This is a genomic window from Methanobrevibacter sp. (assembly GCF_030539555.1).
GTDB lineage: Archaea > Methanobacteriota > Methanobacteria > Methanobacteriales > Methanobacteriaceae > Methanocatella.
Map to the genome: position 1 here is coordinate 1 of NZ_JAUNXX010000005.1, position 57,671 is coordinate 57,671.

The window sequence follows — 57,671 nt, forward strand, 5'->3', positions numbered from 1 at the left end:
TCTCTAAAAGACCACTTAACCTCTCAGTGATGTTGACATGAGTAGCATTGGAAGGGCCGTAATTAATTACTGTAATGTTGAACCTGATTAGATCTGTCACATTGACAACAGTGACATTAACTGTTTTGATGATTTTCAAATCAACGATTGGAAGTGCAGTAACATTATCGGATGAAGCGTTGTTGTTGGACTTATTAGTGTCGTTTTCATAGCTTGTTACACTAACAACATTTGAAACAGTTCCATTTGAGATAACACGAGCAACAATTGTTAAAGTTGCATCAGTTCCATTAGCCAACAAATCAATTGTCCATAAACCATCTTTAGGACTGTAAGTACCATTAGATACAGTAATACCCCCTTCAACAATCTCTAAAAGACCACTTAACCTCTCAGTGATGTTGACATGAGTAGCATTGGAAGGACCTTTGTTGGTAACTGTAATGGTGAATTCAATCAAATCAGTAACATTCACTTTAGTCACATTGACTGTCTTGTTGATAATCAAATCAACGATTGGGTAAGCTGTTACATTGTCACATGTGTAGTTGTTGTTGGATTTGTTTGTGTCGTTTACATTGCTTGTCACACTGACAACATTTGAAATTGTTCCATTGCCTATTACTTTAACGTATAAGTCCAACCAGACTGTCGCATTATATTCCAAATCACCGATGTACCAATAACCTCCAGTTTCGTTATAGTCATTTATCCATGTATTGGAATCTAGCAGTTCTAAGTAAGGGCTTAGGATCTCGGTTACATTAACGCCGGTAGCCAAACTCGGACCGTTATTGTGAACGGTGATTCTGTACATGAATTCATCACTGACATTGACTTTAGTGACAGTGACAGTCTTGTTAATGGTCAGATCAACAATAGGAAGAGCAGTGACATTTTCAGATGATGCGTTATTGTTTGATTTGTTGGTGTCATGTTCACTGTAGACGATTGCTACATTAGGAATGGTTCCGTTGTTAATGACTAATGCCTCAATGGTTAAAACTGCAGTTGACTGGTTGGCAAGCTTGCCGATAACCCAAGTTCCATCAAATGTTCCGTCTTCAGTATGGTTGCCGACCATTCTTAAATGATCATAATCGAATATTTCTCCAACATACACTCCTTCAGCATCGCAAGGGCCGTTGTTGTGAACTGTAATTGTGTAAAGGATCTTATCTGTGACATTGACCTTGGTGACATTGACAGTCTTGGTAATCTGCAAATCATAGATTATTGAAGAGTATACTGCAACCATGTCATGATTATTGTAAGGGTTTGTATCGTTTTCAAAGCTTGTCACTTCAACACGGTTTTCAATGTATCCGTCTGACTTGACTTCAACAAGGAGTGTTAATGTTGCATTAGTTTTATTTGCCAAATCACCGATATACCAATATTTTCCAGTGAAATTACCTCTAGTTGTATGATTTTCAAGTAATCTGAAACGTGAATCGAGAACTTCGGTCACATTAACTTTAGTTGCATTGGAAGGACCGTTATTGGTTACCACAATAGTGAAAGTGATTTTATCAGTCACATTGACGGAAGCGGCAGTGACATTCTTTTTAATGATTAAATCGACAACAGGATAAGCTGTAACATTTTTACATGTATAATTATTGTTGGATATGTTAGTGTCGTTTTCATTGCTTGTCACGCTTACAACATTTGAAATGGTTCCATTTCCAATCACTTTAACGTATAAATCCAACCATACAGTTGCATTATATTCCAAATCACCGATGTACCAATAACCTCCAGTTTCGTTATAGTCGTTTATCCAGGTATTGGAATCGACCAATTCAAGATAAGGTGAAAGCTTTTCTGTGACATTGACTCCTGTGGCCAAACTCGGACCGTTATTGTGAACTGTGATTCTGTACATGAACTCATCACTGACATTTGCCACAGCGACAGTGACAGTCTTGTTAATGGTCAAATCAACAATAGGATAAGCTGTAACGTTTTTACATGTATAATTATTGTTGGATATGTTAGTGTCGTTTTCAACGCTGGTTACATTAACGAAATTGGAAATGGTTCCATTGGTTTTGACTTTAGCAATGATTGTCAATGTATGAGTTGATCCGTTAAGCAAATCATCAATTATCCATGTGTCACCTATATATCTTCCGATGGTTGGGTGGACATATGTAACATTCAGATAAGTGGTATCGATTGCTTCCCATACGTAAACTCCATGAGCATCGCAAGGCCCGTTGTTGTGAACTGTGATAGTGTAAAGGATTTTGTCAGATACATTGACTACAGTGACATTGACTGTCTTATTGATGGAGATATCAACGATAGGAAGTGCCTTAAATTCGCATTTGGCAATATTGTTGGATTTGTTAGTGTCATTTTCTATGCTTCTGACGATGGCTGTGTTCGGAATTGTACCTTTTTGAGTTACGCGAACAGTAATGTTTAAAGTTGCATTTTTGCCGACGCCCAGATTTCCGATTTCCCATGTTTTCAATTCATCATTATAACTACCTTTTGTTGCATTGGCGAAGAGGAATTTTAGACAGTCATCCAATATGTCGATTACATAAACTCCAGTGGCATTCCAAGGGCCATTGTTTGTTACTGTTATTGTGAAGTTCACCAAATCAGTTACGTTGGCTACAGTGACATTGACTGTTTTTGTAATGTTTAAGTCAACAATAGGAAGTGCGGTTACATTTTCAGATGACGCATTGTTGTTTGATTTGTTGGTGTCGTTTTCGGCAGAAGTCACATTTGCAACGTTTGAGATAACGCCGACTCCGACAACGCGAGCGATTATTGTTAGAGTTTCTGAAGTTCCGTTGTTCAGTTTATCTATTGTCCACAGACCGGTTTCCTGATTGTATGTTCCGTTGGTTACAGTAATTCCGTCTTCAATTATTTTTAAAATTTTTATTAAAGTATCGTTTACAACCACATGTGTTGCGTTGGAAGGGCCGTTGTTGGTAACGGTTATTGTAAACATGACCAGATCAGTTACATTGACGAATTTGCCTGTAACGTTAATTTTCTTGGTTATGCTGATATCCACAACCGGTGTGACGTTTACAGTGACTGTATTGGATGTGTTTAGTCCCTGAGTAGAATTGACGACTGCCACATTTTCGTATGTGCCGTTCATCAAGACTCTGACGACCAGCCATAATTTAAGTCTTTCATCTTTTTGTAATGTGCCGATGTTCCAAGTGACCATTTCAGTTCCATCTGAAGTTGAGTTTACTCCAACATAAGTGCTGTTGCTTCCTGATGAAACGTATTGGAAATATTTTGACAGTTTATCGGTTACGTTAAGGTTTGTTCCGTTAACTGAACCGTTGTTATATAATTCAATGGTAAAGTTGACCAATCCCCCAACTGTTACGTTTTGAGAGATATTGGATGTCTTATTGATTACCACACTATATAATGGATAAATCTCGAATACTGTTGAATTGCGTGATTCATAGTAATTGTGAGTTTCAGGATAGTATGCATAGACAGTGTAATTGCCGTGACCCAATTTAGGAATAAGCAGTTCTCCGTAACCGCTTTCATTTATTTTTACCTCATAATCCTGACCATTGATGTTGAGGGTTACATTGTTCGGTTCGTTTACAGGTATGTGAACAATGACTTTTCCTTGTTCCCCGTAAGTGTAATTTTCAACAGTCGGAATGATAAATGAAGGTATTTTCATCACTTTGAATGTTGTTGAGTTTACTCTTGGCAGGTATTCGTCATCACCTGTGTATGTGACATTTACAGTGTAGGTTCCGACCTTAAGTCCGGTTATGTTGATCTGGAAGGATTTTCCGTCAACCAATTTGATATTTTCATAAATCAATTCGTTTTCAAACCATACGCTGATGTTTCCTGTCGGAGTGACTTCACCTGTTTTTACCGGAACCACATTGATGATGAATGTCTCATTTTCGAGATAGTATATATCTGTAGTTGGAATTTCTATGTAAACCAGTTTCTTGGAGTCAGATTCTTCAAGATAGGTATAATAATTATCATCAGGATGGTAAGCCCATACATGTAATTTGTCTGTGCTTGCAGTATTTTGATAGGTGAAGTGTGCCACCCCTGAGATGTTAGTTAGTGTTGATCCGACATATAGCAGATTATTCTGATTATCGTAAATGTAGTAAGTTATATTCTGATGGTCTTCATAATTTGTTTGATACAATGTTTCATTGTCTGAAGGTTGTACCCCACTATCCAGTTTAGTTGGGGTTCTGCGTGTGCTTCCTGTATTGGATACTGTTCCGTTGACTCCCAAATAGGTTACATTGGTGAATCCCACGACTGAATTTGCTCCACCATTCCATATGGCGTTAATGATATTGTCGTTTCCTGTGAATGTCACGAAAGCCTCCAGGGTCTGGTCGGCATCGCCTCTGGTTACCATCAATGTCAGTGTGTCTGAATTAGCTCTATTCTCCAGAAGGGTTGAATTGATGATATCCATATTGTTTAAGGTGAATATTCCTGAACCTCTGAATGCCTTGTTATATATTAAAACACTGTCGATTACTGAATTACCGGTGGTTGCCCAATAGATACCTCCTCCCTGATTTGCAGTGTTGTTTTTGAGTGTTGCATTTGTAATGTCTGCTGCAACAGCCCAATAGATACCTCCACCGTTTTGACTAGCGTTGTTCAATATGTATGTATTGTTGTAGGCAGTAGGGTTTGAACCAGACCAGTAAAGACCTCCACCGTTTTTGGCTGTGTTGTTTACAAGTGTGGAATTATATAATTTGCCGTTTGTACCAGTCCAGTAAATTGCACCACCGTCAAGTGTTGCTGTGGAATTATAAATGTGAACTCCATCCACAAAACCATTTGTACCGCTCCAGAATATCGCACCACCATTGGAACCGGAAGCGTTGATGATTGTTACATTATTTAACTTACCGTTAGATCCAGACCAGTAAATCGCACCGCCTTCATGATATACACCAGCAGTATTGTGTGCTGTTGAATTGATGATTGTAGTGTTTATGACAGTTACATTGTCAACACGAATATATATTGCAGCACCACCGGTTCCGCCTTTATTTCCGTCAGCATAGGAATCAAGAATTGTACAGTTTATTATTTGAGCATTCTTACCGTATGTATCTTTTATTCCAATTGATGCACCATAACTTGCATTGTTTCCTTCAAATGTACAATTGATAATTTTAGCACCAGTCATCTGAGAGGAAATGCCTCCACCGAATTGTACTGCCTTGTTGTTGGTGAATGTTGAATTGGATATTATGAAATTCTTACCTCCACCATTGGAATCTCCGCAGTAAACTGCACCACCATCAGCAGTTCCGACATAGTTTTCTTCAAATGTACAGTTATTGATTATTCCCCCATCGGATTGGAACCAGTCAATAGCACCACCGTGTCTTCTTGCAAAATTATTGTAAAAGACTGAATTGTTGATTAAACCTTTACCGAATTGGTTTCCCTTATTCCAGAAGATGGCACCTCCCAAAGCACCATTTATACCGGCACCCTTAGCCGGAGCAGTATTGTTTTCAAAGTAACATCTGTCAATTACATCATCATCGGATCCGCCAATCCAGTATATTGCACCTCCCCCATGGAACATTGAATCTCCCCATGTAGCAGTGTTATTTATAAATGAGGATGTGAAGACTCTGGAACCATTACCCGCATTATACATTGCACCGCCGTAAGTTGCCGTATTATTTGCAAATGATGAATCTATAACAGTAGTGTTTTTACCTAGATAAACGGCCCCCGCAGTGAGGTTGGCGTAACAGTTATTAATTTCAGAATCATGGAGATAGGTATTGTCTCCCGCAATATAAATTCCACCACCACAACCGCTAATTCCATTATCATTAAATGAATTGACGATTGAAGTGGTAGTGGACAGCTCTGTTCGGACAACTTCAAGATTATTTGAGATTTCTATGAATTTGGCATCGTAGTCTATTAATTTATTCAATCTGTCCTTAAAGTTTCCATTAGAAACTATATTGCTGGAACTGGTCAAAGTACTATAAATAACATTGTAATCAGTTTCCGTTTGCAATGTTGCGACGTTGTTTTGAAGAGAAGGCAACCAATCAGTTGTTATTGTCTTGTAATAGTTTATAAAATTACGTGCTGAAATTGCATTGTTGGTAATTCTAGTTTTTAGAACGGAGTTGAATTGTGTGTAATTCTTATTTTCTGAAATATTATTCAAATCAGAGACAATAGCTTCAAGATAAGGATATAAAACATTGTAGAAATCGTATGATTTGTAATTCTTTAATGTTTTATTGATATCATTAACCTTATTAACAATATTATCATAATTGGCTTGATTAAATGCTCCATTGACAAATATTTTTTGATTGTTGGATCTAATATTTTCAAAAGAATTATATAAAGTGTTTAATTCAGAAAGTGAAAGAGGTCCGTAGTCATTGAAAAAGTCAATCATATCTTCCACATTATCTGAGATGACCTGAACATGAGACAGATAGGCTGAAGGATCGGAACTTGTGGATACTGCAGATGCACCTGCAGTACAGTTTGTGATGTTTGCTGAAATGTTAGCGTCATTACCCTGAACATAAATTGCACCACCATGTCTTGTTGCATTGGAAAACATTATTGTAACATCTTCAATTACAGCATCTTCACTTCTAATGTAAATCGCACCGCCGTCACGGCCAATACTGTAAATGCCCTTTTCCAAATCTGCATATCTTCCTACAAACGATTCATTGAATGTGGAATGTGAAACGACAGCATTGTTTCCGTCAACATAAATCGCACCACCATATCCTTCAACGGTGCCTGTTTTGTGGAAACTGGACTGGTCAATTGTAGCGTTTACACCACCAATGTAGATAGCACCACCGTTACCTCCATCTTCAGCATGGCAGTTTTCAAAATCAGAACTGTTGACGGTAGCGTTTACACCACCAATGTAGATAGCACCACCGTTACCTCCATTTAGTGAAGAACAGTTCTCAAATGATGAATCTGAAATGTTCGTATTGACTCCATGCACATAAATTGCTCCACCATCACCTTTGATTCCGCTGTCATAAGCGCCATTAACAATAGTGGTAGTAGAAGTAATTTCAGAGCCTATAACATTAGCATAGCTTACAATTTCTGCAAAATCATCATTGAAATTTCTTAATGAAGTTGCCCTTGATTTCAACTTATCATTTATTGATTTGGAATCTGTTAAAAGCAGTTTGACAACATCATAATCAGTTTCGGTTTTTAGAATTTCAACATTATCCTGAAGATTGTCCAGGAATGTAAGCAATTCTTTGTAATAAGTTACATAATTAATAATTTTATTAAAGTTATTTGTAATATTATTCTTTAAAACTTTGTTGAAAGCATCGTAGTTCTCATTTTCAGAAATATTGTTCAAATCAGCCACAATAGCTTCAATATAAGGCATCACGTCATTGTAGAAACCGGTATTTTTATAAGACTGCAAAGTGGAATTGAGAAGAGCAACAGTGTTGTTAACATAATTGAAATTAGCCTGATTAAGTGAAAAAACATTATTAACTTTAGTGAATATGTTTGAAACCTTACCTTTGGCATTGTTTAGATAAGTGAGCAGTTCGTTTGACTTGTCAACTGATACAGAACCATAATTGTCAATGAATGTGTCTATTGCATCCAAACATTCTGAAATAACATCTATATGAGACATATAATCATCAGGATTTGTTGAAACCTCAGATGCAGGCAAACCAGATGTACAGTTGATTATTGTGGCTGAAATGTTAGCGCCACTACCTTCAACATAAATTGCACCCCCGTTTCTTGTAGCGTTGGAATTCATTATAGTGACATTGTCTATTTTAGCTCCTTCACTTTTAACGTAAATTGCACCCCCATCACGAGCAAGGGATGAAGTAAAACCTACAATGGTGCCTTCGTCATTAAGTTCCCAGCCAGGAACCCTGCCTACAAAGGAATCGTTAATTTCAGAATCTGAAATGGTTGCTTGGTCACCATCAATATAGATTGCACCGCCGTAACCTGAAACGGTGCCTGTTTTATTGAAACTGGACTTTTCAACATTGGCATCCAAACCACCAATGTAAATTGCTCCACCGTCACCTCCGTTTTTAGCGTAACATCCTTCAAATGATGAATCAGTAATATTGGTGAAATCACCTGAAATATAAATAGCACCGCCGTGTCCGACATAGCTGCTTGAATCTGTACTTGCATTACAGTTTTCGAAATCTGCTGAAATTGTTGCATTGTCACCTGCTACGTATACTGCACCACCCTCTTTAATACTTAGGGAATTCTTCATACTGGATTCGTCAACTGTAGTGTTGTGACCTGAAATATACATTACACCACCTTGCAATGCAGTACAATTGTCAAAAGTACAGTTCAGAACATCAGTATTGTTTCCAATGATACATAACGCTCCTCCGTAAGGTTCATCTTTGCTGGTGATTGGAGCAGAAGAGTTAACCTGTGAATTCTTAAAGCTGGAATCTGTAATGTTTGCATTGTTACCTGTTACAAAGATTGTACCTCCGTTGTAATTGGAAAAGCTGTCTGTAAATGTTGCATTGCTGATTGATGCATCATCACCTGTAAGACAGATTGTACCTCCTTTAGAAGAGGAAGTTCCTGCACTGATGCCCTTGTTGTTCTCACAGGAAATGTTGTCAATGCTACCTCCATCACCTTCCCAGTAGATTGCTCCGCCGTCGTCTCCAGCAGTGTTGTTAACAAAAGTTGAATCAAATACTGTACAGTTCAAACCAAGAACATACAATGCACCTCCGTCTTTAGTACAGTTACTGTTTTTGAAGGTTGCGTTGATGTTAGCGTTATTACCTTCCACATACATGACACCACCGTGCATTGCAGTACAATTGTCAAATGTACAGTTCAGCACATTGGTATTGTTACCTAAAACATACAATGCACCACCGTAAGGTGCATCCTTACTGGTTATCTCCGCAGAAGAGTCGACGTATGAATCTTTAAACTCAGTATCAGTAATGTTTACATTATTACCAGTTATAAAGATTGTACCTCCATTGTATTTGGAGAAACTGTCTTCAAAGCTTGCTTTACTGATTGATGCGTTATCACCTGTAAGACAGATTGTACCTCCTTTGGATGCGGAAGTTCCAGAACTTATACCCTTGTTGTTTACACAGGTAATATTGTAAACAGCACCGTTACTACCTTCCCAGTAGATTGCTCCACCGTCGTCTCCTGCAATGTTGTTAATGAAAGTGGAATTGAACACGTCACACTCTTCCCCTACAATGTATAAAGTTCCACCGTCTTTAATGGAGTTACTGTTGGTGAAATCACCGCTTATGTCAGTGTCATAACCTTCCACATAGATTACTCCACCATTGATAGCACCGCACCTGTCAAAGGATGAAATGAATACATCAGTATGATTACCTGTAATATATAATGCTCCTCCGTTTCCATTTAAAGATCGGGTTATGTTGAAATCAGAATCTGTGATTGTTGCATTGTTTCCTGCCACATAAATGGCTCCTCCTTTTCCTGTGATTGCGAAACAATAATTGAAGTCTGCATTTGTAATGTTTGAAAAGTACCCTTCAACATATATTCCTCCACCGGAGACTGTGGCGTTACTGTAAGAAACGTTGGAATTTGAAATTGTTGCGTAATGTCCTAAAATATAGATTGATCCTCCATTGTTAGCAGAACTTCTATTAAAAGTAGAACAGTCAATTAAAACGTTGGCTCCATCGACATAGATAGTTCCACCCAAATCATTTGCATGGCACTTGTCGAAATGTGAATTTGTTATGTTTGTTCCTTCTCCATGAACATCTATTGCCCCTCCACGGGATTCAGAACCTGAAGCGTTACACATGAGGAAATTTGAGCTGTCAATGGTTGTATTTACACCCAGAACGAATATTGCCCCTCCGTGATAATACTCAACGATACACATTGTGAAGTTGTTTCCTGTGATGTTGGTGTTGTCTCCCGCCACATAAATGGCTCCTCCAAAGGATGTTGCGTTGTTCATTGAGATATCTGAATTGGAGACTGTCACGTAATCTCCTGCAACATATATTGCCCCACCGTTTTCCTTAGCGCTGCTGTGGGTGATTGTTGCATTATCTATTACTGCATTATCACCGGATACGTAAATTACACCACCATCCCATGCCATACACTGGTCGAAAACAGAATCAGATATGGTTGTATTGTCTCCTTCCACATCAATGGCTCCACCATGAGCCCAATTGGCCGGATTAACCCTATTTCTTGTGAAATTAGATTTTTCAATTGTTGTGTTGACACCCCTGATGTAAATTGCACCACCATTATACATGTTTGCAGTACAGTTTTCGAAAGTGTCGCCTGTAATGTTAGCATTATTACCTGCCACATAAATTGATCCACCATAATTGGTAGCGTTATTCAAAGTGAAATTAGAATTTGATACAGTAGCATCGTTACCTGCAATATATATTGCTCCACCATCATTTATGGCATTGCTTTTGGTGAAATTGGAATTGTCGATTGTCAGATATTCACCTGTTACATAAATAACTCCGCCTTCATATGCAGTACATTTATCAAAGTTACAGTTCAGGATTTTTGTGTAATCCCCTTCAACATCAATTGAACCTCCTCGTGCGAAATTGGAAACATTGACTATGTTTTGAGTGAAGTTGGAGTCTGAAATTGTAGTGTTCAAACCTTTTACGAAAATTGCTCCGCCATTGAATCTGTCAACGCTGCATTTGTCGAATGTGTTTCCGGTAATGTTGGTATTGTCTCCTGCAACGTAAATTGAAGCGCCGTAATTGTATGTATGTGAATATTCGAAGTCTGAATTGGATATTGTTCCATTGTCCCCTTCTATATAAACTGCTCCACCGGCACCACCAAGACCTCCGAAGTAAGGCCCTATAGCGTTATTGTATTTGAATGTGGAGTTATCAAGAATTATTCCATCCCCTGAAACGTAAATACCTGCACCTAAAAGGGAAGTGGTGTTTCTGAAATCGGAATTGAGAATTTGAGTATCGTTTCCTTCAACATATATTGCTCCACCGTTTGTTGTTGCGTTACTTAATGAAGAAGTGAAGTTGTTTATTGTCACATTATTTCCTGCAATGTATATTGCTCCACCGTCGTTTAGTGCTGAAGTTTTGCTTGCAATTGAATTGTTTATCTGAACATTGGAACCGTTTACATAAACCACTCCCCCTTCATAGGCACTGCACATTGTGAAATTACAGTTAACTATTTTTGTTCCGTTTCCCTGAATATCAATTGATCCTCCACGAGCCTTTTCACCGGCAACCCTGTTTTGGGTAAATGATGAGTTTGCAATCATTGCATCCAATCCTGAAACAAATATACATCCGCCATGGCCTTCATAAGCAATACAGCGGCTGAAGTTTGAATTTGTGATATTTACGTGGTTTCCGGTTACATATAATGCCCCACCGTAATTTGTTGCATTTGTGTGTGAAATGTCAAAGTCAGATATTGTTACGTAGTCTCCTGCCACATAGATGGCTCCGCCGTTATTGGTTGCAAGGCTTCTGTTACATGAATAACCGTCAATAATTACATTAGAACCGTTAACATAGATAACACCACCTTCAAAAGCAGTACATCTGTCAAAGGTACAATTCAATATTTTTGCACCGTCACCCTGTACATCTATAGAACCACCACGGCCAGAATCCGTGTTAACCTTATTCTGAGCAAAATTAGAGTTTGATATTGTAGTATTCAAACCGGCAATATACATAGCTCCACCATGATAATTATCAGCTATGCAGCGAGTGAAATTGGAATTTGATACATTTGCGAAGTTTCCTGCAATGTATAATGCACCACCATAATTTGTTGCATTGGTATTTGACATATTGAAATTGGAAACAGTCACATTGTCCCCCATCACATATATTGCTCCACCATTGTTTTTAGCGAAACTTCTGTTACATGAATAACCGTCAATAGTCACATAAGAACCGTTAACATAAATAACACCGCCTTCAAAAGCAGTACATTTATCAAAGTCTGAATTTAGGATTTTAGTTCCGTTTCCCTGAACATAAATTGATCCTCCGCGTGCAGTTTGCCCAGGAACTATGTTTTGAACAAAATCTGATTCTGAAATGGTCGTATTCAAACCGTTGATGTATATTGCACCGCCGCTTCCGGTATATGCAATACATTGTGAGAAATCAACATTGGTAATGTTTGCAAAGTCACCTTCAACATAAAGCGCCCCTCCGGAAGTTGTAGCATTGGTTAAAGAAACATTGGAATTCCTGATGGTTACATTATCACCATTGATATAGAATGCCCCACCATTTACTGCAAATGAGCGGTTCCCTACGGTATTTTCTATAATGACTCCTGTACCGTTAATGTAGGCAAGTCCTCCCTGAGAAGAGGTACATCTGTCGAAGTAACATTCTGAAATTTCTGCATCGTCACCCTGAATGTTTATTGATCCTCCCTGACCTATGCCCATGTTTACCCTGTTCATGGTAAAGTTGGATTTTTGGATTGTTGCATTTGACCCTGAGACATACATTGCACCGCCATGAAGGGCATTAGCTGCACATTTATCAAATAAAGATTGTGAAACATTAACATTATCACCTGCAACATATAGGGCACCACCTGAAAATGTAGCATTTGATAGTGAAAAGTTGGATTTTGATAGACTGACATTGGTACCTGAAATGTAAATTGAACCTCCGCTGCCGCCACGTGCTAAGTTAAGCATGCAATTTATGGAAGTTGCATTACCTCCGTTACCTACCCACATCAATGCCCCTCCATCATGGCCTGCAGCATTGTTAATCATGCGAGAATTGCTTAAAACACCATAATCTCCTGCAACATAACCTGCACCACCATCATGACCGGCATAGTTGTTTGTCATAGTAACATTGTTTACAACACCGTAATTTCCCCTGACATAACCTGCACCACCATCATGACCGGCACTACAATTGATGATTGATGAATGCCTTACACCAACATAATTAATGAATACAGCCAGTAGTTCTGGAGAGACACTACTTATATCACTATTACTTGCAGATAGATATATAGCACCACCATCATTACTAGCACTTTCCTTAAAGAAGTTACAATTAGCAATAGCTGCACCAACATCTAAGTATATTCCAGCACCATCATATGCTTCATCATATGTGAAAGTAGAATTACGTATAATACTAAATATACCACCACAGTATAAAGCACCACCATATTGACCTGCAGTGTTATGATTAAAAGTAGACATATTTACAATACTTATACCACTAAATGCAGAAACAGCATCACTAGGATGTAAGTATATACCACCACCATTACCCTCGGTAGCAGTATTGTTTATTATAGTAACACTTTGAATAGTACCATTTAAACCTATCCACATTACCGCACCACCATCATTAGCAGCAGTATTATTTATAAATCTTGAACCTATAAGTTTACCATTACTACCTGAAACATAACCTGCACCACCACTACCTCCAGCAGTATTATATGCAAAAGTTACATTTCTTACAGTACCCTTATTGGCATTAATGTAACCTGCACCACCATTACGTCCAGCACTACAATCCACCATCACTGAATTGAAAACACCAAGTTTTTCCAATATGGAATCGTCTATTGTAGAATCTTCACCAACTACACTATTCAGGTATATTGCTCCACCATCATTTGCGGCATGGCCATGTTCAAACAGACATCTGTCAACATATGCACCTACATCCAGGAACAATGATCCTCCGTTATTGGTTGCATTGTTATAGTAAAAGTTGGATGAAACTACGCTGGTCAGGGTGCCGCTTGCAGATATTGCCCCGCCAGTTGCTGCAACATTGTTTGTAAAGGTTGAATTGACGATTTTTGAATTTAAGGATATTGAACCGGCAGAGTAAATATATATTGCTCCACCGCTAACTGAAGCAGAATTGTTAGTAAAATTGGAATTGTAAATCTCAACGTTCTCATAGGATGAAAAACGAATCGCTCCACCACTACTCCCATGCCCATTAACGAAATTAATGTTTTTCAGTATGACATGAGAGTCGCCAGTAATGCGGAATATGGATGATTCGCCTGCACCGTCTAAAGTATAGCCTTGCCCATCAATTGTAATGTCCCTATTGATGCGAATTCCATCAGTTCCAACACTATCGGATTGTGAATAAGTATAATTGTGATTCAAAAGGATAGTTCCTCCTGCGCTGACACTACCATTTTGAATAACATCATTCAATTCATCAAATGATTTTGGAGTTTCTCCCAATATGTTTTCATCAACGTTTGTTGCTTGTGATACTGCTGAATTATCAGTATTTGAGGTCATAGTTGCATTATCCGCATTTTCGCTTGCGCAAACAAGAGATATTGCAGAGATGAACACAATGACCATGACCAATGCAACAAATATCTGCTTTCGATTCATAATTTTCAACCACTATTTTTTCTATTCGATACGACAGAAGTCGTTAATCGACGCTTATACTGCTATTAATTTAAGTTTAAAGATGTATATATGTTTTTCTTTGATAAAATAGGAGTAAAAACTTAAAATTTGTATAGAAAATCATTATATTTATATAAAATCGTTTAAAATTAATAACCTCTTAGAAAAATATAGTCCAAGATAAATTGTACTTTGCTAAAAAAATTTTAAAAACACAAGTGAAAAATAAACAAAAGTTGCAATATTGCGCTAAATTTAGACATCATCCAAAACAGGATTAGTTGAATTAGAAAATCATAAAAATTAAAGTAAAAAAATAAACATTATTCATTGTCAAATAGAAAATACAAAACATACGAAGATAAAAAATTGAAAAGACTATCCAATGAACATTGAAATTTTTAATTAACTGAAAAAAATAAAAAGAAGATTATTTTTTAAATCTTCTTAATGGAATTGATCCGATTGCCATGCATATCACCAGCAGCATCCATACAGGATTACCTGTTGGGTAATCAGATAACAATATGCTTCCAGGACGTTTGTTAATCACCTTAGGAGTATCATTTTTATTGTCATCTGTCGGATTTACTTTAATGCTGCCCGCATTATCTGCTGGCAAGTACTTGTCATCACCGGAATAGAATGCTTTAATATCATGTACCCCAACTTTCAATCCAGGAACAACGAATATTGCAACACCATCATTTATAGGTTGAGTGTATCTTCTGCCGGCAACTTCAATTGTTATTTCACCAGTTGCATCTTCTGGAACACTTACTTTGATTATTCCATCTTCACCAACGGTTATTTCAGGTGCATCTATATCCACAGGAGGTTTCAATTTTAAAACTTTAAATGTAGTTGAGTTTTCAGATGGACGGTACAATACATTACCGTTATAGACAACTTCCACATATTTGGTTCCTGCCTTAAGACCTGATACAACCAATGTTGCTTTTCCGTCAACCACTTTAAGGTTGTAGGTTTTTCCTTCAAGAGTTACAGTTACATTTCCTGTCGCTCCTTTTGGTCCGACAGTAATATGAATTACAGCCTTTTGACCGACATAGATGTCTTTAGCGGTTACAACAACAGTACTTGGTTTATCCCTCACATGGAACAGGTCAGTTGTATTTACGCTGGTGTAGTTTTCGTTTCCAGGATATAATGCAAATGCAGGATATGGACCTACAGGCAATCCCCAGATATTCCAGGTTGCATTTCCTTTATAGCTGATTTTAGTGTTTGCAGCCAGGAGCCCTGTAGTTACAACACCATTTTCAAGAGGTATTTCAACAGTCCTGCCGTTGACTGTAACGAATACTGTTCCCGGTGCATTGACTGTTACATTCAGCACTTCAACTTCGCCTACCCAGATGTCTTCAACTTCAATTGTGATTATCGGAGTTACCGGAGCAACATTGAATATTCCTGAAGTTGAATTCGGAAGGTATTTCTCATCCCCACCATATGTGACGTCAACTGTGTAATCTCCTCCGCCCAGGTCATATACAGGCAGTTCCACTATGCCGTTATTGATAGGGACATCAGGATAGTTTCTATTTCCGACTGTAACGTTTACAGTTCCTGTCGCATTTGTAGGCAATGTGATTATAAGAATTTCATCATCACCATAAGTTATGTTGTAAGTGTAAAGATCAATTGGAGTGTTGATTTTTCCAATAGTTACGTTTTCACATGTGTAATTATTGTTGGTTAAATTGGTGTCGTTTTCTTTTGATGTTACAACAACAGTATTTTCGATTGTTTCAGATTTGACAATCTTAACTATCAGAGTTAATGTTTGAGTTGAACCGTTAGATAGTTTTCCTATATGCCAAATGTTTTCAATTGCATCATAACTTCCTTGAGTTGCATTAGCTTTAACGAAGCTTACATAATTTGATAGTTTTTCAGTAACATTTACATCTGTTGCATCGCTTGGTCCATAATTATGCACTGTAATTGTGTAGCATATATTGTCTCCAAGATTTGCATGAGTGACATTCACAGTCTTATTGACGCAGACATCAACAATCGGAAGTGCCTCAATCTCAGGAATACTGTCATTGTTATTTGACTTGTTAGTGTCATTTTCATTTGGTACAACAACAACCACATTGGTTATTGTACCATTAGAGACCACCTTAGCAACAATAGTCAAAGTAACAGTAGACTGATTAGCCAAATCACCAATATACCAAACAGAACCATCATATCCGCCAACACTAGTGCTATTTGAAACCAATTTAAGATTAGAGTTCAAAGTCTCATTAACATATACACCAGTAGCATCACAAGGACCATCATTATGAACAGTAATAGTGAATTCAATCTCATCCAAGACATTTACAGGACCAGTGACATTTACAGTTTTAACAACACTAACATCAACAATCGGAAGCGCTTCGATTTCAGGAATACTGTCATTGTTATTTGAATTGTTAGTGTCATTTTCATTTGATACAACAACAACCACATTGGTTATTGTACCATTAGAGACCACCTTAGCAACAATAGTCAAAGTAACAGTAGACTGATTAGCCAAATCACCAATATACCAAACAGAACCATCATATCCGCCAACACTAGTGCTATTTGAAACCAATTTAAGATTAGAGTTCAAAGTCTCATTAACATATACACCAGTAGCATCACAAGGACCATCATTATGAACAGTAATAGTGAATTCAATCTCATCAGAGACATAAACCGGACTTGTAACGTTAACTGTTTTCACTATGCTCACATCAACAACAGGTAAAGCTGAAATAGATACATCAGCCCAGTTATTGTAGATATTAGTATCGTTTTCATAACTGGTTGCATCAACCCTATTGTATACAGTTCCGCTTCCAACAACTTTGGCAACAATAGTTAAAGTTGCTGTTGATTGGTTAGTTAAATTGCCGATATACCATACTCCATCAGTGTAGTTACCATAATCTGTTAAATTGCAGATTAATTTAATGTTATTTCCTAAAATTTCAGTTACATTAACCAAGGTAGCGTCACAAGGACCGTTGTTCCTGACAGTGATTGTGTATTCTATTTTGTTATTAACGTAAACTACTCCTGAATAAGTGACATTTGAAGTTTTGTGAACTTCTAAATCAACAATAGGCAAAGCGGTGATATTAGTAATGTTATCTTTGTTATTGGACTTGTTGGTGTCATTTTCATTTGAGCTTACCACTACAACATTAGAAATGTTTCCTGCTGAAATAACTCTAGCCTGAATGATTAATTGTGCTCCTGATTGGTTTGGTAAATAACCGACATGCCAGATACCTTCAGTTACATTATAATAACCAGTAGAGTTCAGACATGTAATCATTTTAAGATGAGGGCTTAAAACCTCACTAACAGTCACATTGGTGGCATCACAAGGTCCGTTGTTGAATACATCGATAGTGAACTGGATTATATCTGAAACGTTTACATACCTGCCTTGGACATCGACCACCTTGCTGATTTGCAAGTCAACTATCGGAAGGGCTGTGATATTGTCTATAGATGCGTTATTGTTGGATGGATCTGTATCGTTATCCCAAACATATACGACCACCGCATTAGCAATAGTGCCGTTTGAGATTACACGGGCAACAATAGTTAAATTAACAGTTTCTCCACCATCCATATATCCGATATTCCATGTGGCATCAGCATATGTGCCTTTTGTAGCATTGTATGAATCCAATTTAAGATGAGAATCAAGAATCTCACTTACATATACACCACTTGCAGGATTTGGACTCTTATTGTGGACAATTATTGTAAATTCTATTAAGTCAGTGACATTTACATAACCTGTGGTTACATTGACCGTTTTAGAAATCTCCAAATCGACGTCTGTGGTTACATTAATAGCTGAAATATTATCATGGTTATTTGTAATGTTTGTATCGTTTTCAATGCTGTATACGATTACTTCATTTTCGATTATACCAGAGTATTGCACTTCCGCAATAATTATCAGTATTTCTGTGTCTCCAACATTTAAAGTGGAAATGTTTCCCCAACTGGATTTATCATAAGTACCTTTTGTTGCAGTATAATTAATTAATTTTAAAGCAGGGTCTAAAATCTCGCTTACATATACACCGGTAGCATTGCACGGTCCTGAATTGTGGATTGTAATTGTAAATTCAATCCTGTCTGTGAGATTTAGTGTTTTACTTGTTACGTTAACAGTTTTTGTAATGCTTACATCAACAATCGGCAAAGCTGTGATATTTTCAATGGAATCATTATTGTTGGACTTGTTGGTGTCGTTTTCATAAGATGTAACTGAAACAACATTGCCAATATTACCCACTGAAATGACTTGACAGTAAAGAGTTAAAACCGCAGTGGACTGATTGGCCAAATCACCGATATACCAATAGCCTTTATCCTGAATGTAATAACCGTATCCGTTTGTTTCAACACTAGTCACGTTAAGGTGAGGAGAAATGACCTCGCTAACATTAACGTCACTTGCATCGCAAGGACCGTTATTATGAACGGTAATAGTGAATTTGATTTTATCTGTCACGTTAACAAATCCTGAAACGTTAACATCCTTAGTAATGACCAAATCAACAACAGGCAAAGCAGTAATATTCTCGATAGAATCATTATTGTTGGACTTGTTGGTGTCGTTTTCATAAGATGTGACTACAACAACATTGCCGATTGTGCCATTGGATGAAACTTCACAGACAAGAGTTAAAATTGCAGTTGACTGATTGGCCAAATCACCTATATACCAGTACCCTTGCTTTTGGAGATAATTACCGTGATTATTTGTTGTAGCACTGATCAATTTGAGATGAGGTGACAACTCTTCAGTGACATTAACGTCAGTAGCATCACAAGGACCGTTATTGTGAACTGTAATGGTGAATTTAATCTTATCTGTCACGTTAACAAATCCTGAAACATTGACATCCTTAGTAATAACCAGATCAACAATAGGCAAAGCAGTAATATTCTCGATAGAATCATTATTGTTGGACATGTTAGTATCATTATCCTGACCTGTTATGTTAACTGCATTTGAAATGTTGCCTGCAGAGATGACTTCTGCAATAATTGTCAAGTTATGGACTATTCCTTTGTTCAAATTGCCGATAACCCATGTTGCACCATCATATTCTCCAATGGTTACATTACTATAAGTCATGTGAAGATGTGGACTTAGAATTTCACTTACATATACTCCGGTAGCATTTGCAGGACCTGCATTGTAGACTTGGATTGTGAATTTGATTTTATCAGTGACATTGACAAATCCTGTTACATTGACTGTCTTGTTAATCTGTAAATCCACATAGGCTATTGCAAGATTAGTTATGTTATAATAATTATTAGACATGTTAGTGTCGTTTTCATAGCTTGTTACATTAACTACATTAGTGATATTGCCTGAATAGATTACTTCTGCAATGATTGTTAATGTTGCGTTAGTGCCGTTATTTAATCTAGGAATGTTCCATGTACCGTCTGCATATGTGCCCACACTTTCATTGAATGAAATCATTCTAAGGCGATAGTCTAATACTTCACCGACAACAATACCTGTAGCGTTTGAAGGACCGTCGTTGAATACTGTGATTGTGTATTTTATAATATTGGTAACGTTTATAGTATCTGTTGTAGCGTTTATCTCCTTAACAATGCGCAAATCAACAATAGGCAATGCTGTGAAATTGCGAGCTGAATCTATATCATTGGATGAATTTGTATCGAATCCATCACTTTCAACCCAAACGGTGTTAGTGATAGGGCCTCTATGAATTATTTGAGCAGTTATTGTCATATTGACAGGTTTATTTACATCCAAATAGCCAATGTGCCAAACTGTACCGCTATAATCACCCACATCTGTTTCGTTTTTGATTAATTTGAGATATGGGCTTAAAATTTCTGTTACATTTACTCCTGAAGCAGCACTAGGTCCGTTATTGACTACAGTAATTGTGTATTTGATAATTTCAGAAACGTTTACATAGTCCTCAGTAACATTGACTGTTTTTGTAATTGCCAAATCATCATATGGAATTACCCTGAATATATCGCTGTTATTAGCAGCCAGCCTAGTCAAATTACCCGGATAATTAGCTGATGCATTGTACAGGCCAATAGGCAAATTAAATGTGTAATTCTGACTGTAAGTTCCATTGATAACTTCAACTGTGAAGTTAGTATGATTGGTATCGTTGAATGTTACGGTAACATTACCGGATAAAGCGCCCCATGCACCATCGGTTAAAGTGATTATCACGCTTGTGCTGTTGCCGTAATAGAAATCATTAACCCAAATCCTGACAATACTGCTGTTGGATAATGTATCCCTTAAATAAGTGTAATACCTGTCTGATTCATGTATATATGCAAAGTAATATGTTTCACCTTCTTCCGCATCAAATATGTATTTGAATGCGCCGTCTTCATCTGTCACAACTACTGCACTGGTTATAAATTCACCATTATGGTCATACATTTCGACAGTGATGTTCTGGCCTGCCTCACAGTCGCTTTTGCGAGGTTTGGAATTGGATACAGTAATACCGTTTGCATCCCAATAGGTTACATTGCTGCATGCGCTGCCTATATAATCACTTTCTGCCCATATGGCATTTAATATGTTATCATATCCGACAAATACTGCGCTAGTGTAGTTTTTACCATCCTCATCAACACCAACTGTCTTCATTATAAACTTATTGGAATTTGCCTGATTGTCAAGAAGAACAGTATTTGTTAAAGCAAAGAATGCGCCAGTGTAAATTGCTGATCCCTGGAAAGCAGTGTTGTTGATTAATTCACTGTTTTTAATTTCACTTGAACCACTGGTTGCAGTACGGTAGATTGCACCACCTTTTTCCTCAGCGGTGTTGAATTCAAGAGTGGAATCATATACCTTGATTTGATTGGTGTTCATGAACACGGCTCCACCACGTTTGGCACTATTGTGATCTAAAATACTTCTGTACAGTAAAACATCATTTCCTGTGCCGTATATAGCTCCACCGTCCTTATTGGCCACATTGCCTGTAAAGTTAGTGTCATATATACGGGCTGTTTCACCTGCAAAGTAAATACCCCCACCGAAATCAGCATTGTTCTCTTCGAAATAAGAATTGTAAACATATGCATTATTATTAACTTTCTTCCAATAGACCGCTCCACCATATGATTCTCCATCATCAGTGGTAGCGCAGGAACCGATAACAGTAACATTATCCATAGTGTTACCGTTATAATAAATGGCACCACCATAAATGTTTCCACTTTCAGTTGAAGCCAAAGCGTTCTTAATAGTGACATTCTTTAAATCACCAATGCTTGTTGAATAGATAGCTCCTCCGCTAGCATCGTTAGTTGAATTGGTAACGTTGGTCTGAGAATATTCAATAGATATGTTGCTGACTTTTGGAGAACCTCCGGACCAGTAAATTGCACCGCCCCGACCATTTGCAAGAGTATTTGAAATGGTTGCATTTATTAAGGTACCAGCCTTACCCTTCCAGTAAATAGCACCTCCACAAGCATTCATATTTACGGATAATGCCGAAGAGTCATCTATTTCAACATTAGTTAAACTATTAGATTCCCCATAAACATAAATGGCTCCACCATTACTTTCTTTTGTACAAGTTTCATTATTATTGTTTGAAGATGATTCAAATATTTTAATTAAATCCAAATTGCAGTAGAATGCATTCAAATAGATGGCACCACCATTAGCAGATTTATCTGAACCATATGCTACAGCATCGTTCAGTGTGGTGGATGAGGAATTAACTATTGTGACATTATACATAGTACCGTAAGACCCTTTCCAGTATATGGCACCACCGTATCCGTCAAGCACCTTGGCATTTTGGATGGTGACATTGATTAAAGAATTATGTTCACTTTTTGAATCGATTGCAATAGCTCCACCCCAGGTTTTGTTTGCTGTGGAATTGATAATGGCACAATTTGAAATTGTAATGTTATTATCCCCTTCACCTAAACGGATTGCAGCTCCACCTACACCAAAACGGGTATTTCCTGCATAATTCTGGTCAATGAATGAATTATAGATGTAACAATGGTCAATCACTGAATTATCCGCATTACCTTCTTTCATCAAGAGTGTTCCACCACTTGCTTTTGCTTTATTTCCGTCAAAGGTATTATTATAAATCCATGAGTCGCTCATCTGGTTTGCAATAGCACCGCCGTGTTTTCCTGCACTGTTGTTGTAAAATTGGTTATTTGACATCATCAAATGATGACCATGACCATTTTGGTCACCAATATAAAGAGCGCCACCATCACTGTTTGCAGTATTGTTGACGAATAGACAGTTATTGATTGTACTGTCCCTTGCATAATACCAGTCAATAGCGCCACCGTGGTGTCCGTATGCAGTGTTGTTTATGAAAATGGAATTTAAAATCAAACCGCCCGGAGGAATATTGTCCATATCATCACCAGAAGTCCAGAAAATTGCACCTCCACCCTGACCAGTACCATGACATCCATTATTGGTGAAAGTAGATCCTAAAATGGTATCGTCACCGTGGCCTCCTTTCCAGTTAATGGCACCACCGTATCTTACTGCATCATTGTGGTCAAACCAGCAGGAGTATACTGATGCATTTGAACCACCAATATCCAAAGCACCCCCGTCAGTATATGTTGCATTGTTGTTTGTGAAATTGGAGTTGGAGATAATGGTGTCATTTCCGAAAACTTTAATTGCCCCGGCAGAACCGGCAGAGTTATTGTTCAAATTACAATATAAAATTTGAGTATTTATTCCATTGATGTTGATTGCTCCTGCGGAATCAGCGTTACATGAAGTGAAATTGGAATATGCTACTGTGGTTTTTATATCGTCAATATAAATTGCACCACCGGAATGAGTTCCTTTAGCAACACACTTGTCAAATGAAGAACGTAAAATATTTGTATTTTCACCATCAACATAAATAGCTCCTCCATTATCATTAGCATAGATATTGTCAAAGCTGGATCCTTCGACTGTAGCATTATGTCCGGAAATAGCTATAGCTCCACCAAAGGAACTGGATGAACTATTTTCAAATGTGGAAGAATCAATAATGGTTCTTTCACCTTCAATGTAAATTACACCTCCCCGTTTAGCAAAACTGCTGTTGAATTTGGAAGTGTCGATGAATGTTCTGTCCCCTTTAATATAAATTGTTCCACCATATGCTGAATCATAAACCTTGTTGTTATTAAAGTCTGAAGTTGAGATATGAGTATCCGGACCTTCTATATAAATAGCTCCACCACCATAGCTTGTGGATGATCCTTCGGCCAGACAATCGGTAAAATTACTTTCCGCTATGTTTGTACCTCCACCTGCAACATAGATGGCACCACCACTATAAGTGGCTGAACATTCTACAATACTTGCGTTTTTAATTGAAGCACCCCATGAATAAAGATAAATTGCACCACCGTAATTAGCATAGCTTGAATTAAATGCGGAATCCTCAATTTTTGCATAATTACCAAAAGCATAGATGGCTCCACCATCAACGGCATTAGAATCGTCAAATACAGATCCTTTAATAAGAGTATTTTCCCCTCTAATATAAATAGCTCCGCCGCAATCCTTTGATTTGAATCCTGTGAAATTAGAGTTTAAAACAGTGGTGTAAGTACCATCCACATAAATAGCTCCACCATCATAAGGAGTATTGCGATTATTGAAAGTTGAAGTGTGTTTGAAGTCTGAATTGTTAATCAATGCATTGGAACCGCTTATATGGATAACTCCCCCATTATAAGCATAACAATCATCGAAATTACATCCTAAAATATTTGCATCATTACCACTGACTCCAATTGCGCCTCCGTGAGCAAAGTTATTGTTAGCTTTGCTTCTTGTGAAATTTGAAAGTGAAATTGTAGTATTTGCCCCATTAACGAATATTGAACCTCCATCATATAATGTAGCAGTACAGTTATCGAATACGTTTTTTGTAATATTTGCATTAGCTCCCCAAACGGTTATTGCTCCACCATAGTTAACTGAAGTACCATAAGCAAAGTCAGAGTTTGAAACTGTAGCTCCTTCCCCTTGGACATATATTGCACCACCTGAGCCTCCTAACACACCGTCACTACTGTAACCTGATGCAGTATTATGTCTGAATAATGAATCGTCAACAGTTGTATCATCACCTGCGATGAATATTGCTCCGCCGATATATGCTTGAGTCTTATCGATGGAACAGTTTAGAATCCTAGTACTATTACCGATAATGTATATTGCACCTCCATTATTGACTGCAGTACAATCGTAAAATTCTGTTTCGTTTATGATTATGTTGTTTCCTGTAATGAATAATGCTCCACCATCGACTTTGGATGAATCCTTGCCTGAATCGATATATGCTTTGCTTGAATTGAAAGTTGATTTGGATAGTGTTACATTATCCCCAATAAGTGATATGGAACCTCCACGAGTGCTGGAAGTGTTGACACCATCAGGTTTTGTTTTACTTATACCTTTATTGTTAATGCAGGTGATGTTGTAGATAACACCATTGCTACCTTCCCAGAATATAGCTCCACCGTCATCATCTGCAGTGTTGTCGCCAAAAGTAGAATCGGCCAGTTTACATTCATCACCTTCAACATACAGCGCACCACCGTCCAATCCGTTGTTATCCTCAAAGGTACAGTTTAAGATTTTAGTGCTGTTTCCTATGACATATAGGGCACCACCATTGTTTGTGGCATTACAATCGCTGAATAAAGTATCCTCAATGGTCACATTATTTCCTGTAACGAACAATGCCCCGCCGTCAACTTTGGATGAATCCTTATCGGCATCCATATATGCTGAGCTTGATACGAATCTGGATTTGGATACTGTAACATTGGCTCCTGTAAGACAGATTGTACCCCCACGTGTGCTTGAGGTATCTGTTTCGTTTTTGTCCAGACTTATTCCTTTGTTGTTGATACAAGTAATGTTATATATTATACCGTTGCTTCCTTCCCAGTATAGTGCACCACCGTCGTCACCTGCGACATTATCCTCAAAGATTAAATCTTTTACGTGAACATTGTCCGCAGCGATGTAGCATGCACCCCCATCACCGGAAACATAGAAGTTTTTGAAGGTAGAATTTTCTATTGTAGAAAATTTCTTATTGCTGTTCATCAACTCGAGGGCACCTCCTGAAGATGCCTGCCCATTTTCAAAAGTTGTCTGAGTGATGTGAAGTACACCATCCATGAATATTGATCCCGCATATTCTGTTGCATTGTTTCCAACAAAGTTGGATGATGAAATATTCAATGTGGAACCTTTGACATATATTGCACCACCATTTTTTGCAGTGTTGTCTGTGAAAGTGGAGTCCATGATTAATGAATTTGAGGTTAGACTGTCGCCGTTTATGAATATTGCCCCACCTCCATTTTCTGCATGGTTATTGGAAAATGTACAATTAATAAGTTCTATGCTGGAACCTGATTCTACTTTAATCGCACCGCCATCACTAGCATTACCATTGATAAAGTTAAGATTTTTCAATATTACATGGGAATTGCCTTTGATTTCAAATATTGAGGATTTATTTGAAGCGTCCAAGGTATGTTCGTTCCCATCCACTGTGATGCTTTTGCTGATTTGAACTCCTGCTGTTCCTGAATCAGTATCTGCATACGTATAATTAGTTGTCAAGTTAATTACGTCCCCCTGCGAGATTGTAGGATCGTTAATAACTTCATCCAATTGTGCAAATGTATCTGGAGAGTCCGTCAGAATCTCCTCTTGCGTGTCTGTTGCTTGTAAATTGTCCTGATTATCATCAACACCAACTAAAGTCGCATTGTCTGCGATATCAGTAGCCGAAGAAGAGGATAATACACTGAAGAACATTAAAAACAAGCAAGAAAAAATAATTATCTTTTTAACATTCATAAATATACCTCATTCATTATTCTTTTAATATATTAATTATTAATTAAGGAAGTATATATGTTTTCTTTTTACAATATAATAAGAAAAAAGTTAAAAAATATTCATACTTGTGAAAGAAATAATATATTAATGTTCAATCATAATTATTCATAAAATATTTTTTAAAAGAAATAACAATTAAATAAATAAACATTATTCATTCTAAAATAGAAAAATGAAGACATATGCATTAGAATTGGCTAAAAATATTGAATATAAACAATTTAAGTTAAAATAACATTGAACATACTAACATTAAATTTAAATAGAATAAAAACATGTCCCAAGAAATAATAAATAACGATGAAATAAATCAAAAAGAAAGTCAATATTCTAAACAGAAAAAATATCGAATATAAAATTATGAAAGGTTAAATCAATTTAACAAAAGGAAATAAAAGAAAAAAAGAAGTGAAAAGTAATTTTATTTAATTACTTTACTTTTGATGATTTCCACTCTTTTAAGAGGGTAGATTTTTTTAGCGTTGTGGTAAATTTCAGATGCCAATTTACCGTTGACAACTATTTTAATCAATTCATCAAATGATTTTTCAGCTGCAGTCTCTTTGAGTAAATCTTCAATTACGCTTCTCATGTATTTTTGTTGGGAAGATTTAGCTCTTCTGATGGTTACTGCAAGAACTTGGAGTTTTAATTTACGTCCATCTTTAGTTTTAACTACTGCGGAAGCGTCGATTCTGGAAGTTCCTCTTCTAATCATGCTTCTTACGTAATCAGTAGTGGTTTTGTGACCGGTGAATTTGGTGTTTGCAACATCACCTGCAACATTATCAATTTCAAATCTGAGTTTGATGTACTGTTTTGAGAAATCTCCAGTTAATTCTCTCATGGTAACTTCAACTCCTCTACCGATGAGAAGTTCAGGATCTTTTGCAGGAGTTTCTCCAATTTCTTTATCTTCGAAGTTTACTGGTGTTTTAATAGTATACCAGGATTTTTCTTTCCATGTATCACGTACTCTACGTCTTTGTTTTGCCTTTGCCATTATATCAACCGTTTTTTTAATAAATAATATATATAATAAATATAGCGTTTGCCATTAAAATTTTTAAAAATAGTCTAAAAATACAGTATTTAATAATTACAATACTAAATATACTGCAATCACGATTATAATAAATTATCAGTTTATAATCAGTTATTTGACTATTGTGAGATATTCTCACGTTATTTAAAGAAAATATTTGTAATTAAGTTTTAATTTCTAAAACCCGCCCATAAAGGTTATCTATAATTATTTTATTCATGGTATATAAAGATTATCGAAAATGCTATTTTTTTAAATAAAAATTTGAATTTTGAAAAATATATTTCAAAATCCAATCCTACAATCAAAATTAAAGAAGTGCTTAAAAACCTTCATTTGCATAAAACAAGGATTCTGAAGCATTGTTTAAAAATGCTACAATAGATTTTAATTTTGTATACAATATACAATTACCTATTAAAAAGTGCAATTGGGACATACTTCTTGTATAAATCAGAGGCATTAACATCCATAGTGTTCACAAAATCCTTGCTGGTCTTTTTATTATTCATGGAAAGCATCATGTGTGTATTAATATAACCCCTCTGACTGATTAACTTCAACAGTCTTTGGCCATATGTGAGCTCAGGATTGGAAACGCGATCATGCATTAGCTTCAATGTGTCAAATCCGTCAATGCCCAACACTTCACACATCCCATACATCTCATTAATGATGTCAGATGCCCACTCCTTAAGGGTTACTTCCTCACCATCCCGAAGAAGCCTCATAGATTCATCATAAGCCCTTTCAGCAGTCAGTTCTTCATTGATTTTAGCTTCTTTCTGCCAGTCCCCATAATCGGACTCCTGTTTGATGGCCATGTAGATTAAAAAATAATGCAAGAACTCCATATCATGCCTAACAAGACCGCACTTATAGAACGGATTGATATCAAGGGTTCTTATCTCCACATATTTAATTCCATCATCCCTAAGGGATTTCAATACGTCTGAAGGTTCATTTGGTTTTAACCTAATCTGCGTATACAACTCTTTAGCTTCGGACAAATCCCCATCATCAATAAAAGATTGAACATCACGAGTGAATTCATCCACAGTATTGTAGCTTGGATATAAGCTCTTTAGATTCTTATACCCGCAGGAAGCGTTCCTAAATGATGGTCCTTTTGTGCTGTAATAGCTTCCATATACATCACGCGCATCCATCAGATAGATGCAATCCTGTGAGAATGTTCCGTGAGATCCAATTGAACATCCAGTCAAATAAATGATTAGCCAGCAGTATCTCAGGTAATTACGAGCTATTTTTAAATAGATATCATCTTTAAAATGTTTATAGCTTAATTTAGAGTCCGTGATTTTGTATAACTTCTCTATAGTGTCTTCTGAAAATGAAAAATTGAAATGAACTCCTGAAATCATCTGTTTTTTAACACCATACTTTTTAGCCAATTCTATACGGTATTTTTCTGATTTTTCGCCTTCTTTGCCATATTTGGCTATAGGAATCTGGTCATAATACGGCAGGATGCACGGTATTGACTGAAACCAGAGGTATTCATCATCGGGAAGAGATGCATTTACCAAATCAGCCAAAAGAGAAAATACATCAAAGGCTTCGTCAATTGAATCGAATGTAGGCGTTATAATTTCAATCTGGCTTTCTGAAAAGTCTGTTGTAATTAGAGGATTTTTTAGTTTATCCCCAAATATCTCAGGATGAGGCGTTAATGATAATTTACCGTCAGAATGAGCTCTGAGACTTTCCCATTCTATTCCAAAAGATCCTTTTAGTATGTCTTCAGTCGATAATTTGCTAAAATTTGACAAATCCATTTAAATCCCACTTGGCGTACCATATTCCCGGATTAATTTTTCCAAATCGACACCTCTTTTAATTGAGTCTATCAGGTTTTTTCCGGGATTAGTTTGATTTTTAATGCGTTCGTATAAAGGTTTTAAAAATGTTTCTTCACCAATTCCTCTCTGATTAAGACCATCTGCAGCTAAATCAACTATATCACGTGATAACTTACATATTTCTTTTTTAGTGATAAATGAAGGAAGTTCGTTTTGAATCAATAATTTCCTAAGTTCGCTTGCAGTGTATCCCTTATGATATATTATATCATCATTGTTAATTAATTCTTCCAATTCATTAAGGTTCTCTTTAAGTCCAAGGTGAAATGCTGCAACAGACATTGAATCACAGATCGGTTGAGTGCATACGCTTCTAAATTCAACTGTTCCCCTGAATGTCAGATTAATGAACTTGAATGGTCGGAGGTATTTGATATCGCCAATGCAAGGCCTTATTTCAATTTCTTCATAGTTTCCATTGTTATAAATTTCACCGGACACATACTCCTGCTTGAAATATTCGCTTAGGTTCATTGTTGGAAAATTGATATATGCTCCGTCACGCATTACGCAATACATATCCAAAGATTCCAAATATGATTGGAAATCATCCAAGTCCTTAAAGTCAACTTCATACATTCCTATGTTGTGGGGATTTACTCCATGTGTCGAATATTCCCATAAGACATCCCTAAAGCAGGTGATATTTTCATTTTCCTCAAACAAAACGGAATTTGAAAATAGTAACGCTTTAATGGGTTCTATTTTTGAAAATACATTGATTGTTTTTACCAGATCCTCTTTATAAACGTCGAGCTGAACTTGTGAGGCTGATGAAAACATTCCGTATTCCGGATAGTTGTGGAAATACATCGGAGAATTCAGATACTTGTAATATGACTTCAAATGATGATAGAGCATCAGATATCTTTCTGATGGAATCGGCTTTGATTCGTTGTATTTCCTGTATGGATTGATGCCCATTCCTGTTAAAGTATGATTATATTTCTCGAAAGCTTCTTTTGTAAAAACATAGTATTCACTGAAGCGGTCATTTATTGAAAACAGGTCCTTTTCACGACCCATTGCGAATTCGATGTTGTTGTACGAGCAGTCATAACAGACGATATCCTCATTTCCCCTGTTTTTAAGGGAAAAGACATTTCCGTCATAGTCTATTCCATCCTTTTTAAAACCGTCGAATTGTCTGTTGAATTCGTCGGTTACCTTATGTACAACATCAAAGTTTACTGCTTTCTTATCAAGATTGACAATGGGAATTTCAATTTCGACTCCGATGAAGTTCTTTTTTTTATTTGTTGGCTTTATAAACTCATCATATAATTTGTTTTTAATCATTTCCCTATCAATCATAAATTTAATCCCCATTCAACGAATTTACGAACTCATCAAGAATCTTTTCATGCTCCTCTGTTAGGATGAACTCGTTATCATGTTCTTCGCTTTCAAAAATTATGTTTCCATCTATCAGGCCGAATAACTTGTTTAGTTCCACCTGTTTCCAGCCTTCATCATCATCCAATGGGGTTGTGGCAACAAGAAATCCATCATCATTTTTTAAATAATAGAGAGATTCCCTCATGTTGGAGTGAATATAGGTCAAATCCCCATCATAAATCATTAAATTTAGCTTATTGTTTTTTGACAAATCCTCGACAATGCCAGTCAACAGATTGAAGCGCTCCTTAATTGTTGATAAGCTTCCTTTAGCTTTTTCGAATTCATTAACCTTATCAACAATGTATAACAAGATTCTTTCAGAATCTGTGTCTCCGCTTTCGTTCTCCTTATATTTGTCAAGTCCCGGATAGTCGAATATGGTTCCGTTATGTATTAACATCCAGGATCTGCTGTTATCATCCATCAATATGAACGGATGGCAGTTAGGGGATATTATCTCACCTACAGTAGCCAGCCTTATATGTGCAAATACATTTTTCCCAACAATAGGATTGGATAATATATTTTTTAAATGTTGGCTACATGTTGCTTTTATAGGCTCTTTATCTATAACAAATTCATCAGATTGCATATTGGCTAATCCCCATCCGTGCGGATGTTCTTCTGAGTGATTATAAAAACATTCCAAACATTCATTTATCTGTTTTGGCTTATTTGAATTAAAACAAAAAATTTCACACATATATTACCCTCCCATTATTGAATATTACAATTGTTATATTGTAATAACATATGTTATATAATTCATGTTATATAAATATTGTCAAAAAAAAAGAGAAATGTTAATTTTCAATGAAATTAACATGATCAATATATCTATTTAGAACCTCTTCGACAGGCCCCTCATCCATGACTAATTTAATACCTTGGTCTTCAGCTTTTATTTTTGATTTAAAACCATATTGAATAGATATCAAAACATCACAGTCCTCACAAGCTTTTAATACTTTGCTTCCCTGATGCTTGGAATCTTCAGCTATTTCAACTTCCCTATGTTCAATAAAGCTCAATTCATCATCATAGTCATAAATATATACGGATTTTCCTTTTCCAAGATGCAAATCAACATTCACACCATCTGAAGATACTACAGCCAATCTCATTTTTATCCTCCGTTAAATTTTAAACTTCAGCACCATCCAATGCATGAAGACATGCACAATCGGACGTGTCATCAACATTTTTAATAAAATTGTATATTAACTCCAACAGTTCACTTTCCTTTTCACTCACCATTTCAAAGACTTCATCTATAGTTAATGCATCATCAGATATTCCTGATGCATAATTGGAAACGATACAAATTGAATTATAGCACATCTCCCTCTCACGGGCCAGTGTGACTTCAGGAAGTCCTGTCATGCCGACCAGGTCTCCGCCAAGCATCTTAAACATTTTAATTTCAGCAGGAGTTTCAAATCTCGGACCTTCAGTACACACATAAGTCGCACCGAGAATGACATCGCCTGATTCAGCCAAAACATCACGCAAGCTGTTGCAGTATGGTTCGGTTACATCTATATGCACAACCTTATCTTCATAGAAAGTTTTTGCCCTATCCTGTGAAAAATCCAAAAAATCATCAGGGATTACAAATGATCCTGGAGGCATTTCCAGATTCATAGACCCCACGGAGTTTGTAGCAATGATTTTTGTAACTCCTATCTTTTTAAGCGCATCGATGTTTGCTCTGAAATTGATTTTGTGCGGCGGAATACTGTGGCCTGATGCATGGCGTGGAATGAAAGCCACTTTTTTTGAAAAAATTTCCAAAATGGAGACTTCCACATCACCATAATCGGTTTCAACCAGCTTATTAGAGCATTTATCTGCTTTTTGGGTGATTTCATATACTCCGCTACCGCCAATTATACCTATCATTTTGAACTACCCTTTGCAGACTGATAACGGTTTGACTTTTGCAACAAGTTTGGCGATGCCAGTGCTGTCAGATACTCTGACTACACTGTCCACATCCTTATAAGCCCCAGGGGCTTCCTCTTCAATGACATGTTTGCTGGTAGCTTTGATTTTAATACCTTTTGAAGCCAAATCTTCAGTAATTTCATCAGCATCATAATCCTTTTTAGCTTGAGACCTTGACAATATTCTTCCGGCACCATGAGCGGTGGATCCGAAAGTTTCCTCCATTGCAAGTTCAGTTCCATGCAATACGTATGAAGCGGTTCCCATTGTACCCGGAATCAGTACAGGCTGTCCGACAGCCCTGTATTTTTCTGGAACTTCTTCTCTTCCAGGTCCGAATGCACGTGTAGCTCCTTTTCTGTGGACTAAAACATCCTCTTCACGATTGTATACCTTGTGAGTTTCCATTTTAACGATATTGTGGGCGACATCATATACTATGTCCATTTCCATGTCCTTTGCGGATTTTCCCAGAACATCCTCAAAGGTTTCACGAACCCAATGAGTCATCATTTGTCTGTTTGCCCACGCATAATTGGCCGCTGCCGCCATAGCCTGTATGTAATTTTGAGCTTCTTTTGAATCGAGCGGTGCACATGCCAATTGTCGGTCATCAAGGTTGATTTTATATTTTTTATAAGCCTTGTCCATAACCCTCAGATAATCGGAACATACCTGATGTCCGCAGCCTCTGGAACCTGAATGAATCATAACTACAATCATTCCTTTTTTAAGGCCATACACTTCAGCAACTTCCTCGTTATAGATTTCGTCTACAACCTGAACTTCTAAAAAGTGATTGCCTGAACCTAATGAACCTAATTGTGGAATTCCTCTTTTTTTAGCCTTATCTGAAACAATGCTTGAATCGGCATCTTCCATTCTTCCGTTTTCCTCGAGAACTTCCAAATCTTCCGGCCACCCATATCCATTATTGACGGCCCATTCAGCACCATAGTCAAGCACATCATTGATTTCGTTTTCATCAAGCCTGATTCTGCCTTTGCTTCCAACACCTGAAGGTATGTTTTTAAATAGCTTTTCTGTAAGCTCATCGAGAGAATCCTCTATATCTTCAAGGGTCAAATTGGATTTAATCAATCTGACGCCGCAGTTGATGTCAAATCCTACTCCTCCAGGAGACACAATACCGTTTCTTAGGCTGAAAGCCGCAACGCCTCCTATTGGAAAACCGTATCCGAAGTGAATGTCGGGCAGTCCTATTGAATATCTCTGAACTCCCGGAAGGCAAGCCACGTTAACAATCTGTTGGACAGCTCCTTCCTCCAAATCATCAAAATGCTCATCAGCAATATAAAATCTTCCAGAAGCCCTCATCCTTTTGTCATAAGAGCCTGAAATCTCATAAACATTATCCCTAACTTTTTTAATTTCATCTTTAATAGTCATAAGAATCACAGAATTATTATAATTTAATATTTATATTTGGCATTTAAATAATGTTCGTGTGAATTTTGGAACTAACCCCCGCAATCATGTTTAATCTAATTAAATCGTCGAAAATGAAATATAAAATTTAACACATCCCCTCCAATATAGCAAGCAGCAATTAAGAATTATCAGGAATTGACCTTCGAGATATGAAAAATTCCACTATCAAATCAAATTCCAAAAGAAATGGGCGAATAGCCAGTTCAATTTTTCTAATTTTTTCTTTAAAACCATTTTGAAACATTTCCACTGGAGCTTCAACAACCAACCAAAGTTGAGGAACAAAAAAGGATCATCATCCAACATTAAATGAAAAACAGAATATGGAACATGTTGCTTTAACAATGGTTTGACCATATTTAAAGCAACAATGACACCAGAATTATCTTTTAAGAAATTATAAATTCAACAGGATTTTCCATCGGATAGTATTTCTTAATATTCTTGAATTCACTGTCAAAAAATTCAACATCATTATTTAACTTAAAAATAACTTTTTTTTCATTTTCATATAAATTAACCATTATATAAACCACCAAAAAATTGGGATGAGTTTTTAAATGTTTTAATTCTTCAAAAGCTATCTCTAAATCTTTTTCATTATCATTTAAAAAGAATTTGAAAAAATCTATAGAAAATTCATCATCATAATCTAATTGTTTCTGTTTTGAAATATTGTTCCCGTGTGAGAAAATTTACATCGATTAGAAGTAAATTTACCTTAAATTCAAATTCAAGATATATTATGAAATAACTTATTAAAAAAAGTTTTGTTGATTCTCAAATCATGATTTCAAGCAGGAATCAATAATAAAAAAAGAAAGTTATTTTCTAAACAGTGAGGATATCCCTGCAACAAGCAAGAACAATGCACTGATTACATTGATGTGGTCTGCACCAGCAATTACGAACATTGTAGCAACTATAAATCCAATACCCGCAATTTCCTCGTTTTTTCTTACATAATAAGCTGAAAAAAGACCCAAAATGGAAGCTAAAATAGCAATCAGTCCTAGAAATGATGTATGAACATGTCCAAAGCTTTTAATAAAAATCAAAAAGGAACCTGAAAATATACCTATAATTGACCCTATTACACCCAACATCATTTCAAAAGTTCTTGAAATAGTTCTTGTTCGTTTCATGATAGTAGATATGGTTTTCATATTATAAATAAATTATAAATCAACAATGGCTCGGAGTTCATAACGGTCTGTTTTTTTAACATCCATCATATGAAAAGTTATTGCCTTTATTTCTGTTTTTCTCTCATGTTTATCCCAGTCAATTGGTTCTCCACTGATTGTTGCTTTTAGAATGAATTGTTCATCAGTTTTTTTAATATCCACGTCAAATTTAGAAAAAAGCATGAACTCCACTTCATGGTAAAACAGAAGCTCTTCAAGATAATCATATAAAAGAGATACTTCGTCTTCAGAGGTTATTTCAAATGATTTGCTTATTTTTGAATCAATGTTGGAAGTATCTGAAATTATATTAAAAATAGCCAGTCCCGCATTTTCAAATGCTTCATCAAGACTATTTCCATATGATTTGAATCCTATATCGGCAGTTACATCAAAATATTCAAATTTTTTCATGATTCTTCCCCAAAAATATTACTTTTCAAATGCTCTCTTGCTCTTTGTTTATATTAGTCTTTTAATAATAATAAGTATAGTGATTAAAATGTTAAGTAATAAAGATACCTCATTAAAAGCAGATTTAAGAAAAAAAAGTTCTATAAGAGATGAGATTTTATATAGCAACTACGATATTCAATCTTGCATGGTAATGCTTCTTGTAGTGACTGCATTACTTTTATCAGTACTTTCTGTTGCTGCAGCGACTCCAAGTTTAATCTAGCTTGGAATGATTTATTTTTGAAAAAATACAATACCAAACCCTTAAAAGCTGCACATTAGACCTGTAAGCTTACCATGCAATACATCTAATGTCAACAGAAACTAATTTCCCGGAAAAATTAGAGGATATCATCATCGAGGTTATATCTCAATATAATTTCACGAGAATTTCCTCTAACCCCTTTTCCTGTAAATTTAGTATCGATTAATCTTACAAATTCCAATTTATCCAATGCCCTATTAAATGAAGCGTAACTGGATTTTGTTTTTTCCTTAAATATTTCAGACAGTTCACCGGCTGTATAAATTCCATCATAATCAGCTATTAATTTTAAAAGAGATTTTTCAACATCAGTCAATGATTTAACCGTTTCACCGACGTCTATTGAAACTAAAGAATCAATAGCCTTGTCATAATGTTCCTGAGTGATTTCACGACTGGCATCGGCTTCGGCAATGTTGCCGCATGACTTCAAAAGGTTAATTCCAATTCTCAGGTCCCCGTTTTCATATGTATACATTGCAATCTGTTCCAGTATTTCATCACCCAATACATTTGGGAAAAATCCTGCTTTTGCCCTGTCCCTTAAGATATCTTCTATTTCATTGTATGAATAAAGCGGGAAATTTATTTCTTGAGGAATGAAAACAGTGTTCACGTTTTTGTCAAAAGCGTATTTGAATTCCAGATCAGAGAGTATTGCAAAAATAGAAGTTTTGACACCAGGATATTCTTCATAAGCTCTCAATATATCATAAACTACCTTATTGGCATTGTTACTTTGGAACAGGTAATTGACATCATCCAATGCTATTATCAATGCGATTTCGTCATTTTGAAGCTTTTTCATTATCTTATCATAAATTCTTGAAAATGGAACACCGGTTTCTGGAGGAGTATGTCCGAAAACTTTTTTATGAATCTGTGAAAATATTCCAAAACGGGTTGTGTGAAGTTGACAGTTGATATAAACGCACATGACCTTTTCTGTGTTTTTTTCAACAAGTTCGAATACTTTTCTGATTGCTGTTGTTTTTCCTGTTGCCGGTGAGCCTAAAACAATTGCATTTGATGGTTGGCCACCCCTCATGGCAGGCCTTATTGACATTGCCATTGCCTCCATCTGGGTATCCCTGAAATTATAGTTTGGAGGCATGTAATCCGGATCAAAAGCATTTATGTTTTGAAAAAGACTTTCATCATACATTAAGATATCTTCGATTCCCATACTATCTAATTTATTTTAACTATTATAAATCAATTATTATTCACACAAATTAATAATATCAGCATTCTCGTTTTCGATTATCCAGTTTGTTAATCTCTCTGCATATTGCAGTTTTTTCTTTTTAAACTCATCAGCTTCAGCCAAATCTGCAGAAAGGTTTGGCCTTGAATATCTGGTCACTATCTCACCGAAATCCATTCCTGCCAAAATTATTTCACGAGCACCCAAAGCTATAGCGAGAAATATTGCCCTGTCTCCGTCGGTGAATCCTCCGAAATTGTAAACGTTGCCGACAGGTTGTGACTGTGTTGTGCCGATTACATTGGTGAAAAAGGATGTATATCGGATAACCTGGTCAATATTGTCTCCGTGGGCGTGCACGGCAATATTTGCACCCCTCAAGTCGGCCAGAAGAATATCATCCATATTCCCATCCAAATCAGTGGCCACAATGTCCGGAGCCAATCTTTCCTCAATCAATGCTGTTGTTGCGCCATCTGCAGCAACCAAAACATAATCCTTCAAGTCATAATTTTCTTTTAATTGAACAATATGCTCTTTAAGAGAAGGTCCCGCACCGAATATAATGTATTTATCGGAAAATCCTACAATTTGGGAGAGGTCATCCAATGTAAGGCATCCCATCTCTGAGAGGATTTCATCCAATATCTTTGCTGAGTTTTCATCATCATCTCTTGAAAAACCAAAATCATCAAGAATTTCTTTATAATATCTTTCCCAAAGTCCAAATTCCATATTTAAACCTCACAATAATAGTTTAGCCATTGATTAATTAAATAATTTATTATTTTTGAAAATTGAATTTGGTTTGTAAAATTGATTTGAAGGCATTAAATTTACTTTATTTTAAAGAAAAACTTTAAATAATGCCCAAAATAAATTATAAAGCACATTAATTTATTTAAAAAGGATTTATTAAAACCTATAAAAAATAAGAGGGCGAAATATGAATCTAAGTAAGAAAATATATCAACCATCAGACATCTCCTTCAAGTATGCTTTTGCCGTTCTGAACAAACATCTACACAAATACTTAAAACTGAAAGACGAATATGTGGCATCATATCCAACAGAAGTCATCACAAGAGACATGAGAAACTTAAGGATGGATACACTATACAAAACAAAAAATACTCTAAACAATATCGAATCCCAATCAACAAAAGTCGGCATCAAAGAAATGAAAAGATTTGCAGATTATAGGATATTTGCGGAATATATCTATAATCTACCGGTCGAAACAATAATCCTAATGACAGTTGATCCAAAAAACTCACTGAAAGAATATAAAATAAGTGATACAGACATAATGAGACCCATTTATATATATTTTTCAAAAGATGAAGTGATAAAAAAATTTAATAATCTTAGCGACAAAATTGAAAACAATGACCGATTAACTGAGGAAGAAACATTGGATATTGCATTTCTACCATTGTTTGCCGCAAAAGAAAATTCGCAGGAAATCACTGAAAAAATGTGTGAATTAATAACTAAATACAAACACATTGACTATGAACTAAAAAGAGAAATAATATTCATTCTTCAAATAATGATTTTTAATCATTTTGAAGATTCTAAAAAAAGAAAAGAGTTATTAGGGGAAATTAACATGAAACAATACGATTCTGATTTAGAAATGATTGCATACGAAATATACGGTGAAGACATGGAAGAACAAAAAGAAATAATAAAACTAATGTTAGAAATATATAAAAATAATAAAACAACAAAAATAGAAATAAAACAACAAGAAAAACTAATAAACGATTCCATGAAACTATTTAAAGAAATCAAAGAAAAAAACAACCTAGATAAAGAAACATCAACTAAAATCAATGAAATATTATCCAATAGCCAACAATAACTCCCATTAACACATTTATAGAAATGCGCAATTATTTAAGCTAAAAGCAAAGAATCATAAAAGGAAATTAACATGAAACAATATGACGTCGATTTAAAATGGATAGCATATGAAATATATGGCGAAGAATGGGAAGCCCAAAAAGAAATAATAAAACAACAACAAGAAGAAATAGAAAAACAACAAAAACTACTAAGTATAATAACACTACTAAACGATTCAATGAAACTATTTAAAGAAATCAAAGAAAAAAACAACTTGGACAAAGAAACCTCAGACAAAATCGATGAGATAATATCCAACTTCATGCAACTTTAACCTTCTTACCTGTCAGCTTATTGTACAATTCGGCGATTTGTCTAAGTGTAAAACCAACCATAAATGCAGATATTATTGTTCCGATATTAACGGCACCGAATACATTTGTATACCAGAATCCGCACATTACCAATGATATAATCACCATTGTTGCGTCGAAGGCTATCTTGATTGTTGAAAATCTCCAATTTGTCACAATCGCTATTGATTCGACACATCCCTCTCCGGGAAGAGGTGCAATATCTGCCGGCATGTATATGAATATTCCCAAAGCTGTTAAAAATATGCTCATCAGCATAAACAATATGTAAAATGGAATGGTATTTTCAAAAGGGATAAATGAAACCAGATATAGTGCAAGATCTGTGAAATAGCCGAATAAGACGCAGTTTATGAACTGCAATAATCTTTTTTTCTTGAATCTTAAGCGTAGAATTATCATTTGAATGAAAATTAAAGACGCATTAAATATGAATGTGGTTATTCCAATGTTGATATTGGTTATTAAAGCTAAAGAATAGGAAATAGAGCTTATTGGAGTTGTTCCAAGTGTTGATATGATTGAAAATGCCACGCCCAGTGACATTATGAACAATCCAAAAGTGAATGAACAAATCCTTTTAAGCATATATATTAATTATATATTACATCTTTTTTAAATTAACATTATTTCCGGTTATGCGATTATTGATTCTGTGAATATATTTAACTGTTGTTCCGATGAATAATGCTCCAAGAATTGTTCCAATACCCACACTTCCGAATTCGCCTAAAAAGCCATAACTCAATACCAAAGCTGTTGAAACGATAGTGATGTCCAAATAGACTTTAATCGTGGAGAACGGTTTATTGGATACAATGGCTATTGCCTGTGTAACCCCTTCAACTGAAAGAGGAATTATATTGGTAGGAACATAGAAAAATAACCCCAAAGCAATGAAAAATATTGAAATTACGCTCATCAAAAGAGTCCATAACAGATTATATGCCGGAGGTATGAAATACATCAGAGAAACTGAAAAGCTTGTAAAGGCACCGAACAATACACCGACAAACACCTGCAGGAAATGCTTTTTCCTGAAATCCCCTCTAAGCAGCATCAGTTCAATAGCAACAAGAATTGCATGAAAAATGAATGTTGCAACTCCTATTTCAATATTCCATATCAGATTCATTGCATATGGAATAGAACTCACGGGAGCAGACCCTAATCCTGACTTTATTGAAAATGCAACCCCCAATGTTATCAGATACAGGCCAAAAATATAATTGAATACTCTTTTGAAGGTTATTTCTTCTCCGCTAAATTGCATATTAAGATATTTATTACAACCCATATTTAAACAATATGTAAAAACAATCAGTAAATTTGAACAATGTACTAAAAAGTACATAACAGATTCTCCATAAACTGAATAAAATCACATATTAAAAATATTTAATAAGTATGAAAAGCAAAGATAAACATAGCTTGGAACTAAGCTAATTTTCTAGAAAATTGGAGGAAATTTGATGAATGATATTTTATTAATGCTTCCAGGACCAACAACAGTGCATCCTAGAGTACTCAATGCAATGTCAAAAGCTGTTGTGAACCACAGAAGCGCTAAATACGGTGAAATCTTAACTGAAACTACTGAATTAATGAGTAAAGTTTTCCAAACACCAAATAATTCTTATTTATTAACTGGATCTGGAACTGCAGCTATGGAAGCAGGTATTGCAAATACCGTTGCTCCTGGAGAAAAGATGTTGAATGTAGTAGGTGGAAAGTTCGGAGAACGTTTCATGAAAATCGCAAACACTCATGGAATCGAAACCAAAGAATTAGCAGTTGAATGGGGAACTGCTGTAACTCCTGAAGCTATCGCTGAAGCATTAGACGAAGATGAAGATATAAAAGCTGTTAGTGTAATCCACAATGAAACTTCAACCGGTGTTGCTGCACCTATTGAAGAAATTGGTAAAGTAATGAAAAATTATGATGCATTATACATCGTAGACACCGTATCTTCTCTCGGAGGAGATTACGTGGATGTTGAAAAATTCGGAATTGATGTTTGTCTAACCGGATCACAAAAATGTTTAGCTGCACCACCTGGAATGGCAGCCATTACTTTAAGTGACGATGCATGGGCAGCTGTTGACAAAGTGGAAACCAATACTTTCTATTTGGATATGAAAGCAGTTAGAAAAAGTGGAGACAAAGTGCCTCCTGAAACTCCATACACCCCATCCGTTTCACTTACCTATGCAATGAATGAAGCATTGAAGATGGTTATGGAAGAAGGACTTGAAGCTAGAGTTGCACGCCACCACAAAGCAGCTAAAGCTAGTGTGGACGCTGTTAAAGCTTTAGGTTTAGAATTATTCGCAGACGAAGCTGTTTCATCTGCCACTGTTACAGCAGTCAAAATGCCTGAAGGAATTACCGACGCTGACTTCAGAGGAACCACACGTGACAAATACGGCGTGGAATTAGCTGGAGGACAAGATCACTTAAAAGGAAACATTTTCAGAATCGGACACATGGGAAATATTTCCTACAAAGAATTAACCCAAACCTTTGCTGCTATCGGAATGACCTTAAAAGGTTTAGGTGTAATTGACGATGCTGGCGCTGGTGTAGCATCAATCGCAGAATCATACTTATGATTCTGTCACTTCTCTTTTTTTTGAATTTTTGAATTGATTATAAGTTATAACTAGCAAAAATATATTGCTTATAAGTTATATGTGAAAAGTTACACTTGAAATGCATGTCTAAATTACATTACTTATAAGTTATATGTGAAAAGTTACAGTTGAAATGCACCTCTCTGATATAACTTATAACTTATGAGAAAAAAGTTACACTTGAAATGCACCTCTTGATTTGTGACAAAAATAAATTATAACTAAAAAGTTACACTTGAAAAGTATGTCTTTTTTATTTAAAAAGTAATACTTAGGAATTTTGCCATCATCAAAAAAGAACAGAACCGACACAGGAATGATTCAAAAATCTTCAATTGTTTCGATAGCATTGCAGTCGGAACAAATAATGTAACTGCAAGGTTTCCAATTCGACACCTCAAAGGGATAGTAAAAATATTTTAAACATTAAAAACAAATATAATATAACAAACATAGGATGTGAAACTATGGCTGAAAATATAAAAACAACCGTTGAAGAATTGCGCAAACTTATTAATGTCGAAAATGTAATCGGTAAACCAATTGAAACAGATGATAAAATCCTCATTCCCGTGATAAAAATGGGAGTAGGGTTTGGATCTGGTGAAAACCTAATGAGTAAAGAAGGAAGCGATATTGCAGGTGCAGGTGCCGGAGTAGAACCAATTTCAATGGTGATGGTTCCTAAAAAAGGAAATACCTCTGAAGGTGTTCGCGTGCTTGATTTAAGTAAAGGAACCGAAACAAACAAAGCATTATCCGATTTAGGTTTAATTATTTCTGATTTGGTTAAAAACTATTTAGGATCAAAAGACGATGATTATGATGAAGGAGAATACATAGAACCTGAATTCACAACATCCGATGATGATAGCGAAGAATAGGAATCATACATGTTAAACATCCTAGGGATGATTATTCTAATAATCATCTTATTCATTATTATTTTACTATTAATAGGCATTAAAATATCATTTATCTATGATAAAAAAGGCAGCCAGCTTAAAGGATGTTTAAAAATACTTATTTTTAAAAAAATCAAGGTTTATTCCCATACTTTTCCTTCCAAAGACGATGACGATGAGGAAGAGGAAGAGGAGGAAAATGATGAAGAGAAAAAACAAAGGGACGTTAAGAAAATATTAAACCTTGCCAAACCATGCTTTGAAGATTTTAAAATATTTGTCAAATCATCACTAAATGTGATTAAAGTTAAAAGACTTGACAACCACCTTATTTTTGGAATGGACAGTTATGCAGATACCGGAAAATATATCGGCATAATCTGGGCAATTTTAGCTACAATAAACCCCCTGCATGAAAAATTGCATTTAAGTGCAGAACCGTCATTTGCAGGAAGTGTGCTTGACATCAATGGAGTCAACGAAGTTGAGATTCATGTCCTGAAACTCATTGTTCCAACAATCAGACTGGTTTCAAAAAAGGATGTCCGCATATTCATAAGAGGTGTTCTGGATGAAAGATGAACTTGAAAGATTCATCAAAAATCAGTTCAACATAACTGAAAATACAGAATTCAAGTTTCATGAAATGTGCGGATTAATGTTCGTGTTTAAACAAACATTTTTCAACATCGATGAAAAGATCACATCTGCTGAAATCAAACCTGTCGGAATAATTTATGAAGAAAGTAATGAATATTACTTTGCTCCCCTAGATGAAGTTAGCCAAATAGATGAAATTGTTAAGGAATTTGTTGAAATTTACCTGAAATAGAAAAATTGCCCTAACTCAGTAAAATTGCATTTAAAAAGAACTGACCAGTATAAATACCCCAAACACCAATATTAATTATACCTACTGAAAAAAAGTAGTGAACACTGGGCAAAACAGAAAATGTAGGTGGTACAACCATGCACCAAAAATACGATAAACTTTCAAAATTATCCTGCAGAATCTTTGCAAACTCCCTACTTCGCTTTATCGGCGAAAAACCGGGAATCAGAAATATATACACTTACGAAATCTATACACCCAACCACAGATTGAAAATTTTGGATTTGGTAGTGGAAACCGCAAACGGTTATTGCATCGATTTTGAATTTCACAAGTTGGACACAACTGAAGAGATAATTCTCAGAAATATTCAGTATGTCGTGAACTTCAGACTTGAAAACGGAAATCTCATCAAACCGTATATCATTTCTATGGCTGATGCTGAAAAATCAATTCGAAAAGCAAAAATCCATCCGGACTTGGAAATTGAAATACCCTTCATATTTTTCAAAAATTATGATGGCGATGAAATACTTGAAAAAATTAAAAAGAAAATAAATAAAAATATATCTATCGAAGAATTTGATTTATTTAATATGATATTTCTGCCATTCATGAAACATGACAAAAGCGATTATGAGATTACAATGAACCTGATTGATTTGGCCAACGAAATTGACCTGACAGAAGAACAACAGTATCAACTAAAAGCCTGTCAGATAATACTTGTAGACATTTTCATTCCAGAAAACGAAAAAGAAAAACAACTAAAGGTGGTAAATATGGGAAGCACATTTTTAGAGGAATATGAACGAAAATTAGTGGAAGATGCTGAAAAAAAAGGAATAAATAATGGAAGAAAAGAAGGAAAAAAAGAAGGAAAAAATGAAGAAAAAGAAGAAATTGCAAAAAAATTGAAAGATGACAATGTCCCTATAGAAAAAATCATACAATACACAGGTCTGAGCCTAAACGTTATTAACTCACTTTAAAAATTATTCCGGAAGAGGAATATTTTCACTTTCAACAATGACTTCAACAACAAGAGGGCCAGTGAGATTTTTTTCAAGCAGGAGTTTCAAGTCATCAAGATTATCAGCGCGCACTGCATCGATTCCGTAAGAAGATGCCAGCTTTACAAAATCAGGATTGTTTAATTTCACCTGATAAGGTTCCATATCATAAAATTCTTCCTGCCATTGGCGAATGATTCCGAATTCAGAATTGTTCAGGATAAATACAACAACATCCAAATTGTTTTCCTTGAGTGTGGCCAGTTCCTGAAGATTCATCTGAAAATCCCCATCCCCGTTAATGAGAATAATCTTCTCACCGCTGGCAATAGCTGCACCTATTGCTGCCGGAAGACCATAACCCATTGGTGCCATACCTCCTGAAAACAGCAGCTGTCCGGGAGAAGTTGATTTTTTAAGAAGTGTTGTCCAGGTCGTATGGGACCCTGCATCTGAAACTATAATGTTGTCATTGAATCTATTTAAGATTTGACTGATTGCTGCCTGTGGCTTTAGGTCATCATCAATGCCTTCAATTTCAATAGCATCATCGATTTCAAGAATTTCATCAAGCCAGTCAACTTCACTGAATTTGATTTCTGCTAAAAAGTCTTCCACTTTTCCATGAATCGGAAAGTCCCCGATCAATATGTCCTTATTGATGTTTACGTGGATCAGATTATCTGGAATTACCGGCAGTGTGCGTTCACTCGCCTTAATGCCCAATGCGATAATGCAATCAGCATTTTCAAATGCATATCTTGCCTGAGGATTTCCTCGTATTCCAACAATGCCCAGATTCAAATCATCATGGTCGGATATGATGCCCTTTCCATGAAATGTTGTAGTGACCGGTATTTTATACTTATCTGCAATTTGTTTAATGGCATTCCCCTGTGTTCTTGCACCTGCGCCCAAAATGAATAATGGCTTTTTGGATTTGTCTATGAGATCCTGTGCCTTTGAAATGTTAGACAGGTCATCTTCACACAGATAGCACAAGTCGAAATCCTGAAAATCTTCACTTGACAGGACATCCTTTGACAAATTGATGTGAATAGGTCCTTTGGGATTGTTTTTAAGCGCAAATATGGCTGCCCTTAGGCAGTACACAGCTTCTGTTCCGTTCAATGGGTTGTATGAATCCTGAGAGATGTGGCTTAAAATATCTGCCTGAGGAGTTGACTGAAAATGATCTGTGCCCCTGTATTTTAATTCATTGTCACCTGTTAAAACCAAAATCGGAACGCTGTCCTTGTATGCAGTGGCCAGTGCCATTGTAAAGTTCAGTGCTCCTGGAGATGCTGTTGCAACGCAAACCCCTATTTTTGATGTTGACCTGTAGTATCCGTCTGCCGCATGAGCCGCAGCCTGTTCGTGTCTTGTCAGGACATGGTTAATGTCTGATGCTGAAAGCGCCTCATAAAACGGCATTATCTGCTCGCCGGGAATTCCGAAGATGTCGGTAATGCCTTCCTCGGCCAGTATTTCAACAAGTTTTTGGGCCACGTTCACTCTTCTTCCTCCTGATAGGAGCCGTCATATTCGCCTGACCCTTCAACCGGAAACACCACTGCCTGAGCTATTCTGTCTCCTGACTTTATTTTGTAGTCATGGTTTCCGTGGTTATAAATCATGAACATCAATGTTCCGTAAAAGCCCGGATCGCCCACTGCAGTTTGGACTGATACAAATGACCTTAAGAGAGTTGATCGGGGCAGATACAGCATGGCATATCCTTTAGGAATTTTAATTTTCCTTTTAATGCTTGCAAGATATGCTGTATGCGGTTTTAAGGTGTAAATATCCCCATCCATTTCCTTAATTTCTGGCAAGTTCTTTTCATTGTCAATAAGTGACCCTGCACTTTCCTGTGTGTAAATCTTATCCAGTTCCAAATCTATTCCTGAAGGCTGAACCAAATCGGCAAAATCAGGGAACAGTTTTATAAGTTCTTTTTCACCAAGCATCATATCAAAACCTTTAATAATTTATTTATACCATCTTGGTTATAAATTTAAATGGTGATAAGAAATGCCAGTAGTAACAATCGGCGGAAATGACGGAATCAGTGTTGAGAAAAAAAGAGAAATGGTAAAAAAAGTATCTGAAGTCGTTGCGGATGCTTATGACTTGCCAATTGAAGCGATAACAGTTCTTGTTCAAGCTTATCCTAAAGAAAGCATTGGCGTTGCTGGGGAACTGTTGTCAGATAGAAAATAAGTTATTTTAAATTGAGAAGGGAGCTTTGAGGACAAAACTCCCTATTATACAGACTAAAAAATGTGTCAAAATACATTTCAACACAATCTAATATTATTATTACAACCTATTTAAAAATTTTGATTCAGACTTTTCTATAATGGTCGTCATCAAATTTTTCAACAAGATTCAATTCTATGAGTTCATCCAAATATTTCCTTATTTTTCTCTCGAAGTTTTTGCTTTTGTATCTGGCAAGTGATTTTTCAAGTTGTGAAAATGTGAACTCACCGCTTATGCTGTCATAGATTATTTTCTGCCATGGAGTCAGGTTGAAGATTATCTGCTTCACTGCGACGTCGCTTGCTTTTTCATCTTGCGAAATGTTTTCAAAATTCCATTTCTCGTCACTGACTTTGATGTTGAAGTCCCTTTCGATTTCATCTATGGACTCGGACAGGCTGTTGAGATGGGGGTGGTTTGCAAGTGCGAACTTGTTTTTGTAAATTTTCAGGAGAAATTCCCTTCGGGACTTTTCAATATTTTGGCGGGCAGTTTCGAAACTGTCGAATGACCCTATCACCCAGACCTTATCATCAATCACCTCTGAGATTTTGTAGGTGTCTGTTTCATCATCGAATGCTATCTGAGGAAATGTGTTTACATCCCAACTGTTTTCGAGAAGAAAATTTCGAATGAAAGTCGCATCTTCAAGATTGTCGCTGACAGCGAATATATAAGAGTCTCCTGCAATCTGCTTTTTGACCATGAAGATTTCAAATACCCTTGAAATGTTGAGGCCATACTTTGATTTATTAGGATTTCTGATGATTTTTTTGGCAAGTTTTTCAAGTTCCTTATCGTTTGGTCTGGTGTTAAATTTACCTAATATGTGCAATTTTTCATCGATTTTTGCAACTGCCACGTATTTGTCCTGGGAGAGGTGCGTTTCAAGTGTAAAATTATCCGGATTCCAATTTTTACCTTCAAGCAAATCCCTTGCAAAAATTGCATCTTCAATCGATGAGAACCTGCCGTAAACCCTTGAATTTTTTATAATCTTATATGACTTTTTATCCCTGCGGATGTATTTTTCTTTCATTGAGAATAATATGTTCTTTGGAAACTATAATCTTTTAGTTGGCTTTTTAATGCTGACGATTTCAATGTCTTCCCCAAGCCAGCCGTCGAGGTCGATTGTGTTTTTTGATGATGTGTCAAAATATGAGTCTATTAGATTTTCCAGTTTTTCCGTGTTGTTTTTTCCGGGCACTTTCATGAACCGGTCGTACTGTCTTGAGGTTAGGCGGAAATTCAGTCTCTTGTTTTTGTACTCAAAGTCATGGATCTGATTCTCATAGATGTCAAAGAGCTCATAAAAGATTTTTTCGAATCGTTCATCCGAAGGCATGTTTTCGGCTGCGAATTCCATATCTCTCCTGCGAACTATATCCTCTATTGAGGATTCCTTGATGTGCCTGTTTTTGGAAAGCTCACTTAAATCATATGATACATATCTTGAAAATATTTTTGCAAAACTCAACGCTTCCAGGTCACTTAGGTCATTGTCTTTTGCATAACAATATCCGAAAGCCTGCCAGTGGGATCTGTTTTCCTTTGTGAATTTGATGTCTATGTTATTCTGTCTTAAAACATAATTCAGGTCGCTTCGCTTTACTGTGGAATCTATGATGTAGTAGTCGACCAGACGGTCTGTGTCGATATATGGTGGGTAGTCATTCACGACCGGAAGGGTGACCTTTGAGTTGACGTATTCTATGAAGCTTATTTGATTTCTGAATTCTCTCAGCCCCTCGAAGTAATGTCTGAAAAGTGTCTTCCCGTCACTGTCATCATGAATCTTTATATCTTCAATGTTTAAAAACAAATGGTATATCAGAGGAAATTCATCACTCCAGAATTTCAAAATCAGCCTTTTGAATGATTTGTACAGTTCCGATTCGCTGTCGAAAATGTCAATGTCGAAAATCATTTTTCTCAGGTCAAGTTCCATGAATTCATATTCGCTTTCATCCGCATCTATCTTTGAGACTGTCTCCTTGAGTGAAATTTTTATGAGTCTGTCAGCCATCATTTCCTTTGTAATGGAGAGTGCCTCTTCAAGTGTAATGTGGCCTGAGACATCCATTTCATCTGTAAATCCCCCATCACCTATGGTGAAAATGAATTTTGTTCTCTTCTCGGATGTCTTTTTTAGAATGTATTGGGTAAGGTTTCTTATTTCCAGCATAAAAATTCACTCTATTTTTTAGTGTAATACATCATGTAATACATAAATTATAGAATATAATATAAAAACTTTTCGTTACTTGAAAAAAATTTTCTTCCAATAACTCTGTGAAAAAACCGCATTCAATGCAATGTCTGAAATCGTATCCCTTATGCAGAAATCCATATCATGGATGAGGATTTCCTTTCATTTAATTGAAATGGTGATTGATTAAAATGATAGTGTTTGAAAAGAGGTGATGGATTTCAAGTGTAAAATCAATTAAATGATAGTGAAAATGTTTTTGAAACTTGAATCAGTGATGCAGAGTACATGAAAACGAAAAAAATGAATAACTTGTAAAACCAAGATTTTCCTAAAATGCCCACACAGGAATATCGTTTACTTCAAAATGAAGGATTTCACCCAAATTTCATGAAACAAAACTGAAAACCGCATTTACTCGAAAATATTTTCAGTATAGAAAAAGAGGTATATAGCTTTGATTTTATAAATTTTGATGATTAAAAAAAAGAATGAAAAAATAGGGAAGATTAACCCTATTTTTCAAGATAAGTTTCCATTGTAACCTTATCTTTGATGTAGGTTGCCTGATAGACAAGCCTTTTACCTACAGGAAGGTCTTTATAGTACTCATTGCTGATTACAACCCTTGCAACACCAAGACTGTTGGTTTTTACCTTGAAGTATTTGTAGTTGAATTTGAATGTGATCAGCTTGTTTTTAAGCGGAACCTTACCGTACTTGAGTGCCGCCATCAGCACAAAGCTCTTGGCGGATTTTTTAACTGTCACCTGTTTAACCTTAAGCATACTTACAACTTCAACATGCTTGTGTATAGCTATCTTTCCGTATTGTGCGGTCAGCAAGTACTCCCCAGGCAATTTTGCCATTTTAAACATTGCAATACCCAAAGCATTAGTTTTGGCGGTTGCAACTTTTTTATGATTCACCTTGAAAACCACATTGGCATTTTTAATAGGTTTTCCATTGACTCCAACAACCTTCGCCTTGAAAGCACCATTCATATATGGAATGGACTTAGGAGCGACAATCACCTTAGGATTATTTCCGTGTGCAACGGTTACAGTGGTCTCGCCCAACTTCCAAATTTGACCTGTAGCGTTGCAGCGGAAGATAAGTTTGTGCTTGCCTGAAGTTATTTTTGACAGGGACACTGTAGCGATTCCGTTTTTGAAAGATGCCTTATAAGTATTCACCTCATCATCGCTGACTTTAACATATATTGTGCCTTTAAAGTCTTTTGATGCCTTGAATGAAACAGTGTTTTTGCCGAACAGCACCATTTTGGAAACAGAAATCAACTTAGGATAGACATATAGAGATGTTTTGTGACTATCTATATCATAACCGTCATCAGAAAGATATTTAATTAAAATACTGTGTTTGCCAACGGTTAAATTGCTAGGTACTTTGATTTTAGCTGAACCGTTTACCATTTTCTTAGTATAGATTTTACCGTCGATTGACACTTCCAGAGTTCCATTTGCATCATTAGGCAATTTCAATCCATAATACCTGTTGTTGTTTCCGTAAACTGCATTATCATAGAAATTGATTATATCATTGTTTTTATAGGCATTAAAAGCACCGAAAACTTCGATTGTCCTGTTCAATTTTATTACGGAATAATCGCTGCCGTTGTAGTATGCATAAATCTGATGTTTTCCAATAGGCAATTTATCTAGATTCACTGTTGCTATTCCATTAGACTGTTTAACTGTTTTGTATACCTTACCGTCAACTTTGACAACCATACTGCCTTTGGCATTTTTAGGAATTTTTAATTGGACATTATCCTGACCCCTGCCATATTCCACTTTTCCACTTGAGGTGCCCCAAATATCTGAAACACCATTATGTTCATAGAATATTGCCGGCTTGATTGTGAATGTTTTAGTTATGTTGCGCGGATAATAATATTCATTACCCTTTAATACAATCAATATTTTATGAGTTCCAACGGCAAGATATCCATTGTAACCCCCATAGCCCTCGATACCGTGTTCACGCATATCCATGAAGGAAGCTTTTTTACCATCAACAAAAAATTCAACATCAATAGTGAAATCCGAATCAAAAATAAAACTAAAGTAATGTCCATAATAATTATCCTCAACCTCAAAATAATATGAAGGCACTTTTTTTCCCAGCACATCCTCTGGGGAACTGGAAAGGTTGTCATCCCTAGCACTTGAAAGCAATGGTGATTTTTCAACTTCGACACTTCCATCATTGGAATCATTATCATCATTAACCACGTTCACGTCACTGGAAAGTGCCGCATCCTGATTATTTGCATCACCGATGACTTCATCAATCGAATCATCAGCGATTACATCTTCGTTTTCAACTGCAAGAATTGAATCCTGCACGTTTTCACTGGCCGTGAGATTATCTGACGCGCTGACAGCGCCAATTGTCAGAATGGCCAGCAGCAATAAACTAACCAAAATAAGTTTCTTTAACTTCATTTTAATCCCCAAATCTATTCAGTTTAAATACAAATACTATATATGAAATACATTACATATAAAGCTATTATTTTTAATTTGAAGAGCTGAAAATAGGTATTTTAACTAAAAAAATAGAAAATAATTAAAAAAAAGAATAAGAAATAGAGAAATTAATCTCTATCTTCTAACAATTGCCACTTTCTTGAGTGTGTCTTTTATGTATGTTGCCTGACAGATTATCTTCTTGCCGACTGCAAGCTTGTAGAAAAATGCTTTTTTAACAGCAACCTGTGCAATTCCTTTAGCGTTTGTTTTTGCCTTGAAGGTTTTGCCGTTGAACTTAAAGATTACTACTTTGTTTTTGATTGGAGTTTTACCTTTCTTGAGTGTTGCTTTTAAAAATGCATAGTTGGCGGATTTTTTGACTATTGTGTTAGCCAGACTCAGTACACGTTTTACCGTAACGGTTTTTGTTTGTGAAACTTTGCCGTATGTTGCGGTCACTTTGTATTTTTTAGGAAGGTTTGTCAGTTTGAACACTGCAATGCCTTTGGCATTGGTCTTGACTGTTTTTACCTTTTTGCCGTTGACCTTGAATATTACTGCAGCATTTTTGAGAACCTTACCGTCAACACCTTTAAGGGTTGCCTTGAATGAGGCTTCACCGTAGTAGAGGCTTGTTGATGCCAATGTCAATTTAGGGTTTTTTGCCTCTGCGACGTTGATTACGAACTTGCCGTAATCATAATAAAGGTCATCATTTGTGAAGTACACCCTGATGGTGTGTTTTCCTGCGGTCAGTTTTGACAGGGAATATGCGGCTTTTCCGTTTTTGAGATTGACATAATATGAATCATCACCAAATTCAACTTCCATCTGACCTTCCACACCGCTATTTGATATGAGGGTTACAGGATTGTTTGCGAATACGACCATTTTATCTGAAATTGACAGTTTAGGATAGGTAGATATGCCCTCACTGATGGAATTGACAGAATATCCGTACTCGTCATTGTCCACATATTGGGCGTAAAGTTCGAATAATCCCACTTTCAGATTGGAGTAGGTGATTTTGGCAGATCCGTTTGATATGCGGACCTCCTTATCAACTCCGTTGAAGCTTGTTTTTAATGTACCGTTTGCATCACTCGGCAGATTCAGTGTTACGGTCAGTGAATCGCCATAAATGAACTCATTTGAATTTATTACAATTCCGCCGACAATTGATATTTCCCCACTCTTGTTTTCCACTTCATAATCTGCACCGTCATAGTAAGTTTTGATGTTGTGATAGCCTAAGGAAAGATTTGCAAATGAAACATTTGCCTGTCCGTTTGCAATAGGAACTTTGGCATAGTTTTTATCGTCGATTTCAACAACCAGATTTCCCTTTGCATCTTTAGGAAGTAAAAGTTTGACAACACTGCCCTCATCTCTGTAATAGTTATCATAAGTGTAATCGATGTGAGGATATACTGTGAATGTTGTGTTTACCTTAAGCGGGGAGTACTTGGCATTTCCCTTGAAGTCTACTGCGATATCATGGGTTCCCGCAAATTCGGATATGTCTACAACAACCTGGGTTTCCTCATAGTCCTCGATTTCGTATTTGGTGAATTTGACCCCGTCAATGAGGATATCGAAACCTGATTTTATGCCGTAAGGACATACTATGGTAACAGTATTTTCATCACCGAAACTGTACTCGATATCAGATAAACGGAAAGCGAAAGTGAAATTCATGGCGAATTTGTATGATTCTGTGAACTTGGAGTATTTGCTGTCACCTAAAAATGATACTTTTAAAGTATGGCTTTTGGAAACATCGCATTTGCTTAAGTCCACTACGTAAACGTGACCGTATTCATCATAGTCATCATCAACATAATCGATTTCATCCAATAGCTTGCCGTCGATGTAGAATTTTAAAGTGCCGGCTGCATCAGCAGGCAATCTTACATATGCCCTGTCATCCTGATTGATTATGACTGTTTGAGGAACTGTTATTATGTGTTCCACAATCTCGAATGTTACGTTGCATTGTGCCGGTTTGAAGTAGTCGTCACCTTCATAGATTACTGAAATAGTGTGATTTCCAATTTCAAGGCCTTCAGTTGAAAGAACTGTTTCTTCACGGTAAATGCAGGTATTTTTCAAATCACCGTCAAGGTAAACGAAGACGATACCTGTGGCTTGCTCACTATCCGGAACATTGACTGGTATAGTTGATCCTATTGCCACTTTGTCCGGAACGTAAATGCTGAAGTTCATTGAAGGATTTTCACTGATTACGTATAAGTTATTGTACCATGAAATTCCACCCTCTATTCCGAAATTCAGGTAATGGCCATCAGCAGATATGTTATTTACAGGAACGGAAACTTTACCGTCAGAGCCCAATGCACCTTCAAATATACGTTCACCATCCAATTCGATAAAGACAGTTTCACCAGCATAACCGGTTGGAAACTCGAGGGTGACATTGTTGAAATCTTCAACCCATACTTTTTTGTCTACGTTTATTTTAGGGCCGATTCTGAAAGAGTAACCTTCATAATATCCACTAGGTGATGCGAAAATCCAATATGAGTCGCCTAACCCGTAGTCGCCTTCAAGGTAATATTTGGTCCTTTCGCCAGTACATGTAACATTTTTCTCAAGAATCATTTCAGTCCCATCCCAACTTTCACAAATCCTTAGATTGACCACTCCGCCGTCATAGTAGTTAACAGTGACATATGGATTTTCGTTGAAAGCAACATAATCCGGAATCTGCACGTCAGCACCAACATCAAAGATTTTTGTAATTGTTTTTGCCTTATATTTGTTGTTTCCTTCATAGCTAACTGTTACGTTGAGTTGAGGTGCCCTCACGGAAGGAATCCTGAAGTAAAATTCGTTGTCATCATCGAAATAATATTGCATGAATTTCTCACCGTTAATGAATACCACTGCATTTCCGCTCACATCACTTGGAAAAGTAACTTCAAAATCAGCGGATTTTCCGTAGACAATTATATCATCAGTTTCAAGATAAAGGGTTATGCTTGCGCTATAGTCATTTATATTGTAAGATTTTGAAAATGATTGTGTCTTGCCGTCATTTGAAGTGAAATCGACTTTCAAAGTGTGTTTTCCGATTGTATTGAATTTGAAAGATTTGTTTGTTATACCTCCACCATAAATATCCTCAGAATCATAGTCATCACCGTCCCTATAGACAGTTATTTCACCTGAAGTTCCGTTTGGAGCATATACTGAAAACTTATAATACTCCATTGCCTTTACACTGTCCGGAAACACCACATCAAATTTTGTTATGTCGTTTCCAACTTCATCTTCACCGACAATCTCCTGTACGGAATCATCAGCGATTAAATCATTGTCTTCAACTGCAAGAACTGAATCTTGCGCGTCTTCTGTTGCTGTCAGGTTGTCTGAAGCGCTGACAGCCCCCAATGTTAGAATAGCCAGCAGGATTATGCTGACTAAAATAAATCTGTTAAATTTCAATTTAATCCCCAAATTAATTTAATCAATATTCAAGTTGAATACAATTAGTATATCTGAAAAACATGACATATATAATTTATTTAAATGATATTCGGAATTTTTAGAATCCGAAAAATAAGATTGAGCGATTTAACTTAAAAATTGAACAATGATTAGAAAATCTATGAAAAATTAAAAAAAAGAGAGAAAATATGAACCTGAATCCAAGTTCATAATTTTTTGGCCTGACCATTGGTTATGATTCCAGTGTATCTGGCAACACCCTTGGCCAATGCCGGAATCTTCAATATTGAAGTTGCAGATCCCTGACAGTAAGCATTCAAAACAGAAATAACAACCTTGTGATAACCGGTTGAGAACTGATTGGACTCGATTGCGGCAACACCATTTGACTTGTAAATCTTGCCGTCATATCCTGTAACAAGAACATACCTTTTAACTGCAGAACCCGTATAAATGCTGAGTGACAGTTTTATACCATTGAGCATCTTTTTGGTTGCCTTGTCAGCCACCTTGATGTGAACTGCACCGAATTTACTGCCGTATATCCTTTTGGCCGTAATCAGCAAAGGCTTTTTGTTGATTTTGACATAGGATGTCTTTGCGCTGGCCTTATAGTTTGAACCTGCACTGGACACCACAATCTTGTGGGTTCCTATGGACAATTTGGATGCAGACAATTTGGCATATCCGTTTGATTTTGTGGTAATGTATGCAACATTATACTTGCTGCCTGTGTAGATTACAACCTTAATTTTGACTCCCTCAACGGCACTTCCTGAGCTGTCAACGGCACGAACTTTGAATGTCTTTCCTGATGCATAGGTGGTTGTCAGCTTGGTTGGTATCAGATTTATTGTTTTTGCAGTGTTTCCACCACCTTTAATGGTAACGTGAACTTTTTTTGAAGCTTCATATGGAGAATCGGTTGAAAATACAGCCGTATATTTCCCCTTGGCCAGATTTTTAATTGTTAATGTTGCCTTACCACCAGCATCTGTTTTTGCACTGAATGTCTTACCCGCAATGGCCAATTTAACAATTGTTCCAGAAATCGGATTTCCATCCCCGTCAACGAGCTGGGCAGTCATGAGGGCATTTGTTCCATAATTGAATGTCTTGTCATTTGCAATTATGCTGGCCTGATTTTCACCGTCTGAAACCTTGTCTTCATTTTCAACAGCGCCAGTAGTGGTGGAATCCTCCTCATTTGCCAAGATAGCTTCATCCCCTGACGCGTAAATTTCATTATCTTGTGAAATAACCATGTTTTCATCATCACTTAAGGTCACTTCATCTGTTTCGTTGACGTCAGCTGCGCTTACGCCAGCTATTGCAGTGACAGACACCAGAAGCAACAATAAAATGAAAAAATATTTCTTGTTGAACATAATAAAAAAACTCCTTGATTGGTTAATATTATGTTGCCAAGCAATGATAAGTCAATGAAAGAAAATACTTTCGTTGAGAAAAAAAAGAAAAAGAAAAGATGTTTTAAACATCTATTGGACATATGTCCTTCCGTTGATGACAGTGTATATCTTACCGCCGGAATGCCATATCGCCCATTTTTTGTAATATATTTTTGCATTTTTGGTAACTACCAGCTTGGTTAGCTTATTTCCGTAATAGTTTTTGGTTGCAGGCATTATCTTAACCAGGTGAGATCCGACTGTCAGCATGTTTGTTGCATAGATTATAACTCCACTTAATCTTGAAGATTTGTCATAACCGGATGTCAGATATCTGGTTATCCATTTGCCGCTGTTGTAAATCATTACTTTAAGTTTTATGCCGTTTGTGTATTTTTTCAATAGATTGTCCTTTACAAGAGAATTGAAACCTATAACTCCATTGGCAGAGAATAGTTGAGCGAGATAGGATATCGGCCTTGGTTTGACGGTGATGTATGACACCACATTGCTTGCAGAATAATAAGAGCTGGAAATGGAGACTATGACCTTATGGTTTCCTGCAGCCAGGTTTGTAGGCACGTTATATGTTGCAATGCCTTTGGAATTTGTTTTGGCAGTGATTGTCTTATATGAACTTCCTGAAAAGATTTTGATTTTGACGGTAACACCGCTTGCAGGACTGTTATAGCCGTCAAGAACCTTAACTGTTCCTTTTTTAGCGTTCTTGTAGTAAGTTGTTATTTTTGAAGTCTTGATTGTGGCGTAACTGTCTTCATCATCCCAGTCGTCATCCCAATAATCATCAAAATCGTCATCGAAATCGTCATCATCTGTGAGAAGACCTGAATTCTGATTGTTTGAAACCGCAAC

The 57,671-nt window shown here is 36.3% G+C and carries 33 protein-coding genes (1 of these 33 running past the window's edge); 9 read left to right on the forward strand and 24 right to left on the reverse strand.

The genetic code is table 11. The features are described 5' to 3' along the window. From Q4Q55_RS02180 to Q4Q55_RS02235, 12 genes are all read right to left on the reverse strand, one after another. Positions 1-14,476 (reverse strand): Ig-like domain repeat protein (locus Q4Q55_RS02180; RefSeq protein WP_368660129.1); only part of this gene is annotated, 14,476 nt, incomplete at its 3' end. Between the two features lie 451 nt (positions 14,477-14,927). Continuing rightward, on the reverse strand, positions 14,928-26,405 hold the full coding sequence (locus tag Q4Q55_RS02185) for an Ig-like domain repeat protein (RefSeq protein ID WP_303371178.1): 11,478 nt from the start codon (positions 26,403-26,405) through the stop codon (positions 14,928-14,930). A gap of 505 nt (positions 26,406-26,910) precedes the next feature. Beyond that, positions 26,911-27,492, reverse strand: a complete 582-nt coding sequence (locus Q4Q55_RS02190; RefSeq protein ID WP_303371179.1) for a 30S ribosomal protein S3ae — start codon at positions 27,490-27,492, stop codon at positions 26,911-26,913. A 452-nt stretch (positions 27,493-27,944) separates the two neighbouring features. Further along, positions 27,945-29,333 carry a glutamate--cysteine ligase gene (locus Q4Q55_RS02195; protein WP_303371180.1) on the reverse strand — a complete coding sequence of 463 codons (1,389 nt, stop codon included), beginning with the start codon at positions 29,331-29,333 and terminating at the stop codon, positions 27,945-27,947. Next, positions 29,334-30,731, reverse strand: coding sequence for a hypothetical protein (locus tag Q4Q55_RS02200; RefSeq protein ID WP_303371181.1), 1,398 nt, complete (start codon positions 30,729-30,731; stop codon positions 29,334-29,336). 4 nt (positions 30,732-30,735) lie between these two features. Beyond that, positions 30,736-31,521, reverse strand: a complete 786-nt coding sequence (locus Q4Q55_RS02205) for a class II glutamine amidotransferase (RefSeq protein ID WP_303371182.1) — start codon at positions 31,519-31,521, stop codon at positions 30,736-30,738. Between the two features lie 100 nt (positions 31,522-31,621). Continuing rightward, on the reverse strand, positions 31,622-31,942 hold the full coding sequence (locus tag Q4Q55_RS02210) for a NifB/NifX family molybdenum-iron cluster-binding protein (protein ID WP_303371183.1): 321 nt from the start codon (positions 31,940-31,942) through the stop codon (positions 31,622-31,624). A 19-nt stretch (positions 31,943-31,961) separates the two neighbouring features. Next, entirely contained in the window at positions 31,962-32,720 is a 759-nt protein-coding gene (gene mtnP, locus Q4Q55_RS02215) for an S-methyl-5'-thioadenosine phosphorylase (RefSeq protein ID WP_303371184.1), read from the reverse strand. Between the two features lie 6 nt (positions 32,721-32,726). Beyond that, positions 32,727-34,175, reverse strand: a complete 1,449-nt coding sequence (locus tag Q4Q55_RS02220) for an RtcB family protein (RefSeq protein WP_303371185.1) — start codon at positions 34,173-34,175, stop codon at positions 32,727-32,729. A gap of 431 nt (positions 34,176-34,606) precedes the next feature. Beyond that, positions 34,607-34,741, reverse strand: a complete 135-nt coding sequence (locus tag Q4Q55_RS02225; RefSeq protein ID WP_303371186.1) for a hypothetical protein — start codon at positions 34,739-34,741, stop codon at positions 34,607-34,609. A 300-nt stretch (positions 34,742-35,041) separates the two neighbouring features. Continuing rightward, the gene (locus Q4Q55_RS02230; RefSeq protein ID WP_303371187.1) at positions 35,042-35,383 is read right to left on the reverse strand and encodes a hypothetical protein; all 342 of its coding nucleotides are present in this window, start codon (positions 35,381-35,383) and stop codon (positions 35,042-35,044) included. 12 nt (positions 35,384-35,395) lie between these two features. After that, entirely contained in the window at positions 35,396-35,818 is a 423-nt protein-coding gene (locus tag Q4Q55_RS02235; RefSeq protein ID WP_303371188.1) for an archease, read from the reverse strand. An 88-nt stretch (positions 35,819-35,906) separates the two neighbouring features. Between Q4Q55_RS02235 and Q4Q55_RS02240 the strand changes: the two genes are divergently transcribed. After that, positions 35,907-36,083, forward strand: coding sequence for a hypothetical protein (locus Q4Q55_RS02240; protein WP_303371189.1), 177 nt, complete (start codon positions 35,907-35,909; stop codon positions 36,081-36,083). A 118-nt stretch (positions 36,084-36,201) separates the two neighbouring features. Here Q4Q55_RS02240 and Q4Q55_RS02245 read toward each other — a convergent pair whose 3' ends face one another. Together Q4Q55_RS02245 and Q4Q55_RS02250 are read right to left on the reverse strand one after the other, a co-directional pair. Further along, a complete protein-coding gene (locus tag Q4Q55_RS02245; RefSeq protein ID WP_303371190.1) occupies positions 36,202-37,311 on the reverse strand; it encodes an ORC1-type DNA replication protein in 1,110 nt (369 codons plus the stop codon). A 36-nt stretch (positions 37,312-37,347) separates the two neighbouring features. Then, complete coding sequence (locus tag Q4Q55_RS02250; protein ID WP_303371191.1) at positions 37,348-38,067, reverse strand: 6-hydroxymethylpterin diphosphokinase MptE-like protein; 720 nt, start codon at positions 38,065-38,067, stop codon at positions 37,348-37,350. 211 nt (positions 38,068-38,278) lie between these two features. Here Q4Q55_RS02250 and Q4Q55_RS02255 point away from each other — a divergent pair, with 211 nt between their 5' ends. Both Q4Q55_RS02255 and Q4Q55_RS02260 read left to right on the forward strand, forming a co-directional pair. Beyond that, positions 38,279-39,199: a hypothetical protein gene (locus tag Q4Q55_RS02255; RefSeq protein WP_303371192.1), complete on the forward strand. Its 921-nt coding sequence runs from the start codon at positions 38,279-38,281 to the stop codon at positions 39,197-39,199. A gap of 72 nt (positions 39,200-39,271) precedes the next feature. After that, positions 39,272-39,517 carry a hypothetical protein gene (locus Q4Q55_RS02260; protein ID WP_303371193.1) on the forward strand — a complete coding sequence of 82 codons (246 nt, stop codon included), beginning with the start codon at positions 39,272-39,274 and terminating at the stop codon, positions 39,515-39,517. Here the strand turns inward: Q4Q55_RS02260 and Q4Q55_RS02265 are convergent. Both Q4Q55_RS02265 and Q4Q55_RS02270 read right to left on the reverse strand, forming a co-directional pair. After that, positions 39,504-40,145: a YitT family protein gene (locus tag Q4Q55_RS02265; protein WP_303371194.1), complete on the reverse strand. Its 642-nt coding sequence runs from the start codon at positions 40,143-40,145 to the stop codon at positions 39,504-39,506. The two genes, Q4Q55_RS02260 and Q4Q55_RS02265, sit on opposite strands and share 14 nt — an antisense overlap. 16 nt (positions 40,146-40,161) lie before the next feature. Continuing rightward, complete coding sequence (locus Q4Q55_RS02270) at positions 40,162-40,854, reverse strand: YitT family protein (protein WP_303371195.1); 693 nt, start codon at positions 40,852-40,854, stop codon at positions 40,162-40,164. Between the two features lie 175 nt (positions 40,855-41,029). Here Q4Q55_RS02270 and Q4Q55_RS02275 point away from each other — a divergent pair, with 175 nt between their 5' ends. From Q4Q55_RS02275 to Q4Q55_RS02295, 5 genes are all read left to right on the forward strand, one after another. Continuing rightward, positions 41,030-42,172 (forward strand): alanine--glyoxylate aminotransferase family protein, encoded by a 1,143-nt coding sequence (locus Q4Q55_RS02275; RefSeq protein WP_303371196.1) that lies wholly within the window; start codon positions 41,030-41,032, stop codon positions 42,170-42,172. 488 nt (positions 42,173-42,660) lie between these two features. Beyond that, complete coding sequence (locus Q4Q55_RS02280) at positions 42,661-43,077, forward strand: GerW family sporulation protein (RefSeq protein WP_303371197.1); 417 nt, start codon at positions 42,661-42,663, stop codon at positions 43,075-43,077. 9 nt (positions 43,078-43,086) lie between these two features. Next, positions 43,087-43,680, forward strand: coding sequence for a DUF2953 domain-containing protein (locus Q4Q55_RS02285; protein WP_303371198.1), 594 nt, complete (start codon positions 43,087-43,089; stop codon positions 43,678-43,680). After that, complete coding sequence (locus tag Q4Q55_RS02290) at positions 43,670-43,930, forward strand: hypothetical protein (protein WP_303371199.1); 261 nt, start codon at positions 43,670-43,672, stop codon at positions 43,928-43,930. Before Q4Q55_RS02285 ends, Q4Q55_RS02290 begins: the two co-directional genes overlap by 11 nt. Positions 43,931-44,067: 137 nt before the next feature. Then, complete coding sequence (locus Q4Q55_RS02295; RefSeq protein ID WP_303371200.1) at positions 44,068-44,922, forward strand: hypothetical protein; 855 nt, start codon at positions 44,068-44,070, stop codon at positions 44,920-44,922. A 3-nt stretch (positions 44,923-44,925) separates the two neighbouring features. Here Q4Q55_RS02295 and Q4Q55_RS02300 read toward each other — a convergent pair whose 3' ends face one another. Together Q4Q55_RS02300 and Q4Q55_RS02305 are read right to left on the reverse strand one after the other, a co-directional pair. Next, entirely contained in the window at positions 44,926-46,458 is a 1,533-nt protein-coding gene (locus Q4Q55_RS02300; protein WP_303371201.1) for a thiamine pyrophosphate-binding protein, read from the reverse strand. Further along, complete coding sequence (locus Q4Q55_RS02305; protein WP_303371226.1) at positions 46,455-46,913, reverse strand: deoxyuridine 5'-triphosphate nucleotidohydrolase; 459 nt, start codon at positions 46,911-46,913, stop codon at positions 46,455-46,457. Before Q4Q55_RS02305 ends, Q4Q55_RS02300 begins: the two co-directional genes overlap by 4 nt. A gap of 64 nt (positions 46,914-46,977) precedes the next feature. Between Q4Q55_RS02305 and dmpI the strand changes: the two genes are divergently transcribed. Next, positions 46,978-47,166, forward strand: a complete 189-nt coding sequence (gene dmpI / locus Q4Q55_RS02310; protein WP_303371202.1) for a 4-oxalocrotonate tautomerase DmpI — start codon at positions 46,978-46,980, stop codon at positions 47,164-47,166. Between the two features lie 124 nt (positions 47,167-47,290). Here the strand turns inward: dmpI and Q4Q55_RS02315 are convergent, their stop codons facing one another. The 6 genes from Q4Q55_RS02315 to Q4Q55_RS02340 all read right to left on the reverse strand — a co-directional run. Next, positions 47,291-48,247, reverse strand: a complete 957-nt coding sequence (locus tag Q4Q55_RS02315) for a hypothetical protein (RefSeq protein WP_303371203.1) — start codon at positions 48,245-48,247, stop codon at positions 47,291-47,293. A gap of 24 nt (positions 48,248-48,271) precedes the next feature. Beyond that, a complete protein-coding gene (locus tag Q4Q55_RS02320; RefSeq protein WP_303371204.1) occupies positions 48,272-49,396 on the reverse strand; it encodes a hypothetical protein in 1,125 nt (374 codons plus the stop codon). 539 nt (positions 49,397-49,935) lie between these two features. Further along, positions 49,936-51,891, reverse strand: a complete 1,956-nt coding sequence (locus tag Q4Q55_RS02325; RefSeq protein WP_303371205.1) for an Ig-like domain-containing protein — start codon at positions 51,889-51,891, stop codon at positions 49,936-49,938. A 159-nt stretch (positions 51,892-52,050) separates the two neighbouring features. Next, a complete protein-coding gene (locus Q4Q55_RS02330; RefSeq protein WP_303371206.1) occupies positions 52,051-55,386 on the reverse strand; it encodes a hypothetical protein in 3,336 nt (1,111 codons plus the stop codon). A 209-nt stretch (positions 55,387-55,595) separates the two neighbouring features. After that, positions 55,596-56,777: an Ig-like domain-containing protein gene (locus Q4Q55_RS02335; protein ID WP_303371207.1), complete on the reverse strand. Its 1,182-nt coding sequence runs from the start codon at positions 56,775-56,777 to the stop codon at positions 55,596-55,598. A gap of 111 nt (positions 56,778-56,888) precedes the next feature. Further along, positions 56,889-57,671: the 3' portion of a hypothetical protein gene (locus Q4Q55_RS02340; protein ID WP_303371208.1), read on the reverse strand. 192 nt of this gene lie beyond the right edge of the window; only the last 783 of its 975 coding nucleotides appear in the window; its start codon lies beyond the right edge, outside the window; the stop codon is at positions 56,889-56,891.

What these genes read in the sequence shown, in the direction of transcription:
- Q4Q55_RS02210 (WP_303371183.1), bottom strand. Translation starts at nt 31,942, where the DNA reads ATGAGATTGGCTGTAGTATCTTCAGATGGTGTGAATGTTGATTTGCAT.
- Q4Q55_RS02285 (WP_303371198.1), top strand. Translation starts at nt 43,087, where the DNA reads ATGTTAAACATCCTAGGGATGATTATTCTAATAATCATCTTATTCATT.
- Q4Q55_RS02190 (WP_303371179.1), bottom strand. Translation starts at nt 27,492, where the DNA reads ATGGCAAAGGCAAAACAAAGACGTAGAGTACGTGATACATGGAAAGAA.
- Q4Q55_RS02185 (WP_303371178.1), bottom strand. Translation starts at nt 26,405, where the DNA reads ATGTTCTTCAGTGTATTATCCTCTTCTTCGGCTACTGATATCGCAGAC.
- Q4Q55_RS02200 (WP_303371181.1), bottom strand. Translation starts at nt 30,731, where the DNA reads ATGATTGATAGGGAAATGATTAAAAACAAATTATATGATGAGTTTATA.
- Q4Q55_RS02295 (WP_303371200.1), top strand. Translation starts at nt 44,068, where the DNA reads ATGCACCAAAAATACGATAAACTTTCAAAATTATCCTGCAGAATCTTT.
- Q4Q55_RS02315 (WP_303371203.1), bottom strand. Translation starts at nt 48,247, where the DNA reads ATGAAAGAAAAATACATCCGCAGGGATAAAAAGTCATATAAGATTATA.
- Q4Q55_RS02235 (WP_303371188.1), bottom strand. Translation starts at nt 35,818, where the DNA reads ATGAAAAAATTTGAATATTTTGATGTAACTGCCGATATAGGATTCAAA.
- Q4Q55_RS02290 (WP_303371199.1), top strand. Translation starts at nt 43,670, where the DNA reads ATGAAAGATGAACTTGAAAGATTCATCAAAAATCAGTTCAACATAACT.
- Q4Q55_RS02325 (WP_303371205.1), bottom strand. Translation starts at nt 51,891, where the DNA reads ATGAAGTTAAAGAAACTTATTTTGGTTAGTTTATTGCTGCTGGCCATT.
- Q4Q55_RS02275 (WP_303371196.1), top strand. Translation starts at nt 41,030, where the DNA reads ATGAATGATATTTTATTAATGCTTCCAGGACCAACAACAGTGCATCCT.
- Q4Q55_RS02240 (WP_303371189.1), top strand. Translation starts at nt 35,907, where the DNA reads ATGTTAAGTAATAAAGATACCTCATTAAAAGCAGATTTAAGAAAAAAA.
- Q4Q55_RS02320 (WP_303371204.1), bottom strand. Translation starts at nt 49,396, where the DNA reads ATGCTGGAAATAAGAAACCTTACCCAATACATTCTAAAAAAGACATCC.
- Q4Q55_RS02205 (WP_303371182.1), bottom strand. Translation starts at nt 31,521, where the DNA reads ATGTGTGAAATTTTTTGTTTTAATTCAAATAAGCCAAAACAGATAAAT.
- Q4Q55_RS02335 (WP_303371207.1), bottom strand. Translation starts at nt 56,777, where the DNA reads ATGTTCAACAAGAAATATTTTTTCATTTTATTGTTGCTTCTGGTGTCT.
- Q4Q55_RS02305 (WP_303371226.1), bottom strand. Translation starts at nt 46,913, where the DNA reads ATGCTTGGTGAAAAAGAACTTATAAAACTGTTCCCTGATTTTGCCGAT.
- Q4Q55_RS02245 (WP_303371190.1), bottom strand. Translation starts at nt 37,311, where the DNA reads ATGGGAATCGAAGATATCTTAATGTATGATGAAAGTCTTTTTCAAAAC.
- Q4Q55_RS02230 (WP_303371187.1), bottom strand. Translation starts at nt 35,383, where the DNA reads ATGAAAACCATATCTACTATCATGAAACGAACAAGAACTATTTCAAGA.
- Q4Q55_RS02280 (WP_303371197.1), top strand. Translation starts at nt 42,661, where the DNA reads ATGGCTGAAAATATAAAAACAACCGTTGAAGAATTGCGCAAACTTATT.
- Q4Q55_RS02250 (WP_303371191.1), bottom strand. Translation starts at nt 38,067, where the DNA reads ATGGAATTTGGACTTTGGGAAAGATATTATAAAGAAATTCTTGATGAT.
- Q4Q55_RS02270 (WP_303371195.1), bottom strand. Translation starts at nt 40,854, where the DNA reads ATGGGTTGTAATAAATATCTTAATATGCAATTTAGCGGAGAAGAAATA.
- Q4Q55_RS02260 (WP_303371193.1), top strand. Translation starts at nt 39,272, where the DNA reads ATGAAACAATATGACGTCGATTTAAAATGGATAGCATATGAAATATAT.
- Q4Q55_RS02195 (WP_303371180.1), bottom strand. Translation starts at nt 29,333, where the DNA reads ATGGATTTGTCAAATTTTAGCAAATTATCGACTGAAGACATACTAAAA.
- Q4Q55_RS02265 (WP_303371194.1), bottom strand. Translation starts at nt 40,145, where the DNA reads ATGCTTAAAAGGATTTGTTCATTCACTTTTGGATTGTTCATAATGTCA.
- Q4Q55_RS02255 (WP_303371192.1), top strand. Translation starts at nt 38,279, where the DNA reads ATGAATCTAAGTAAGAAAATATATCAACCATCAGACATCTCCTTCAAG.
- Q4Q55_RS02220 (WP_303371185.1), bottom strand. Translation starts at nt 34,175, where the DNA reads ATGACTATTAAAGATGAAATTAAAAAAGTTAGGGATAATGTTTATGAG.
- mtnP (WP_303371184.1), bottom strand. Translation starts at nt 32,720, where the DNA reads ATGATAGGTATAATTGGCGGTAGCGGAGTATATGAAATCACCCAAAAA.
- Q4Q55_RS02225 (WP_303371186.1), bottom strand. Translation starts at nt 34,741, where the DNA reads ATGGTTAATTTATATGAAAATGAAAAAAAAGTTATTTTTAAGTTAAAT.
- dmpI (WP_303371202.1), top strand. Translation starts at nt 46,978, where the DNA reads ATGCCAGTAGTAACAATCGGCGGAAATGACGGAATCAGTGTTGAGAAA.